This is a genomic window from Methylobacterium goesingense (genome assembly GCF_022179225.1).
Classification (GTDB): Bacteria; Pseudomonadota; Alphaproteobacteria; order Rhizobiales; family Beijerinckiaceae; genus Methylobacterium; species Methylobacterium goesingense.
The window spans coordinates 1-54,400 of record NZ_BPQL01000020.1 but is presented as its reverse complement, the minus strand read 5'-3'; the positions used below and the strand labels follow the sequence as shown (position 1 = coordinate 54,400).

Here is a 54,400-nt window from a genome sequence, read left to right as displayed (position 1 = left end):
TCCTGACCGCGCTCTGGGGCTGGGCGATCGAGCGGGTGGCCTACCGGCCCCTGCGGGGCTCCTTTCGGCTCGCGCCGCTGATCTCGGCCATCGGCGTGTCGATCTTCCTGTCGAACTTCGTCCAGGTGGTACAGGGTGCCCGCAATAAGCCGGTGCCACCCCTGGTCCGCGACGTCATCGTGCTCTACCAGAACGAGCAATATACGGTGACCCTGTCCTACAAACAGGCGATCATCATGACGACGACGGCGCTGCTGCTCGCCGGCTTCTGGTACCTCGTGCAGCGCACCTCCTTCGGGCGGGCCCAGCGCGCCTGCGAGCAGGACCGGCGCATGGCGGCCCTACTCGGGATCAACGTCGACCGCACGATCTCGCTGACCTTCGTGCTCGGGGCGGCGCTCGCGGCGGTCGCCGGCACCCTCTACCTCCTCTATTACGGCGTGGTCTCGTTCTCGGACGGTTTCGTGCCCGGCGTGAAGGCCTTCACGGCGGCCGTGCTCGGGGGCATCGGCTCGCTGCCCGGCGCGGTGCTGGGCGGCCTCATCATCGGTCTCATCGAGACCTTCTGGTCGGCCTATTTTTCGATCGAGTACAAGGACGTGGCCGCGTTCCTCATCCTCATCGTGGTGCTGATCTTCAAACCATCCGGCATCCTCGGACGCCCCGAAGTCGAGAAGGTCTGAGCCATGGCGCAAGGATCGACGACGCAAGGATCGACGACTCACGGTTCGACCATCGGCGCGGTGGCCCCCACCGTCGCCCGACGCTCCGGCGCGGCATTCTCCGAGATGCTGAAGGATTCGGCACTCTTCGCCCTCGTGACGCTCGGCCTGAGCATCCCGGTGGTGGCCTACCGGACGGATCTCGGGCAGGGCACCGGCCTCGAACTCACCGGCCGCTGGGGCGTCGTCGCCGGCCTGTGCCTCGCGGTCTTCGTGCTGCGCCTCGGGCAGCGGCTGCTCCTCGGCGAGGTCGCGCGGCGGCGGGAAGTGCACCGCCTCGCCACCGTCGACGCGGCTCCGGTCGTCGCCCGGGCCGGCCGGGTGCTCGGCCCGCTGACCCTGTTCGTGGCGCTGACCCTGCCGCTGCTGGCCGCCCTCGCATCGGGAGGCCTGTCGGAGGGGCGCTACTGGATCGACCTCGGCATTCTCATCCTCACCTACGTCATGCTGGGCTGGGGCCTGAACATCGTCGTCGGCCTCGCCGGCCTCCTCGACCTCGGCTACGTCGCCTTCTACGCCGTAGGGGCCTATTCCTACGCACTGCTCTCCACCGTGTTCGGGCTCTCGTTCTGGATCTGCCTGCCGCTGGCGGGCCTGTTTGCCGCCGCCTTCGGCGTACTCCTGGGCTTCCCGGTGCTGCGCCTGCGCGGCGACTATCTCGCCATCGTGACCCTCGCCTTCGGCGAGATCATCCGTCTCGTCCTCATCAACTGGGTCGACTTCTCGGGCGGTGCGGCCGGGCTCTCCTCGATCCCGCGCGCCAGCTTCTTCGGCATTCCCTTCACGGCCGGGGAGGGCGGGTTCGCCCAGACGTTCGGGCTTACCTTCAGCCCGATGCACCGCATCGTCTTCCTTTATTACCTGATCCTGGCGCTGGCCCTGATCACCAACCTGGTGACGCTGCGCATGCGCCGCCTGCCGCTGGGGCGCGCCTGGGAGGCCCTGCGCGAGGACGAGATCGCCTGCCGGTCACTGGGCATCGACACCACCATGACCAAGCTCACCGCTTTCGCGCTCGGCGCCATGTTCGCGGGCTTCGCCGGCTCGTTCTTCGCCGTGCGGCAGGGCTTCGTTTCGCCTGAGAGCTTCAACTTCCTGGAGAGCGCGATCATCCTCGCCATCGTGGTGCTCGGCGGCATGGGCAGCCAGATCGGGGTGGCCATCGCCGCCATCGTGATGGTCGGGGCGCCCGAATTGCTGCGCAACCTCACCTTCCTGAAGGCGGTGTTCGGCGAGGGCTTCGACCCGAACGAGTACCGCCTGCTGCTGTTCGGCCTCGCCATGGTCTGCATGATGGTCTGGCGACCGCGCGGGCTCATCTCGGAGCGCACGCCTTCGGTCCGCCTTGGAGGGCGCCCCGCATGACCCTCGCCACCGGCATCACCCGCCTCGCCACCGTGCAGGACGAGCCCCCGGCGGCGATCCCCGGCGGCCCGGCCGACCCGATCCTGGTGGTCGACCACCTGACCATGCGCTTCGGCGGCCTGACCGCCGTGGGCGACCTCTCGTTCAAGGTCGGGCGCGGCGACATCACGGCGCTGATCGGCCCCAACGGCGCCGGCAAGACCACGGTCTTCAACTGCATCACCGGCTTCTACAAACCGACCGAAGGCATGATCCGGTTGGCGCAGGAGGGCGGCGAGACCTACCTGCTGGAGCGCCTACCCGGCCACGACGTCAACCGCCTCGCCCGGGTCGCCCGCACCTTCCAGAACATCCGCCTGTTCCCGCAGATGACCGTGCTGGAGAACCTGCTGGTGGCCATGCACAAGCCGCTGATGCGGGCCTCGGGCTTCTCCCTGGCGGGCATCCTGGGCCTGCCGGGCTATCGCCGGGCGCAAGCCGAGGCGATCGAGAAGGCCGCCGCCTGGATCGCCCGCATCGGCCTCACCCACCGGGCCGACGAGCCGGCGGGCGACCTGCCCTACGGCGACCAGCGCCGCCTGGAAATCGCGCGGGCCATGTGCACGGACCCCGTCCTGCTCTGCCTCGACGAGCCGGCTGCCGGCCTCAACCCGCGCGAATCGGCCGACCTCAACACCCTCCTGCGCATGATCCGCGACGAGTACGGGACCTCGGTGCTGCTGATCGAGCACGACATGTCGGTGGTGATGCAGATCTCCGACCGGATCGTGGTGCTCGATTACGGCATCAAGATCGCCGACGGGACGCCGGACGAGATCCGCAACGACACCCGGGTGATCGCGGCCTATCTCGGCGTCGACGACGAGGAAGTGGCAGCGGTGGAAGCGGAAGTCGGTCTCGCGGGAGCCCCAGCATGAGCGTCGCGGGCATCAACGTGCTGGTGGACGAGACCCGCGCCCGGATGGCGCAGGCGGAGCCCCAGGCCGGCAAGGCGCCGCTCCTCAGCGTGCGCGGGGTCTCGGCCTATTACGGCAGCATCCGGGCTCTGAAGGGGGTCGACGTCGACGTGCACGAGGGCGAGATCGTCGCCCTCATCGGCGCCAACGGGGCCGGCAAGTCGACCCTGATGATGACGATCTTCGGCCAGCCCCAGGCGCGCGAGGGCACCATCACCTTCGCGGGGCAGGATATCACCAAGCTGCCGACCCACGAGATCGCACGGCTCAACCTGGCGCAATCGCCGGAGGGACGGCGCATCTTCTCCCGCATGACCGTGCGGGAGAATCTGCAGATGGGGGCGGCGGTGAATGGCGGACGCCACTTCGCCGAGGACCTCGAGCGGATGTGCACCCTGTTCCCGCGCCTGGCCGAGCGCATCGACCAGCGCGGCGGCACCATGTCGGGCGGCGAGCAGCAGATGCTCGCCATCGCCCGCGCGCTCATGAGCCGGCCGCGCCTGCTCATGCTCGACGAGCCCTCGCTCGGACTGGCGCCGCTGGTGGTCAAGCAGATCTTCTCGGCCGTGCGCGACCTCAACGCCCGCGAGGGGCTGACCGTATTCATCGTCGAGCAGAACGCCTATCATGCCCTCAAGCTCGCGCATCGCGGCTACGTCATGGTCAACGGCGCCGTCACCATGAGCGGCACCGGACAGGCGCTCCTCGACGACCCACAGGTCAAGGCCGCCTATCTCGAAGGGGGATCGCACTGAGCATGGGCGACAGTTTCAGCCTCGATCTGCGCACCCTCGGCATCTTCCTGCTCATCACCGTGGCGATGGGGGGCGGTGCGGCCTGGATGACCGGCAGCGGGCTCGCCCGCGGCTGGCGCCCGTTCTGGCACTGCGCCCTGGCGCTCCTCCTCATCGCGGCAGTGACGCGCTTCCTGCACTACGCCCTGTTCGAGGACCCGCTGCTGTCGCTGCCGGCCTATCTGGTCGACGCGGCGGTCGTCCTCGCCATCGGGGCCGTGGCCTACCGCCACACCCGCACCGGACAGATGACCCGGCAATATGCCTGGCTCTACGAGCGCACCGGCCCGCTGAGCTGGCGGGATCGGACGAGCGCGCCGACGCCCTGAGGGCCCGGCGCGAGACCACACCGCGTTTGGCGACCCGTCCGGCGAAGCGAATGCCTGGCCCGGCGCCGTAAGAGGGGAAACGAGCATGAAGTCATTGTTTTCAGCCGGTGTCGCCCTCAGCCTGATGCTGGCGGCCACCGCCGCCCAGGCCGAGATCAAGATCGGCGTGGTCGTTCCCGTCACCGGCCCGAACGCCGCCTTCGGCGCACAGATCAAGACCGGGGCGCAGCAGGCCATCGCGGACATCAACAAGGCCGGCGGCGTCAACGGCGAGAAGCTGGTGATGACGGTCGGCGACGACGCCTCCGATCCCAAGCAGGGCGTCTCGGTGGCCAACAAGTTCGCGTCGGAAGGCGTGAAGGCCGTGGTCGGCGCCTTCAATTCCGGCGTTTCGATCCCGGTCTCGGACGTGCTGCAGGAAGCCGGCATCGTCGAGGTCAGCCCGGCCTCCACGGCGATCAAGTACACCGAGCGCGGCAACTGGAACACCTTCCGCACCTGCGGCCGCGACGACCAGCAGGGCGCCGTGGCGGGCGCCTACCTCGCCGACAAGTTCAAGGGCAAGAAGATCGCCTTCGTCCATGACAAGACCCCCTACGGCAAGGGCCTGGCCGACGAGACCCTGAAGGCCCTCAAGGCCAAGGGCGGCTCGAACGTGCTCTACGAAGGCATCAACCCGGGCGAGAAGGACTTTTCGGCCCTGGTCTCGAAGCTCAAGCAGGCCAATGTCGACGTGATCTACTTCGGCGGCCTCTACACCGAGGCGGGCCTGCTGATCCGCCAGATGCGCGACCAGAGCCTCAAGGCGCCGCTGATGGGCGGCGACGGCATCGCCGACCGCGAGTTCGCCCAGGTGGCGGGCCCGGGCTCGGACGGCACCCTGATGACCTTCTCGCCGGATGCCCGCAAGAACCCGAAGTCGAAGGCCACCGTCGACGCCTTCAAGGCGATGAACTTCGATCCCGAGGGCTACACGCTCTATTCCTACGCCGCCATGCAGATCCTCGCCGACGCGATGAAGGCGACGAAATCCACCGACGGTCAGAAGGTCGCCGCCTACATGCGCGAGGGCAAGCCCTTCAACACGGTGATCGGCGATATCTCCTACGACAAGAAGGGCGACATCACCCGGCCGGACTACGTCATGTACATGTGGAAGAAGGGCGCCGACGGCTCGATCAACTACGCCGGCAACGAGCAGCCGTAAGCCACGCCGGCTTCGTCGCCGATCGGGGCCGGGGGAGCGATCCCCCGGCCCTTTTTCATGCGCGCCGGAGGGGCTCGATCCCCGGAGGCGACGAACCTGCACACCCGGTCGCCCCCAACCATCGCCCGCGCAAGAACGCCCAAGGCGCGTGCCGTCGCGGGCACCGTCCATGACGGTGAAAAGACCATGCGGTGACCGTCCGGCGACATGGCGCCCGGTCACCGCATGTCAGCCCTGCCCGGGCCGAGGGAGCGCGCGGGTTAACGGATGGCGTTCGTTCAGGTAGGCCAAGCTGTGCCGTAGTGACGGTATCGCACCTGAGGAGCCTGGATGACCAAAGACGTGCAGCACGATCGCTCTGCCTCGCCGCTCGCAGCCGTCTCTGACGAGATCCAACCTTCCCTCCAGACCCAAAGCCCGGACAGACCGGGCGACGACGCTCCGGCCCCCGCGCCGGATGCGCAAGCCATCGCGACGTTCGAAAGCGACAGCTTCGAGGGCTTCGGCTCCTTCGGCTGATCCACGAGCGCGCGGCGCCCCGCACGCGGCGCAAGGCCGGACGCGATGGCGCCGCGTGCTCGACCTCATGACGAAGTCTTCGCGCCGCGTGGCCCGGCTCGGCCACAGACGAGCCCCGCTCCCGCCATGATCCCCCGCTCTGTGTCGCGGGATCATCGATGCGGGAATACCGGATGTCCTTTCTCTCGAACCTGCCCATCGCCGACCTGATCGCGAGCTACGGCTACCTCGCGATCTTCGTGATCATCGCGCTCGAAAGCGCCGGCGTGCCGTTGCCCGGCGAGACGATCCTGATCTCTTCGGCGGTCTATGCCGGCAGCACCGGCCACTTGAACATCGGCCTCATCATCCTGGCTGCTGCGACGGCCGCGATCCTCGGCGACAATCTGGGCTATTGGGTCGGCCGCCGCTGGGGGATGCCGCTCCTGCTACGCTACGGCCACCTCATCGCCCTCGATCACGGCCGGCTCAAGCTCGGGCAATACCTGTTCCGCGAGCATGGCGGGAAGATCGTGTTTTTCGGCCGCTTCACCGCGATGCTGCGCGCCTACGCGGCGGTGCTCGCCGGCGTGAACAAGCTCGATGCGCGGCGCTTCCTGATCTTCAACGGTCTGGGCGGCATCGCCTGGGCGACGATCATGGGCCTCGGCTCGTACTATTGCGGCCGCTCCATCGAGCACATCGCCGGCCCGGTCGGCCTCGCCCTACTGGCGCTGGTGATCTTTGGCGGCCTCGCCCTGTGGCTGTTCGTGCGCAAGCACGAGACCCGGCTCCTCGCCGAGGCGGAGACCGCGATCCCCGGTCCCCTGGCCTGAACCGCAGGCCCCGGTCCGAAAAAGCCCCGCCGGTCCGGTGACCGGCGGGGCTTTTTCGATCCGAGGACCCGGTAGACCAAGCCGCATGCGGAGCACCGGACACGAGCATAATCGGCGCCGCAGAGCAGCGCCGATGATCTAGCCAGGAAAAATGGGTAACGCGGCGCCTGATCCCGCAGGATCGGCTCTGCCGCTATAGCCAGTCCACCAAGTGAACGGCCAAGTCTTGAAGAAGGTTTGGCTCCCCGAGCAGGACTCGAACCTGCGACAAAGCGATTAACAGTCGCTTGCTCTACCAACTGAGCTATCGGGGACCGCGATCGGGGGTCTACACAGCACTTCGCCGGGACGCAAGGGTGTCCGAGCCAGGGATTTGACGAATCCGTCATATTTTTTGGCCGCCCCCTGCGCGGGCGGTCCGACAACCGCCCGCTCGCGCCTTCGCCGCGGGGCCTCCTCGGAGATTCGCATCCTTTTTGCCCGGATCGTTCAAAGGGCCGTTGCCCTCGCGCCCGAGCCTCTGCTAGAGACCGCTCTCCCCGAGCCGGCCGCCCGGACGGGGGTCGCCGAGAAGGTCCGACCCGTCGGACCGTGCGACAGAGGCCTCGTGGCGGAGTGGTTACGCAGAGGACTGCAAATCCTTGCACCCCGGTTCGATTCCGGGCGAGGCCTCCAAGTTTTTCCCCCGCACAGCGTCGCGACCGTCGGCCCATCCACCCGATGGCCGGGGCTTCGCGCTGCGGGACGGAACCGACACACTGTTCCCGCTCGCCCCCTTGCGCGTCGCGAACGGCCCGTCGCGAACCTTGCGTTTTGCGGGTCGATCCACGACAAACCCCCAAGCTTCGGCGGGTCCGTCCGGCCCTTCCGAGGGGACAGACCGGCGCCTGGCGCCGGACCAGCGTCGAGGGAAGACGGCACCCATGCTCGATTACGCGCAGGCGAGACGCCTCATGGTCGATTGTCAGTTGCGGACCTTCGACGTGAACGACGTCCCGGTCCTCGACGCCTTCGGGGAAATCGCCCGCGAGGCCTTCGTGCCGCCGGGCCGCGAGGACTTCGCCTATATCGATCAGACCCTGCAGCTGAGCCCCCAGGGCCGTGCGATGCCGGCACCGATGCTGCTGGCGCGCATGATTCAGGCCCTGGCGATCCAGCCGGGCGAGAAGGCCCTCGATGTCGGCACGGGCTACGGCTACGGCGCCGCCATCCTGCGCCGGGTCGGCGCGCAGGTGACGGCCCTTGAGTCCGACCCGGACCTCGTGGCCGGCGCCCGCACCCGCCTTTCCGCCTTCGACGGGATCGCGATCATAGAGGCCCCCCTGGAGACCGGCGATGCCAAGTCCGGTCCCTACGATGCCATCCTGGTGAACGGCCGAATCGAAACCCGGCCCCAGGCGCTCCTGGAGCAGCTGAAGGATGGTGGTCGCCTCGTCTGCGTGATGGGCCGGGACCGGGCCGCCAAGGCGACCCTGTTCGTGCGGGCCGGCGACGCCTTCGGGGCGCGCCCGCTGTTCGATGCGGCCCTCCCGGCGCTGGGCGCCTTCGCGGCCGAGGCCGGATTCGCCTTCTAAAAACGGCCCGAACCCTATCGGAGCACGCTTCGCGGGCCTGAATCTCACGCCCCTCGCGACACTCCGGGCCGTGACCCGCGAGGGCTAAAACATAAGCTCGTCCCCTGCATCGATGGGCATCGCCGGTGTCGCTTTTTTGCGGCACCTGCGGCCATTCGTGCGGCACGCGGGAACCACCCGGTGCTCCATCGACGAAGGTCGGCTAGAGTTGCCGCCGAGGCGGGCAATCCGGATCGCGTCTAGGCGCGGCGGCCTTTTCCAAGGTCGTCCGGTTCATCGAAAAAACCGCAAGGGCTGATGAGCGTGAAAGAATCGAGACCTGCGATGCGTGTGTGGCTTCGGCCCGGCGCCGTCGCCGTGCTGGCCTTCGCGTTGGCGAACCCCGCCACGGCCGAGACGCTGGAGAGCGCGCTCTCGCGGGCCTATGCGGCCAATCCCGCTCTGAATTCCGGACGCGCCGGCGTGCGTGCGACCGATGAAAGCGTGGCCCAGGCCAAGTCCGGGTATCGCCCGACCGTGAGCATCGATGCCGATATCGGACTGACCCGTACCGAAGGCCGGACCCTGGGAACCCGGCTCGATCAGGTCACGCGCCCGGGCGGCGCCGGCATCACGATCAATCAGACTCTGTTCAACGGCTTTCGCACCGACAACCAGACCCGCCAGGCGGAGTCGGACGTGCTCCGCGTCCGGGAGGCGCTGCGCGCCACCGAGATGAACACGTTGTTCAACGCCGCACAGGCCTACATGTTCGTGCTGAGCGACACAGCGAATCTCGAACTGCGCCGCAACAACGTCGAGGTTCTGGAAGAGCAGCTTCGCCAGACGCGCGACCGCTTCAACGTGGGCGAGGTGACCCGCACCGACGTCGCCCAGGCCGAGGCCCGCCTCGCGGGCGCGCGCTCCGAGGTGAGCGGCGCCGAGGCGACGCTGCGCGCCAGCATCGGCAATTACCGACGGTTCATCGGCGTCGAGCCGCGCCAGCTCGCGCCGGGTCGGCCGCTGGACCGCTACGTGCCCGCGAACCTCGATGCGGCGCTCAACATCGGCCTCAAGGAGCACCCGCAGATCGCTTCCGCGCTGCACCTCGTGGACGTGGCCGAGGCGCAGGTGAGGGTGCTCGAGGGCGCGCTCTACCCGACCGCCGGTCTGCAGGGCTCGGTGCAGCAGCGCTACGACAACCAGTTCCCCGGCGACAACGCGGTCAACGCATCGATCGTCGGCCGGCTCTCGATTCCGCTCTACGAGGGCGGCCAGACCTATTCGCAGATCCGCCAGGCCAAGGAGACCGTCGGCCAGCGCCGGCTCGATGCCGAGGACACCCGGGATCAGGTGCGGTCGGCCATCGTCACCGCCTGGGGCCGGCTGGAAGCCGCCAAGGCCCAGGTCATCGCCTCGCAGGCGCAGGTGCAGGCCAACGAAGTGGCGCTGAACGGTGTGCGCGAGGAAGCCCGCGTGGGCCAGCGCACCACCCTCGACGTCCTGAACGCGCAGCAGGAATTGCTGAACGCCCGCACCAACCTCATCGTGGCCCAGCGCGACCGGGTGATCTTCTCCTACGGCGTCGTCCAGGCGGTGGGCCGCCTCACCGTGCGCTTCACCGCGCTGCCGGTGGCGGTCTACAGCCCGAAGGAGCACTTCGATCAGGTCAAGGACCTCTGGTACGGGGTGCGCACGCCCGACGGCCGATAGGATCTCCGGGCGACAGGAACCGGACCAAAAAGGTGCCGGGGCGGAAGGATACCGGGGATGAGCGGGCTTATCCCGCGCCTCGGGACGGGCGGCGCTTGTGTCCCGATGGGACCATGAAATACTCGCCCTCGTCAGCGAACGTTTACCCTTTTGACCGAGCATCGTCCGGATGAGTGCAGCGAGCCCCAAGGTGCCGGATAAGGCGCAGGAACCCTCCATGGAGGAGATCCTCGCCTCCATTCGCCGCATCATCGCGGACGACCAGAACGCCAAAGCCGAAGTGGTGGCGCCCCAGCGCTCCGCCCCGCTGCCCGAGAACGACGACGTCCTCGATCTCGCCGAAGTCGCGCAGCCCGTCCGCAAGCCCGCTCCGCTCGAGGAGCCTGAGATCGCGTTCCGTCAGGCGCCGATCGAGGACGGGCAGATCGATTTCGACGCGATTTCCTTCGACGACGACGAGGAAGAGCCGGAGCCTCCGCCGCCGGTCCGGGCCGCCGCCCCCGTGGAGCCGCCGCGCCCGGTGCCCCGCGCCCCTGAGCCGGAACCGACGCCCACCGAGCGCCTGACCTCGGCCGTCACCGACGCCAGCGTGGCGCAGGCCTTCCACATGCTGTCCAACACCGTGCTGAGCAGCCAGGCCCGCACCCTCGAGGACCTCGTGCAGGACATGCTCCGGCCGATGCTGAAGGGCTGGCTCGACGAGAATCTGCCGAGCATGGTCGAGCGCCTGGTCCGGGCCGAAATCGAGCGCGTGGCCAGGGGCCGCTAGGGCCACCGACGTCGAATCGCGGGGCTCGCGAGTTGACGCAAGGGCCGTGACGGGTTGAAAGCGGGCCAGCTTCCGCTTCTCCCGACACGTGAACCGACTCCGCCCATGATGGACAAGACCTTCGACCCAGCCGCCGTCGAGGCGCGCGTCAGTGCCGCCTGGGAGTCCGGCGACGCATTCAAGGCCGGTCGACCCGAACGGGCCGGGGCGCGGCCCTTCACCATGGTGATCCCGCCGCCGAACGTCACCGGCAGCCTTCACATGGGGCACGCCCTCAACAACACGCTCCAGGACATCCTCTGCCGCTTCGAGCGCATGCGCGGACGCGACGTGCTCTGGCAGCCGGGTACCGACCACGCCGGCATCGCCACCCAGATGGTGGTGGAGCGCCGCCTCGCCGAGGCGCGGGAGCCGGGCCGACGCGAGATCGGCCGCGCGGCCTTCGTCGAGAAGGTCTGGGCCTGGAAGGCGGAATCGGGCGGCGCCATCGTCAACCAGTTGAAGCGCCTCGGTGCCTCCTGCGACTGGTCGCGGGAGCGCTTCACCATGGGCGTCTCGGGCGCGCCGGACGACCAGATGGTCCGCGCCGTGACGAAGACCTTCGTGGACCTGCATGCGCAGGGCCTGATCTACCGCGACAAGCGCCTCGTGAACTGGGACCCGAAGTTCCAGACCGCGATCTCCGACCTCGAGGTGATGCAGGTCGAGGTGAAGGGTCACCTCTGGCACTTCGACTACCCGGTCGTCGATGCGGCCGGCGCCGAGACGGGCGCGGTCATCACGGTGGCCACGACGCGGCCCGAGACCATGCTGGGCGATACCGCGGTGGCGGTCCATCCGGAGGACGAGCGCTACACGCACCTCGTCGGCAGCTTCGTGCGCCTGCCGCTGGTCGGGCGGCTGATCCCGATCGTCGCCGACAGCTATTCGGACCCGGAGAAGGGCACGGGGGCGGTCAAGATCACGCCCGCCCACGACTTCAACGACTTCGAGGTGGGCCGCCGCGCCGGCTGCACGCCGATCAACATCCTGGATTCAGAAGCCCGCATAAGCCTCGACGGCAATTCGGCTTTCCTCGCCGGCGCCAACCCCGAACCGGAGGCATTGGCCCTGCACGGCCTCGACCGTTTCGAGGCGAGGAAGCGCGTCGTCGCCCTGATGGAGGCGCGCGAGCGCCTGCGTCTGGTGGAGCCCAACACCCATGCGGTCCCGCATGGCGACCGTTCGAACGTCGTCATCGAGCCCTACCTCACGGACCAGTGGTACGTGAACGTGAAGCCGTTGGCCGAGCGCGCGCTCCAGGCGGTGCGTGACGGGAAAACTCGTTTCGTGCCCGAGAATTACGAGCGGACCTTCTTCCAGTGGCTCGAGAACATCGAGCCGTGGTGCATCTCGCGCCAGCTCTGGTGGGGCCACCAGATTCCGGTCTGGTACGACGACCAGGGCGGCATCTACGTCGCGACGAGCAAGGCGGAAGCGCAAGGTCAGGCCGATGCCAAGCACGGCGCGCCCGTGACTCTGCGCCGGGACGAGGACGTCCTCGACACCTGGTTCTCTTCCGCCCTGTGGCCGTTCTCGACGCTGGGATGGCCGGACGAGACCCCGGAACTCGCGCGCTACTACCCGACCGACACCCTGGTGACCGGCAAGGACATCATCTTCTTCTGGGTCGCCCGGATGATGATGCTCGGCCTCCACGTCACCGACCGGGTGCCGTTCGAGACCGTCTACCTGCACACGCTGGTGCGCGATGCATCGGGCGCCAAGATGTCGAAGTCGAAGGGCAACGTCGTCGATCCGCTCGGGCTCATCGACCAGTACGGGGCCGATGCCCTGCGATTCACCCTGGCGGCGATGGCGGCCCAGGGGCGCGACATCAAGCTCGCGGTGAACCGGGTCGAGGGCTACCGCAACTTCGCGACGAAGCTATGGAACGCCTCGCGCTTCGCCGAGATGAACGGCTGCGTGCTCCGGGCCGACTACCGGCCGGAAGGCGCCACCGAGACCCTGAACCGCTGGGCGCTCGGCGAGGCCGCGCGGGCCGTGGCCGAGGTCACGGCGGCGCTCGACGCCTACCGCTTCAACGACGCGGCCGCCGCTGCCTACCGCTTCGTCTGGAACATCTTCTGCGACTGGTACCTGGAACTGGCCAAGCCCGTGCTCCAGGGGGAGGGCGTGGAGGCCGCCGCCAAGGCCGAGACGCAAGGCACCGTCGCCTTCCTGATCGACCAGATCGCCAAGCTGCTGCACCCCTTCATGCCGTTCCTCACGGAGGAGCTCTGGGCGATCAAGGGCGAGGGTCTTTCGGAGTCGCGCGGGCTTCTCGCGCTGGCCTCCTGGCCGGATCTGGCCGCCCTGAACGACGCCGAGTCCGAGGCCGAAGTCGGCTGGCTGGTGGATCTGGTCTCCGAGATCCGCTCCGCCCGCTCGGAGACCAGCGTGCCGGCGGCGGCACAGATCCCTCTCGTGGTGGTCGGCGCCGACGCGGACCTGCGGGCCCGCGCGACCCGCTGGGGCGACACGCTGGTCCGGCTGGCGCGACTCTCCGAGGTCCGCTTCGAGGCGTCCGCCCCGAAGAACTCGGTGCAGCTCCTGGTGCGAGGCTCGGTGGCGGCCCTGCCCCTGGAGGGCATCGTCGATCTCGCGGCGGAGGTCGCACGCCTGAAGAAGGAGGCGGCCAAGGCCGGCGCCGAGATCGCCAAGATCGAGGCCAAGCTCGGCAATGCCGACTTCATCGCCCGCGCCCCCGACGAGGTGGTGGACGAGCAGCGCGAGCGCCGCGACGGGGAGGCGGCCCGCCTGGAGAAGATCACGGAGGCGCTGGCGCGGCTCGCCGGTTGAGCGCGTCGTGACCGCCGTCCACACGCTGACCGATCTCGGTTGGTCCGCCTTCTTCGCGGACCAGTGCCGGCCCGACGAGGCAGCGCTCCTGCCCCAGCGAATCGCCGCCGTGCATCGCGCCCGCATGGGCGCCTTCTCGGAGGCGGGGGCGGTCAAGCTCATGCTGCCGGTCCATACCAACACCGGTGACTACGCGGTCGGTGACTGGGTCCTGGTCGAGGCCGGCACGCAGATGCTGCGCCGGCGCCTGGACCGCCGCACCGTGCTGGAGCGGCGCCGGGAGGGGAGCACGGCGCCGCAACTCGCGGCGGCGAATGTCGACGCCCTGTTCATCGTCACCTCCTGCAACGCGGACTTCAACCCGACGCGGCTGGAACGCTACCTGGCGCTGGCCAACCAGGGCGGAGCGGAGCCCGTGATCGTGCTGACCAAGGCGGATGTGGCCGAGGATGCGGAGCGTTATCGGCGGGAGGCCCTGGCGCTCCAGCGCGACCTGCGGGTCGTCATCGCGAATCCGCGCGAACCCGAGGCCGCGACGCAACTTCGCCCCTGGTGCGGCCCGGGCCGCACCGTGGCGGTGGTGGGCTCGTCCGGCGTCGGCAAGTCGACGCTGGTCAACACCCTGGCCGGGCCGGACAACGACGCTCCCCAGGCGACGGGCGGCATCCGCGAGCACGACGCGAAGGGCCGCCACACCACCACGAGCCGCTCGCTGCACGCCATCGCGGAGGGCGGCTGGATCATCGACACGCCCGGCATCCGCTCGCTTCAGCTCGGTGACGCGGCGGAAGGCCTCGACACGCTGTTCGCCGAGATCACCGAGCTGGCGCCCGAATGCCGCTTTCGCGACTGCACCCACGCGCACGAGCCCGGCTGTGCCGTCCAGGCCGCCGTGGCCGAGGGCCGGCTCGATTCCGAGCGGCTCGCGCGCTGGCGCACGCTGCGGGCGGAGAACCGGGACAACACCGTCGTCCCCACGGGCCCACGCGGCAACAAGCGACGCTGAGGGACGAATCTTGCGCGACCTCGATGAGCCCGACTCATCGAGGTCCGCCCGCGCGACGGCGGTCGTTCGCCGGACCTCAGGGAGGCTTGGTCTCAGATGCCGTCGCCGGCGACCTCCCGGGCGACGGCACGGCGGCCGATGTCCCGGCGGCAGAAGCCCTCCGGCCAGTCGATCCGGGCGATGGCCGCGTACGCGCGGGCCTGGGCCTCCAGCATGCTCTCGCCGAGCGCCGTGACGGCGAGCACCCGACCGCCATCGGCCAGGAGCCGCCCGCCCTCGGCGCGCGTGCCGGCCTGGAACACCAGCACGTCGGTGCCCGTGCCCGCCGACTCGACGCCCCGGATCTCGGAGCCGCGCATCACGGTGCCGGGGTAACCGGCGGCAGCCATCACCACCGTCAGCGCCGCGCGCCGCGCGTCGAATTCCAGGCTGATGCCCGAGACGTCGCCCTCGCAGGCCGCCAGCAGGGCCGGCACGAGGTCGGAGGCGAGGCGGGGCATCAGCACCTGCGCCTCGGGGTCGCCGAAGCGGGTGTTGTATTCGATCAGCTTGGGGCCGTCGGCGGTGAGCATCAGGCCCGCATACAGGATGCCGGTGAAGGGCGTGCCGCGCGCGCGCATTCCGTCGAGGGTGGGGCCGATGATGGTCTCCATCACCTCCCGTTCCAGGGCGGGCGTGAGGATGGTGGCCGGCGAGTAGGCGCCCATGCCGCCGGTGTTGGGGCCGCGATCACCGTCGAAGACGCGCTTGTGATCCTGGGCCGTGCCGATCGGAACCGCGCGGGTCCCGTCGCAGAGGGCGAAGAAGCTCGCCTCCTCGCCGAACAGGCATTCCTCGATCACGATCTCGGCGCCCGGCTCCTCGAACAGGGCACGCACCGCCGCCTCGGCCTGATCGCGGGTCTCGGCCACCACCACGCCCTTGCCGGCCGCCAGCCCGTCGGCCTTCACCACGATGGGCGCGCCCCGCTCGGCGAGGTAGGCGAGGGCCGGCTCGAGGGCCCGGAATCGCGCGAAGGCCGCGGTGGGGATGCCGACCTCGGCACAGAGATCCTTGGTGAACCCCTTCGAGCCCTCGAGCTGCGCGGCGGCCTTGGTGGGCCCGAAGGTATGGATGCCCGCCGCCTGGAGATCGTCCACGAGGCCGGCCACCAGGGGCGCCTCGGGTCCAACCACCACGAGGCCGATGCGCTCGCCAGAGCAGAAGGCGCGCACGGCGGCATGGTCCGACACGTCGAGGTCCGGCCGGTTCTCGCCGAACGCGGCCGTGCCGGGATTGCCCGGCACCGTGAACAGGCGTGCGCAGAGCGGGCTCTTCGCGATGGCGTAGGCGAGCGCGTGCTCGCGGCCGCCCGAGCCGATGAGAAGGATATTCATGGGGGGTGTGTTCCCCAAAAGTCGTTCCTTGAAAAGACCGAATCGCGGGCGCGTATGCCCCAGCGCACGGGAAGACGCGTGCGTCCACATGCTAAGCAGCGCGGGGCACCCGTGACGGGAGAAGAATCGCTTCGTATTTTCCCTGGAACGAACGCAGGTCGATGACGTTAATGAGGATCATGCCAGGCTGTCGCAAATCCGTTCCGTTTTCGATGGCACCGCTTCCGACGCGGCGCGTGATCCTGTCGCACTACGTTCACAAGGCCCGCCACCCCGCGCGCGCCGCGAACGACAACCGCCGCGTCGACGGGCTGCCGATCTGGCGGATGGCTCTCGCGGTGAGCGCTGTTCCAATCGTCTCCGTGCTGCTGATCCTGTCGATTCTGATGTGATGCGTCCGTCCGTCTCGGTGAGGGCTTCACCCGAGGCAGGCCTGGACCTCAGATTGAGCTGGCCGTAGCGTCCGCCGCCATGGCCGTTCCTCCCCCGCCCGCCAAAACCGCCGCGTCAGCGAACACCGTCTCGAACGTACCGGAATGGTCCGTGGGCGATCTAGCATCCGCACTCAAGCGGACGCTGGAGGATGCCTTCGGCCACGTTCGCCTGCGCGGCGAAATTTCGGGCTTTCGTGGCCAGCACGGCTCGGGCCACGCCTATTTCTCTCTGAAGGACGGGAACGCGCGTATCGACGCCGTGGTCTGGAAGGGCACCTTCAATCGCCTGCGTCAGCGCCCGCAGGAGGGACTTGAGGTCGTCGCCACCGGGCGGATCACCACGTTTCCGGGCAAATCCTCGTACCAGATCGTCATCGAGACCCTGGAACCGGCCGGCATCGGGGCCTGGATGGCGCTGCTGGAGGAACGCAAGCGCGTGCTGGCCGCCGAGGGGCTGTTCGCCGCCGAGCGCAAGCGACCGATTCCCTACCTGCCGCGCGTCGTCGGCGTGGTGACATCGCCCACCGGAGCCGTCATCCGCGACATCCTGCATCGCCTGGAGGACCGCTTCGCCCGGCCCGTCCTGGTCTGGCCGGTGCGGGTGCAGGGGGAGGGGGCCGCCGAGGAGATCGCGGCCGCGATCCGGGGTTTCAACGCGCTGGCGCCCGGCGGGCCGATCCCGCGCCCGGATGTGCTCATCGTGGCGCGCGGCGGCGGGTCGATCGAGGACCTCTGGGCCTTCAACGAGGAATGCGTGGTCCGCGCGGCCTCCGATTCCGCAATTCCCCTGATCTCCGCGGTGGGCCACGAGACCGACACCACCCTAATCGATTTCGTCTCGGACCGGCGCGCACCGACGCCCACCGGCGCCGCAGAGATGGCGGTTCCGGTTCGGGCCGACCTCGTGGCCGAACTGGTCGATCTCGGGCGCCGGCAACGCGAGGCCGTGACGCGGCGCCTCGACCGGGAGCGCAGCGACCTGCGCGCCCTGGTGCGGGCCATGCCGGACGTGGATACCTTCCTGGCGGGCAAGCGCCAGCGCCTCGACCTCGCCGAGGCACGCCTCGGCCCGGCGCTCGCCGGCAATGCCCGGGTCTACCGCCTCCGGATGGCGGGCATCGTCGAGCGATTCGCCCGGCATCCGCCGACGCTAGCCCTCGCCACCGCGCGGGGGCGACTGTCGCGGGTCGGCGATCGCCCGGAAGCCGCCTTGCGCCACCATGCGGCGCGCAAGGGCGAGGCACTGGCCTATCTCGGGCGCCGCCTCGTCGTCGCCCGCGACGGCACCCTCGGCCGGGTCCGGGCCGAGCAGGTCCGCAGCCGCGAACGCCTCGGTGCCCTGCAGGCCCGGCTGATCCAGGCCGGAACCCGTTCGATCGAGCGCCGCGCCGACCGCCTCGCCGGACTGGCGGGGCTGCTCGGCTCCCTCAGCTACCGGGCGGTGCTGGCCCGCGGCTACGCCCTCGTGCGCGACCGCGACGGGACCCCGATCCGCGCCGCCGCAGAGGCCAGCCGCCACATGACCCTGGAATTCGCGGACGGCACCGTGGCGGTGGGGATGCCGGACACGGGCGACGCCACGGAGGGGTCGCCACCGGGCGCGCCGCCTGTCAAGGCGCCCTCGAGCCGAAAGGCCTCCGCGAAAAAGCCGGCCGCGCGGAAATCCACCCCGACCGAGACGTCCCCGGAGATCGCCACGATCGGACCCGCGACCCGGCAGGGCAGCTTGTTCGATCTCTGAGGATCGCGTTGCACGAGGCAACGCGATCTTGGCGCTTTGTCTCGGCCCCAGCCACACAGGATCGACATGCAGGGCTGCCGTGCCGGCGCTCGCGTGTCCGCCGGCACGCGCAGCGGGTTGACGAATCCGGCCCCGTTTGCGACCGCACCGGCGGCACGGCTCATGCCTTCCGACATGAAGCCGCGACCGGGCGGAGGAGATGCGGGATGACCACGACCATCGACAGCGGGCAGAAGCTCCACCTCGTCTTCGGTGGCGAACTGGAGAATCTCGACGGCGTGCATTTTCGCGACGTGAAGAATCTCGACATCGTCGGCATCTTTCCCGACTACGCCTCGGCGCAGACGGCCTGGAAAGCCAAGGCACAATCCACGGTTGACAGTGCGCAGATGCGCTACTTCGTCGTGCATCTGCACCGGCTTCTGGAGCCATGATCCTCGCGCACCCGGCAAAGTAACGAAGGTGAAAGCATTGTGACGTCCCCGTTGCGGCTGTTATGGAGCGCCGCAGCGAAAGCCCGCCGTTCCTGAGGCGGCGGGCTCCCTGGATCGCGAGATGAAGACCCCGGCATGAAGTCCTCGATCAAGATCATCGCCGGCAATGCGAGCCGGCCCCTGGCCGAGGCCATCGCGGCCTATCTCGAGTTGCCGCTCGCCAAGTGCATGGTCCGGCGCTTCGCCGACATGGAGATCTTCGTCGAGCTCCAGGAGAACGTGCGCGGCGAGGACGTCTTTATCGTCCAGTCGACCTCGTTCCCGGCCAACGATCACCTGATGGAACTGCTCATCATGATCGACGCGGCCCGGCGCTCTTCGGCCCGGCGCATCACCGCGGTGATCCCGTATTTCGGCTACGCCCGGCAGGACCGGCGCACCTCCGGCCGCACGCCGATCTCGGCCAAGCTGGTCGCCAACCTCATCACCGAGGCCGGGGCCGACCGCGTGATGACCCTCGACCTGCATGCCGGCCAGATCCAGGGCTTCTTCGACATTCCCACCGACAACCTGTTCGCCGCCCCCGTGATGGTGCGCGACATCAAGGAACGCCTCGACCCGAAGGACTGGATGGTGGTCTCGCCGGACGTCGGCGGCGTGGTGCGCGCCCGTGCCATCGCCAAGCGCATCGACGCGACGCTGGCCATCGTCGACAAGCGCCGCGAGCGGCCCGGCGAGTCCGAGGTGATGAACATCATCGGCGAGGTCGAGGGCCGTTCCTGTATCCTCGTGGACGATATCGTTGATTCCGGCGGCACCCTGGTGAACGCGGCCGAAGCCCTGCTGAACGCCGGCGCCAAGGACGTCTCCGCCTACATCACGCACGGGGTGCTCTCGGGTGGGGCGGTCTCGCGCATCGCCGCCTCGCGAATGAAGGAGCTGGTCATCACCGATTCGATCCAGCCGACGCAGGCCGTCAAGCTCGCCCGCAACATCCGGGTGGCCACGATCGCGCCGCTGCTGGGCGAGGCCATCGGCCGGACCGCGACGGAATCGAGCGTGTCGAGCCTCTTCACCTGAGGTTTTCGCGCCCTCGCCGAGCTCAGACGACGCCGCCCCGGACGCGACCCTGAGCGGACGGGCGGATCGCAATTGCGTTGACCCCATTGAAACCTGTATAGACGGCGCTTCCCTATTGCAGCGTTGAGACGGGATGCTGCCGGCCAGTCGAGCCGGAGCGAGCGACGCCCTGTCGGCGGCGCCCCGGGACCCGTCCCGCACGAACCTGTTGGAGTCGCCCGATGTCGCAAGGCCCGCTGATGCCGAAGGCCACCGCCGTATGGCTGGTGGAGAATACCTCGCTGGCCTTCGAGCAGATTGCCGATTTCTGCAAGCTGCACCCCCTCGAGGTGAAGGGGATCGCGGACGGCGAGGTCGCCGCCGGCATCAAGGGCCTCGATCCGATCACCACGGGCCAGCTCACCCGCGACGAGATCGAGAAGGCCCAGAAGACCCCGAGCTACAAGCTCAAGGTCGCGGTCTCGAAGGTGAAGCTGCCCGAGGTCAAGCGCACCACCAAGGGTCCGCGCTACACCCCGCTCTCGCGCCGCCAGGACCGGCCGAACGCCATCCTCTGGCTGCTGCGCAACCACCCCGAACTCAAGGACGCGCAGATCATCCGGCTGGTGGGCACCACCAAGTCGACGATCCAGCAGATCCGCGAGCGCACCCACTGGAATTCCGGCTCCCTCCAGCCGATGGACCCGGTGACCCTCGGCCTCTGCACGCAGATCGACCTCGACTTCGAGGTCCAGCGCTCGGCCAAGGACCGCCCGGCCAACTTGGCGGTGGATGGCGGCGCGACCCTGCTGCCCACCGAGGTCTCGACGGCCACCGACTACACCGAGGCCGACGAGCACCACCGCAGTGCCCGCGACGAGAAGCTCAACGCCGATTCGGTGTTCGCCAAGCTGAAGGGCATGCGCAGCACCGAGGAGGACGAGGACTGAGACAGCGGACGCTGTCGCCGGGACTCGCGTAAGCCCTCGCCATCCCGGGCCCGCACAACGGATCCGGGCTTCGGAAACCCGACCGGCACCTTGTCCTGCACGGGTGACGCGCCCTGGATCATACGCTGTCGGCGGGCCCCTTCCCGGGTCTGGCATGACAAGCGCCAACCCGGTTCGCCCTTGCCCCCGCAGCTTCGCTGCGGGGTTTTTTGTTGTCGGGATGCGAGCGGTCTCGTTCGGCCTCGGCGCCGTCACGGCACCAGACCCACCTTAATCCCTTGAGCGGAAATCTTTTTCGGCCGCTGCGCGTCATCAGGCCGTCGCACGGATCTCCCTAGCTCGGGCGAGCGCGGGATATCGGCCAGTGCGTTCGGCCGAATCCTGCGGCGCGAGGGAGAACGGCGACGTCATGGCCAATGCAGGATCCGTCAAGAACGTCATCGTGATGATCGCCGATGGCGCCGGGTTCAACACCCTGGAAACCACGCGGCTGTACCTGAAGGGCCTCGCCGACGGCGATCCCAGGGCGGGCGCGGCCGGCAAGGTCCTGATCGCGGACGGCGCGGCCTTCACCGCGACGGCGCAGTCGGTCTACCCCCTCGACAACCGCACGACGCCGGTCCCCGGTGAGGCCGGCCTCGCCCAGAACCCCGCGGTGGTCTACGACCCGGCCAAGAATTACGATTTCGCGCCCGCCGCCGGCCTCGATCCGAACGGGCAGCCCCGCGCCTTCGCGGGCTACGAGTGGAACCGCAACACCTATCCAGATTCGGGCAACACCGCCTCGTCCATCGCCACCGGCGGCAAGACCTACAACAACGCCATCGATGTCGACGGCAACGGCGCGGATCTCTTCTCGATCGCGGAACTGGCCAAGCAGCAGGGCAAGGCCACCGGCGTCGTCACCACGGTGCAGGTCAGCGACGCCACCCCCTCGGCCACGGGCGGCGCGCACAACATCGCGCGCTCCAACGCCAGCCAGATCGCCCAGGAGATGTTCGGCTCCGGCACCCTCGACGTCATCGCCGGCACCGGCAATCCCGATTACGACGACAACGGCCGCCTGCGCGCCACCGCCGACAACACCTGGATCGGCGCCGACCTCTGGAATGGCCTGAAGGCCGACACCTACACTTCGCAGGACGGCGTCGGCTGGAACCTGCTGCAGGACCGCGCCGCGATCCAGGCCGCAGGCACCGGCGCGCCGACGACCGAGCGCCTGGCGATGATTTCGAAGGCCTTCACCAGCAGCAACTTCAACCGCGCCGGCGCAGCCGCCGGCAACACCACCGAGATCCCCTTCAGCGTGCCGCGCCTGGAGAGCTCCGCGACCCTGTCGGAGCTGTCGCTGGCCGCGCTCAACAAGCTGAACGCCGACCCGGACGGCCTCTACCTGATGATCGAGGGCGGCGCGGTCGACCGGGCCATGCACGCCAACAACCGCGGCCGGATGATCGAGGAGTACATCGACTTCAACAACGCGGTGAAGACCGTGGTCGACTACATCAATTCACCGACCAGCAAGGCGACCTTCGAGGACACCCTGCTGATCGTCACCGCCGATCACGACCACCTGCTCTTCGGCCCCGAGGGGGCGACGATCCCGTACCAGCCGGTCCAGCCGGACCGGAACGGGGACGGCGTGCCGGAAGGCCTGTTCTTCTCCGGCAGCCATTCGAATCAGGTCATTCCGCTTCTCGCCGCGGGTGCCGGCTCGGCCCAGCTCAAGCAGCTCGCCGATCAGACTGATTCCTTCACGAACGCTCAAGGCCAAGTCACCGGCAGCGGGCGCGCCTACACCGACGAGGCCGAACTCGGCGAGTACCTGCTCGCCCAGACCCGCCTCGGCGCGACGGCGGTGACCACCGGCAACGACAACCTGATCGGATCGGAGGTCGGCGAAACCCTCGACGGGCTCGCCGGCAACGACGTGATCGATGGGCGGGGCGGCAACGACACGCTGATCGGCGGCCTCGGCAACGACGTGCTTCGGGGCGCCCTCGGCGACGACACCATCACGGGCGGCGCCGGAAACGACACGGCCCTGATCAATGTCAGCACCGATGGCGCCGACCGCATCGACCTCGGTGAGGGAAGCGACCGCATCGACGTCTCGGCCGCGGCCAGTGGGCAGGTCCGCCTGACCTTCACCTCGGCGGAGGTCGGCAACGGCAGTGCCGGCGATGGACGGACCGGCGCCAACCAGGATGGCGGTCTCGCCGTGCGGCTCCAGGCCGAGGGCGCCGACGATGCCCTGACCGGCGCCGTCTCCCGCGTCGACGACGAGGGCATCACCTTCGCGGCGACCACCGACGGCCTCACCTTCGATGTGCGCGACCTCGTCGCCGGGACGCAGCGCGGCGACGCCTTCCGGGTCGTCACGCTCGGCACCGCCGGCAACGACACCCTGGCGCCCCTCGCCGATCGCGCGGCCCAGAGCCACTACATCAATGCCGGCCAGGGCAACGATCTGGTGACGGGCGGCAGCGGCGCCGACTTCCTCGTAGGCGGCGCCGGCAGCGACGTCCTCAACGGGGCGGCCGGCAACGACAGCATCATCGGCGGCGCGGGCAACGACCGCATCAACGGTGGCGACGGGACGGATCGGGCCATCTTCACCTACGCCCTCGGCACCGCCACGCTGGGGCGGGATGCGAGCGGGTTCCGCACCCTGACCGGCACCGACGGCACCGACACCGTGACGGGGATCGAGCAGTTCCAGTTCAGCGACCGCACTGTAGACGTGGCGGACGGCAATCCGCTGGTCGACGACCTGTTCTACCTGATCCGCAACCCCGACGTGGCCGCATCCGGACAGGATGCGGATGCCCATTACGCCGCTTATGGCGCGAACGATGGCCGCGATCCGAACGCCTTTTTCTCCACCAAGGGCTATCTCGGACTCAACGCGGATGCCGTGAAGACCCGCGCTGACGCGCTGGGCCAGTATCAGCAAGCCGGCTGGAAAGAGGGCAGCGATCCGGGCGCGAACTTCGACAACGAGTTCTACCTCGCCCGGAACCCCGACGTGGCAGCGGCCGGGCTCAACCCGCTCCAGCACTACCTCGAATATGGGCAATCCGAGGGCCGCGCCATCTACGACGCGGTCGGCAAGGCGAGCGACATCAAGGCTGGCTTCGACGCCGCGTTCTACCTTCTCGTCAACGACGACGTGCTACGCGCGGCCCAGGCCTCGGGCAGCACCGACATCTTCGCCTTCGCTCAGCAGCACTTCAACACCTATGGCTGGAAGGAAGGTCGTGACCCGAACGCCGTCTTCGACACCGCGGGCTATCTCAAGGCGTACGGAGACGTCGCCGCCGCCGGCCTGAATCCGCTGACCCACTACGACACCTATGGCTGGAAGGAGGGGCGCGATCCGGCGGCCAACTTCGACACCTCGACCTACCTCCAGGTCAACGGCGACGTGGCGCAGGCGAACATGAACCCGATGCAGCATTTCCTGCAGTACGGCCTCGTCGAGAACCGTGCCGTCCTCAACGACGGAACCTTCGGCGGTGGTCTGATCGGCTGATCCGCGCAGGGTCCCGGGAGCGGCGCCCGACATACGCGGCACCGGAACGGACCTGTTGCCCGGGACCCGTCAATCCGCTAAGGGAATGGCGTTCTTCGACTGCAAGTGACGAGGCTCGGCCAGTGCGCCGGGCCTCGCACTCGTTGGAGAACCGCTCTCGGCCATCGCTTGAGATTGCGTCGGCCCTCCTTGATTCGGGAGGTTGAGCCCGTCGGGTCATAGACCCCGGGCGGCGACGTCGAGGGTGCCCCGTCACACGAGCCGCCGATGCCGGCCTCCCGATGAGGCCTGTCAGGAGACAGAATGACCGCTGGTAACGCCCTGCAGCGTAGCCCGAGCCGCGACGATTTCGCGGCCCTGCTCGAGGAGTCCTTCCTCCAGCACGAGATCACCGAAGGGTCCGTCGTCAAGGGTCGCGTCGTCGCGATCGAGAAGGACGTGGCCGTCATCGACATCGGCGCCAAGACGGAAGGCCGTGTCGCCCTCAAGGAATTCAACGGCCCCGGCCGCGAAGGCGAACTCGCCGTCGGCGACGAGGTCGAGGTCTATGTCGACCGCATCGAGAATGCGCTCGGCGAGGCCGTGATCTCGCGCGACAAGGCGCGCCGCGAGGAGAGCTGGGTCAAGCTCGAGAAGGCCTTCGAGGCCAACGAGCGCGTCACCGGCGCGATCTTCAACCAGGTCAAGGGCGGCTACACCGTCGACCTCGACGGCGCCGTGGCGTTCCTGCCGCGCTCCCAGGTCGACATTCGCCCCGTGCGCGACGTCACCCCGCTGCTGGGCACCCCCCAGCCCTTCCAGATCCTCAAGATGGATCGCCGCCGCGGCAACATCGTCGTGTCGCGCCGTACCGTCCTTGAGGAGAGCCGCGCCGAGCAGCGCTCCGAGCTCGTGGCCAACCTCGAAGAAGGTCAGGTCATCGACGGCGTCGTCAAGAACATCACCGAATACGGTGCGTTCGTGGATCTGGGCGGCATCGACGGCCTGCTGCACGTCACCGACATGGCCTGGCGTCGCGTGAACCATCCGTCCGAGGTCGTGACCATCGGCCAGACGGTCAAGGTCAAGATCATCAAGATCAACCACGAGACCCACCGCATCTCGCTCGGCATCAAGCAGCTGCTGGCCGATCCGTGGGAGGGCATCGCTCAGCGCTACCCGGTCGACGCCAAGCTCAAGGGCCGCGTCACCAACATCACCGACTACGGCGCCTTCGTGGAGCTGGAGCCGGGGATCGAGGGCCTGATCCACGTCTCCGAGATGTCCTGGACGAAGAAGAACGTCCACCCGGGCAAGATCGTCTCCACCTCGCAGGAAGTGGAAGTGCAGATCCTCGAGGTCGATCCGGTCAAGCGCCGCATCTCGCTCGGCCTCAAGCAGACCCTCCAGAACCCCTGGGAGGCCTTCGCCCAGCAGCATCCGGTGGGCTCCGAGGTCGAGGGCGAGGTCAAGAACAAGACCGAGTTCGGCCTGTTCATCGGTCTCGACGGCGATGTCGACGGCATGGTCCACCTGTCGGATCTCGACTGGAACCGTCCCGGCGAGCAGGTCATCGAGGAGTTCAAGAAGGGCGACATGCTGCGCGCCCAGGTTCTCGACGTCGACGTCGAGAAGGAGCGCATCTCGCTCGGCGTGAAGCAGCTCGGCGGTGACCCCTTCACGGAAGCGGGTGACCTCAAGAAGGGTCAGATCGTGACCTGCGAAGTGGTGGACGTGAAGGATTCGGGCGTAGACGTGAAGATCGTCGACACCGACCTGACGACCTTCATCCGCCGGGCCGAGCTCGCCCGCGACCGTGGCGACCAGCGCCCCGAGCGCTTCGCCGCAGGCGAGAAGTTCGACGCCCGCGTGATCCAGTTCGACCGCAAGGCGCGCCGGGTCCAGCTCTCGATCAAGGCCCTGGAAATGGCCGAGGAGAAGGAGGCGATGGCCCAGTTCGGTTCGACCGACTCGGGCGCCTCGCTCGGCGAGATCCTGGGCGCGGCCTTCAAGAAGGCCCGCACCAGCGACGACAAGGACGAGTCCCAGGACTAATCGTCCCGCCCCCCGGCCCTTCGGGACCGGGGACTGACGTCTCGTGAGAGCCCGCGCCGGACCTGTTCCGGCGCGGGCTTTTTCGCGTCCACATTTCCCCCGCATGCTACGCCGAGACCGGCGGGGAGGGGCTTGCTCCCCCCTTGCCGGTCGCCGCAATGCGGCGCTAGAACACGATCCCTGACAGTGGCCGGCCCTGCGTTTCCCCAAAGGACGCGAGATGCGCCAAAGGCTTGGTGCAAATCGGCCGGGAGTGTGGGACAAGGTTCGCCCGCCGCCGTCATCGGGTGGGTGCCGGACCGCCAGTCCGGACAGAATCAGCCGGCAGAGCCGGCGCGCGAGGGAGCGTAACCAGCGCATGGCCGCGGATGCCGAACTTCTGATCGATCGTCGGCGTCTGCGCCGCAAGCTCTCCCTCTGGCGGGTCCTGGGCATCGGCGGCCTCGTGGTGGCCGTGGGCGCGGTCGGCCTGCGGGTCCGCAGCGGCGGCGAGGCGCTGACCCTTGGCAGCGTGCGCCCGCAGATCGCCCGGATCTCGGTGGGCGGCTTCATCGCCGGCAGCGAATCCACCACCAAGCTGATCGAGCGGGTCCGCGACGCGGATTCCGTGCGCGGGGTCGTCGTCTCGATCTCGTCGCCCGGCGGCACCACCACGGGCTCCGAGGAGCTCTACCGCAACCTGCGCGCGCTCGCAGAGAAGAAGCCCATGGTGGCTTTCGTCGACGGCACCGCCGCGTCCGGCGCCTACATCGCGGCGATCGCCGCCGACCACATCGTGGCGCGCGAGACCGCGCTCGTCGGTTCGATCGGCGTCCTGTTCCAGTATCCGGACCTGTCGGGCCTCCTCGACAAGGTCGGGGTCAAGGTCGAGTCCGTGAAGTCGGCGCCCCTCAAGGCCGAGCCGTCGGGCTTCACGCCCACCTCGCCCGAGGCGCGCGCGGCGCTAGCGGCCGTCGTCGGCGACACCTACGCCTGGTTCAAGGGCCTCGTGGCCGACCGGCGCAAGATGACCGACAAGGAGCTCGCCACGGTTTCGGACGGGCGCGTGTTCAGCGGGCGCCAGAGCGTCCCCCTCAAGCTCGTGGACGACCTCGGCGGCGAGCGGCAGGCCATCGCCTGGCTCGAGAAGGAGCGCGGCGTGACCAAGGATCTGCCGGTGCTGGACTGGAAGCCCACGGCCAAGAGCGATTTCCGCCTGTGGTCGGCCCTCGGGCTCGGGGCCGATCTCGTCGGCCTCGACGGTCTCGCCACCCGCCTGCGCCAGGTCGGCGAGGAGACGACAGGCCTCGCTCAGGGCGGCCTCCTCGTGGTCTGGCGCCCCGGCCCCGCGGATGCCACCCGCTGAGGGCGCCGGCCCAACACCCTCGTGCATGACTTCGTGAAGGCCGCCGCATGATCAAGTCGGAGCTCGTGCTCAAGATCGCCGAGCAAAACCCGCACCTCTACCAGCGCGACGTCGAGACTCTCGTGAACGCGATCCTCGACACCATCGCGGATGCCCTCGCCCGGGGCGACCGGGTCGAACTGCGCGGTTTCGGCGCGTTCTCGGTCAAGCGCCGCGATGCGCGACGCGGGCGCAACCCGCGCACGGGTGCGGCCGTTGCCGTTTCCGAGAAGGCGATCCCCGTGTTCAAGACGGGCAAGGAGATGCGCCTGCGCCTCAACGAGGCGGGCATCGGCGACGCGGGCGCATCCGCTTCCTGATCGGCCGCCGCCTCGTTCCCTACCGTCGGAGTTCCACGCGATGATCCGCTTCCTCAAAGGTTTGGTGCTGCTTCCCGTGGCGATCCTGGTGGTCGCCTTTGCGGTGGCCAACCGCGACGCGGTGCGGGTGTCGTTCGATCCCCTCTCGCCCGACATGCCGGTCTTCAGCGCCACTCTGCCGCTCTATCTCCTGATGTTCATCGCGGTGGCATTGGGGGTCCTCCTCGGCGGCTGTGGCGCCTGGCTCGGTCAGGCGAGCACCCGCCGCACCAGCGCCGAGCGCCGCCGCGAGATCCGCCGCCTGGAGGGCGAGACCGCCCGCCTGAAAACCTACGCCCCGCCGCCGGCCAATGAAGGCCCGAACGGCATCTACCGCAACGCCTCCGACCGCGTCGCCCTCCCGGCGCCACGCTGAGGGCCGCCGTCTCGAAGCCCCGTCTGCATATGTCCGCCATCGCGATCAAGATCTGCGGGCTCAGCACACCGGCGACCCTCGAGGCCGCCCTGGAAGCCGGCGCCGACCTCGTCGGCTTCGTGCATTTCCCGAAGAGCCCTCGCCACGTGAGTCTGGAGGTCGGCCGCACTCTGTCGGCGCAGGCGCGGGGCCGGGCCGAGCGGGTGCTGCTCCTCGTCGACCCGGACGACGCCCTGGTTGCCGCCGCCGTCGCGGCCCTGGACCCCGAATGGATCCAGCTCCACGGCCGCGAGACGCCCAAGCGCGTGGCGGCTATCCGCACGGCGACCGGCCGCCGGGTGATGAAGGCCATCGGCATCGCCACCGCGGCAGACCTCGCCTCCGTGGCCGCCCATGCGGGTGTGGCCGACCGCATCCTCCTCGATGCCAAGGCGCCCCCGGAGGCGGCCCTGCCCGGCGGCAACGGCCATAGCTTCGACTGGGACCTCCTCGACGGCGCCCGTCTCCCGGCGGACTACATGCTCTCGGGCGGCCTCACGCCCGATACCGTCGCGGCGGCGCTGGCCCGCACCGGCGCCCGGGCGGTGGACGTCTCCTCGGGCGTCGAGCTCCGGCCGGGCGAGAAGTCGCCGGAGCGGATCGCGGCCTTCATCGCCGCCGCGCGCGGCTGACGGGCCCAGGCATCCGCGCCGCCCACCCCTTGCTTTCGGCCCGGAAAGCGCCCTGAATCCGCGATCCGGCGCGTTGGCCGCATTGTCGCCGCACCCCACGCGGGTCTAGGCGTGTCGCCAAACGCGAAATTCGTTTCCCGCGTGCGCATCGTCCAACCGTGCGCACCCGATTCCGAGGACCAAGCCCGTGACCATCGCTCCCCCTCCGAACTCGTTCCGCAACGGCCCGGACGAGCGCGGCCGCTTCGGCATCTTCGGTGGCCGCTTCGTGGCCGAGACGCTGATGCCGCTGATCCTCGACCTGGAAGCGGCCTACACCGCCGCCAAGGCCGACCCGGCCTTCCAAGCGGAGATGAACAGCCACCTGACCCATTATGTGGGCCGGCCGAGCCCGCTCTACTACGCCGAGCGCATGACGGAGCACCTGCGCGCGAAGGCCGCCCCCGGTCACGGCGCGAAGATCTACTTCAAGCGCGACGAGCTGAACCATACCGGCTCGCACAAGGTGAACAATGTGCTCGGCCAGATCATGCTGGCCCGCCGCATGGGCAAACCCCGCATCATCGCCGAGACCGGCGCCGGCCAGCACGGCGTCGCCACCGCTACCCTCTGCGCCCGCTTCGGCCTGAAATGCGTCGTCTACATGGGCGCCGTCGATGTGGCGCGTCAGGCGCCCAACGTGTTCCGCATGAAGATGCTCGGCGCCGAGGTGGTGCCGGTGCAGTCCGGAACCAGGACCCTCAAGGATGCGATGAACGAGGCCCTGCGCGACTGGGTCACCAACGTCGCCGACACCTTCTACTGCATCGGGACGGTGGCGGGCCCACATCCCTACCCGGCGATGGTGCGCGACTTCCAGTCGATCATCGGCCGCGAGGCGAAGCAGCAGATGCTGGAGATGGAGGGCCGACTGCCGGATTCCCTCGTCGCCTGCATCGGCGGCGGCTCCAACGCCATGGGCCTGTTCCATCCCTTCCTCGACGATCCCGAGGTCGCGATGTACGGCGTCGAGGCGGCGGGCCACGGCATTTCCAGCGGTCTGCACGCGGCCTCGCTGTCCGGCGGCAAGCCCGGCGTGCTGCACGGCAACCGCACCTACCTGCTGCAGGATGCCGACGGCCAGATCGCGGACGCGCACTCGATCTCGGCCGGCCTCGACTATCCGGGCATCGGCCCCGAGCACGCCTGGCTGCACGAGGCCGGCCGCGTCACCTATCTCTCGGCGACCGATCAGGAGGCCCTCGACGCCTTCAAGCTGTGCTCGATGCTCGAGGGTATCATCCCGGCCCTGGAGCCGGCCCACGCCCTTGCCAAGGTACGGGAACTGGTACCGCAGAAGCCCCAGGATCATCTCCTCGTCGTCAATCTCTGCGGTCGCGGCGACAAGGACATCCCCCAGGTCGCCGAGATCCTGGGGACTCAGCTCTGAGCCCGGCGCGGGACCGGCTATTTTCCCGGGCCCGACCCCGTTGACACCCCACGGCGGGTTTCCCTATACCGCCGATCTCATCGCGGCCACGATCTTCGGCGGCCGCGGTTTGGCGGGGTAGCTCAGCTGGTTAGAGCAGAGGAATCATAATCCTCGTGTCGGGGGTTCGAGTCCCTCTCCCGCTACCAAAGAATTCAACGACTTAGACGCGAAGCCCTGGCCTGGACGCCGGGGCTTTTTCGTTCCGGGGCGGATTTGGGGCGGGACCTCGCGATCCGCCCCCGTTCCGTCCCGCCCCCGTCCGCCCCCGTCGCGACGCCTGTGGATGATCCCACCCGGTATCACCGGCAGCCGGTGATCCCACCCGGGATCAGGATGCCAGCCGCACGGGACGCGCCCGCCGCCGGTCCCGCCCCAGCGCCCTCGCTAGGTCCGCCGGCCGCTCGGCCTTCACCAGCCCGGGCCGCCGCGTCGACCTCACCTCCAGCATGTCCTCCGCCAGGGCCCGCAGGATCGCGTCGCGTTCCTCGCCGGCCACTGCATCCAGGATGTCCGCGTAATCAGGCATTGCCAACCCTCCGTCGCAGGAACAGATAGAGAACAAACGCGGCGGAGCAAGGACTGGGGCGGTGATCCTTCGGCTGGGCGACTTCCCCTACCGGCGGGTCCGGGTGGCCTGCCTGTGGTGCCCGCGCCGGCGGGGGGACTACTGCACCGAGAGGATGATCGCGCGCCTCGGGCCGAACGCCTCGCTCGACGCGGTGCTGCTGGCCGTGACGGTCACGTGCCGGTGGCCGAAGGCGTGGGGGAAGCGCGGCCCGAACCAGTACGTGCCCTGGTGCCGGGCCTACCTCGTGGACCTCGGCACGGACCGGCCGCCCGACCGACAAAGCTAACGGCGGACCGACGGATCTAAAGCTGCGGGGGGCTCCAACGACAAATCTAACGCTCGGGCAACATGGCCGACGTTGATGGTCTAACCCGCTTCCGAAGCTGTCGAATCATCCTGTTGGGGACAGTTTCGTTGATGCCCCCAGGCCAGGCCCCGTTAACCCGGCCCGTGCTACGACACCGATTCCACCGCCAACCCTTTCCGTTTTGGAAACGGTTCGCCGCTCCGGAGAGACCCGTGAAACCGATACGCCGCCGTCCCCTCGCCGAGATCCCTAATCCCGGGGCGTGACCGCGTGCGCGGCAGCCCCCTTTGAGGCTGCCAAAATGACGACCTTTTTCACCGCCGACACCCATTTTTTCCACGCCGGCGTCCTGCGTATGAGCGACAGGCCGTTCGTCGATATCGCCGAGCACAACGAGCTCCTCGTGCAATCGTGGAACGCGGTCGTCGGCCCACGCGACGAGGTCTGGCACCTCGGCGACTTCGGCATGGGTGGCACGCCGGAGCAGTACGCGGCGCTCTTCAAGCGCCTCCGGGGCCGCAAGTACCTCGTTCGCGGGAATCACGACCGCACGAAGACGACCAGCCTCGGATGGCACGAGCAGCACGAGCTCGTCTCGCGCCGGATCGAGGGCCAGCGCGTCATCCTCTGCCACTACCCGATGAGGGCCTGGGTCGGCGCGTGGAGGGGGAGCATCCAGCTTTTCGGGCATACCCATGGCCTGCTCCCGGACACCTCGCAGTCCTGCGACGTCGGGGTCGACCGGTGGAGCTATAGGCCGGTCACCCTCGGGGAGATCCGGGAGCGCCTGGCGGCGACCACGGACCAGCCCGAGGAGAAGGTCCGTGGCGCCGCGCTGGAGGCCGAGGACGACGGCGAGGGCTAGAAGTTCACCTCGACTGTACGGTCGCAGACCTCGACATCCGAATGCTCCATGAAGATGTCGTGGTAGTGCTGAACGGCGGCGAGTTCCGGATGCTCGGAGTAGTCGCCGTTCAAGCTGATGCGCTGGGCCATGCCGGCCGGAGTGAGCCACTGCGTCAGGCGGTCGAAGGCGGCCTTGTCCTTGTCGACAAGGCACTTGCGGACGAACACGTCGTCCTCACTGTCTCCGTACGCCAGGCGCCACGCCGTATGCGTCCACTCGTCCGCGATGTAGGCCATGAACCAATCCTGAGGGATCGAGTCCGACCGTCCCTGGCCCTTCACGTAGAACATGCGCAGGTCGTCCCGGCCTTCCTCCTTCACGAGGTTCACGAGGACGTAGGCCCGGTACAGCGTCAGCAGCATGTAGTCGGCCTGCTTGACGCGGTCGCCGGGCCACTTGGCGTGCATGATCCTGGCGGCGTCGCACGCCCGATCCAGGATGACGCTCTTGGCTTCGTCTTCGGTCGTCGGCTCGTCGAATCCACAGATGATTGTCATGGGATGTGCTCCTCCCGCAGAGGCCGGCGGCCTCGATGCGCGAAGGAATCCCCAAGTCCCGGGCGGAGTCTATCGACACCTGGGAGCTTGGTTAAGACGGTTTGGGTAGGTTAACCCGATGCCAGACCTTCGCAGGGTCGCGGATCGCCTGCAACCCCTGGGGCGAATAGTGGTTAACAGGTGGTTACCAAGCGCAGATCCGGTGATTCCCGTTTTGGGAATGGGGCGCTCAGTCCGGCCCGTGCGCGGCGTGCCAGGACAGCAGCAGCAGGGCGCGCTCCCACACCCGGCGGTGGGCGCCGTCGTCGTCGGGGATGGCGCCCACCGCCTCGGCCTGGGCCCGCCCGTCGCGGGCGAGGAGCCCGTCCACGAGCCTGTCGACCGCGTCCGTCTCGGCTCTCCACGTCAACAGGTCGATCCTACCCACGCCCGATCACCTTCGGCTTGGGCCGGTCGAGGACGCCCGTCACGGCGTCGACGAGCTTCAGTGCCGCGTTGATGCCGGCCTCGCCCGACGCTTGCACGATGACCATGCGGAACGCCGTCCTTCCGGTATCGGCGTCCCGGGCGCCTTCCGTCACCGAGACGCTGAGCCGTGGTTCACGCTTCGCCATGATCGGCCTCCTTCGGCTGGGGCTTGGCGACCGCGCCCTCGACGTCGATCCCGCACGCCGCCGCCAGGAAGCACAGCGTCAGGAAGGCCAGGACGAACGCGGAGCCCCACACCGCGGTGACGAACACCGCCCGCAGCAGGGCGTCCCCGCGCCCGTCGAGGATGAAGCCGCAGGTCACGATTCCCGCGGCGGAGACGGCGACCCTGCCCGGGCCGCCGGCGATGAGGGTGAGGAAGGACCGCATCAGGATGCCCCCCTCACCAGATTGGCGTCCGCCTTGGCGAAGCGACCCATGTACTTCAGGAGGAACTGCATCAGCTCCTTCCGGACCTCGGGTGTGCCCTGCAGGTAGAAGGTGTCCTCGCCGAGTGAGATGGAGATCTCGGGCTCTCGCTCCGCCTTCACCGCCGCCTCACCCTTCTCGATCAGGTCGAGGATGCGCTCCACGGACGAGGCGTCCCCGGAGATGGTCGTGAACGGATCGTCCTCGCCGAAGCTGTGGTGTTCCGTCCGGCGGAGGCTCTCGTCCGGAAGGCGGGACACGATGCCTGTCAGCGTGCGGACCTCCTCGACGATCTGGTCGATCTCGAACGAGTAGCTGGGCCCGTGCAGGATGGTGACGATGTTTCGGAGGCCGTTTTCCCACCGCGCCTGGTAGCGTTTGAGATCGGCGTCGGCGGCCTCCTTGGGCTGCTCAGGCGTACGGCATTCGCGCACCAGGGCCTCGTAGGGCCCCACGATCAGCGTTGACGGCGCCGGCTCGTCGGGTGCCAGGAAGCGACGTTGGGTCATGCTGAAGGCGACCCAACGCTCGCGGTCTACCTTGCTGCCATACCCGTTCAACGCATGAAGCTTCGCCGCTTTGGTCACGGTAGCGACGTCGGCTCCGTCCTCAACGAGGATGGTGCTCGACGTGAACTCCGGCCAGCCGATCCGGACGGCGAACACCTGCTGAAGAGGCCCCACGTCATCGACCAGGTCGAGGGGCACGTACCGGATCTCGAACCCGGCCTTGGCGAGGGACTGGGTGATCTCGTGGGCTAGCTCCTCGGCTCGGTGGGGGGCGCAGCCTTGCACTGCCGCCTTGATGTCTCGGACAATCACCATCTCGGCGTCCAGGACGGCGTGATCCCGGTCGGTGAGACCGTGCGGCCGCTCCGATGCGACGAGGATCTCCATGCCACGTGGGACGGGAGCTTCTGCCGCGGCCTTGATGGCTCGCTCACCCTCCTCATCGAGGACGATGTCGAGCCCCTGCACGGGGGCCTCACGCCATGCCAGGAGATCCTTCTCCGAGACGGCGGTCCAGTTGCCGGTGCGGACAGCCTCCCGAACGGCCTCGGCGTTGCCGGTCGGCTTCGGCACGATGATGAGGTCGGCCTTGGCCAGAGCGGCCAGGATGCGGTCGGTCCGCTCTATCGCAGACGATAAGCCACCATGGTCGGCGCGCACCGCCGCGTGGATGACGGCCCTCGTGCCGGTGACGTGGAACTTGGTCTGGATGTCCATGGTCTCGCGCCGCATGGGGACGCTCCTTCATGTGTGGGGTTGCTGGGGGAATCGAGGAGCGCCCCTGCCGCCGGGCGCGCGACGGGGCAGCCTCAGGCGGCTGCGGGCTGCCGGTAGTAGGAGGCGACTTGCTCGGCGATCTTCGGACCGTCGAGGACCTCCCGGACGGCGAGGCAAGCGACCGTGAGGGCCGTGGGGTCCTCGATCCCGATCTGCTCGGCGAGGACCTTCACGTCAGCCTCGTCGGTGGGGAAATCGAAGATGCAGTCGAGCTTCTTGAGGGCCTCGACCGCCTCGGTCTGGCTGGCATCGACGACGAACAGCCCCTCGCGCGCCAAGCGCTTCATGATGCGCTCGGCGACCTCGTGGGCGGCGACGTTGCCAGATGCGACGATCTCGCCGGCGATGATCCTGCGTGTGTTCTCAATGCTCATGGTGGTCTCCCAAGGAGTTGCGCTGATCTCGGTGGCCACTGTCGCCTGGCTCGTCGGCGGGGCGGATCAGGCGGCGATGGTGAGCCCGAGGGCCGGGACCGCCTTGGCGTGCCAGCCGGTGTCGTCGGCGTAGACCTCGGCCGCCCGCCACCGCGGGGGCTCCGTCCGGAGGATCAGGAGGTCGCCCTCGACCGGGACGGTGCCTTGGGCGAACACGGTGACCCTGCGGCCCGGCTCGACCTCGACGAGGCAATCGACGGTGAAGGCGGACCCTACGCGATGGATCACGGCTGGCTCCTTCTGGGTGGGACGCGGGGGAGAGTGGACGGCTGCGGCGGCTCGCCGTGGCTCTCGGCGAGCCCGTTCGCGAGGCGCTCGATGCTGATGCGCGACGTCTCCATGAGGAGGCGGTCGACCGAGTCCGAGACATCCATCAGCGCGCACTTCAGGGCCGGGTCAGTGAGCTCGTCGATCCGGCGGTGGACAGCCGCGCGGACCGTGATGAGCCGGGCCTTCGTCGCCGCCTTGTCGAGGCGCTGCAGGCCGGTGACGAACTCGCTACGGACGGACGTCATGCTGCACTCCTCTGGCGCCGGACCTCGGCGGCGCGCCGGGCGGCGGTGACCCGGTCCACGCGGGGGATCGGCAGGCCGCGCTGGCGGAGCACGCGGCGCACGCTGTCCTGCGACAGCCCGGTCTCGACGGCCGCGGCCGGCACGCTAGCGAGGCGCTCGACGGCAGCGACAACGGCGTCAGCGAGGCCGGGGGTCTTGAGCGGCCTGCTCCCCCGCGCAGGGCGGGGGAGCCCGAGCGTCTGGCGACCCTCGGCCGCCAACTCCAGAAGGACGTTCACGGAGCACCAGTGCCAGCGCTCGCGAGCCGCAATCATCCCGTCCTCGCGGGACAACAGCAGCGCGACGGTCTCGGGTTTGGGGCGAATCCAAACGTCCGTGGCGAGGCTCTTGCCGCGGCTCACGACACCACCTCGTCGACCGGGACGTAGGTGATCTCGCGTCGCAGACCGAGGCGGCGGAGAAGCCTGTCCCCGGGGACCCGGTGCCCCCTCAGGACGTCGCTCACGTACTGAGGCGAGACCCCGTTCGCGGACGCCCATTTCGCCTGGGTACCGGCAGCCCGGCACTCGGCCAGGAGCATGCGGACGATTGCTTCGTCTCCGAGGACTACTGGTCGTTCGAGGCTATCGTCAGCCACCATCGGGCCCTCCTGTCGACGTGACAAGAGAGAATGTACCCGCGATCCGCTGATCCGCTAGATGTGTAACGGATGATCAGGGACTATTTTGGCATTTCGATTTATTCCACAATCCATAATAAATCATCGGCCCTTGTCGGCCTTGGAATTCATGGCAATCTACTCTGATCTGCGGATCATCGGAGGTCGCCATGCTCACCCTCATCTTGCTCCTTGTCGCCGTCGGGGCCGTCTGCGCCTCGGCCTACGGGGCGGCCCAGCGCCCGCTCCCGCCCCTGACCGAGGCCCTGCCCGTCGGTGCCCTCGGCCTGGCATGGCGCCGCGTCGGGGAGCGCCAGACCAAGGGCGGCCTCAAGACCCTGTGGCTCGCCGATGCCGGTGACGAGAGCTCCTACAGCCGGCTCTACCGGGCGGATCGCGACGGGATGCGCGAGCTGGGCTTCTCCTGGGGTGGCGACCGCCAGGGCGAGTACGACAAGCCGGTCTGCTGGGAGCCGCAGCCCGCGCCGTCGAACGACCGATTCGAGGCGGCCTTCGCCCGGGCCGACGGGATCGCGCGCGAGGAAGAAGGACGCCGCGCAGCCGAGGAGGCCGAACGCCGGGCCCGGGTGGCCGAGAACATGGCTCGCCTGTGGGCGCAGGAGGGTGAGGAGCGCCTCGCCGCCGTCTCCCTCCTGCGCGACCGGATGAAGGCGCTGCCGTGGGCGTGGACGCGGTCGCAGCGGGACAAGGCGACCGCGATCTTCGCCGAGGGCGATCAGCCGTCAGCGTCGGCCGCCAAGATGGCCCGGCGCCTGGTCGAGACCTGCGACGAGATGGTCGCCCGGGTCACGGATCGGGCGCAGACGGAAAGGAAGGAGAAGTGGTGGGCGCTGGCCGCTGACCCGGCGATCCAACTCCTCGTCCACTCGGCCACGAAGCACCTGTCCGCCATGGACGACGACTGGGCGACGGTTTCTAACGATGCGGGCTGGTCGAAGGCTCACACCGCGTTGGGGCACGTCCTCTCCGGCCTGCCGCGGCTCGGTCAGTGCGAGGCGTCCCAGGCCCTGTGGGCCGTCCACGTCCACCGGCGGCAGATCCCCGACAACATGCGCCGCGAGCTCTTCGGGGAGGCCGCGTGATGGCCCGGCGACCGCATCCGAATCAACTCGACCTGTTCGCCAGCGTCACAGAGCCAACCCCGGAGCCGGCGGAGACCGTCGTCCGGCAACCGGATCGCCGCGACGACGAGATCACGCCGTTCGTCGACGCCTCGATCATGGGGGTCGTTCCGGGTCGTACCCCGATGGACGCCGCCCTGATCGAGGCCGGCCTCGCGAACCTCTACTCCCTCTCGATGGGGTACGCGCTGCGAGACATGACGGTGCCCTTCGCACCACGGAGCATCGCCTTCCCGGTGACGCTCCGGCGCGACCGGGGCGGTCGCCCATACCTTTTCCTATCGACGCCGGCCTGCGCCGACCTGCCGTACGTGCGCAGGGTCGAGGAGGTCACGGGGCTGAAGGCCGTGTGGGCGCCTTCAAACTGCGACGGGGGCATGTGGCACCACGCCATCGATCTCGCGACCGATGCCGGCTGGGAACGCCTAGCCGGGAGCATGGAGCACACGAAGATCAGCCACGTGCTCCACGCCGTCGGCCTCAATGTGTTCTGGGGGGAACTGTCGGTCGGCAACGCACGCGCCCTTCTCGAAAGGATCGGCGAGCCGGAGCCCGCCGACGCACGCCCGGCAATCCTCGGCTCGTGGGCGAAGCCGTTCGGCGCGTCGGTAACCAACAACTACCTGCACGGCTGGGGCTCCGTCCGCGCCATCGAGCTCGGCTGGGCAACCCCCAAGCGCATGAAGGGCAAGCGCGAGATCGAGGCGGCCTTCACCGAGGCCGGGCTCGCCGCAATCGCCGAGGCACGGGCATCGAAGATCGCCGCCTGAAGAAAAATCCGCATTTTTGCGGATTTCCCCGCTGTGCCTTTCGAGCCGGCGCGGCACGATTCCCTCACCACCAACCAAGGAGACAACCCGTGGCCCGTCAGCTTCTCGCCTACATCCTCGCCGCCATCGCCGCCGTCGCCGAGATGGCCGTCACCGCAACCCGCCTCGTCTGGAAGGCGGGCCGCTGGGTCGTCGAATCGATCACCCCCGCTCCCCGCCGCGCCGCCCCCGCCGGTGGTGGTTCCGCCGACATGGCCGCCGCGCTGGCCGAGGCCGCGACCGCCCCGGTCGGATCGCCTGCCGCCCTGACCGCCGCGCCGGCCCCCAAGAAGGCAATCACCCCCGACGAGGCCGCCAGGGAGTGGGGCTCCCTCGCCCAGCGTTTCGCCCTGTCCCAGGGGACGCTCACGGACGAGGAGCCCGATCTCCGCGCCCTCGACGAGGCGGCGCAGGCTTGGCTCCGGGGCCTCCCCTGGATGGACCTGATGAACGTCGCCAACGGGGACGCCTTGATGATCGGGCGCCACATGCTCGGCATGAAGCCGCTGGCGTCCCTGCCGCCGTGCCCGACGCTTGAGGAGTGGGAGCAGGGCAAGCGCGAGATGGCCCAGATGACCGCGGAGAAGCGCGAGCGCATGGCCGAGGGCCGCAAGGCCATCAGCGACGCGATCCAGGACCTGATCGACAGCCCCTCGTACGTGCCCTGCCAGGGCGTCTGATCACCCCGCATCCCTGACGCAACGAAGCCCGCCTCGGTCACCCCGGGGCGGGCTTTTTCAGGTCTGGATGCCATCGAAGAAAAATGCGTCCCCGTGCATTTTAGGGGTTGCGACTTTCCCTGTGCGCACGTGTGCACACGTCGTCAGCACGCGAAAGCATTCCGTCAGCACGTGGAGCCCCGTACGTACGCGGCCCCGGTGCCGCGTACGTCACGCGCGGCGGGCGTTCGTACGGCGGGCGGCGACCGCGACGGCCCGGACCGCATCAGCCCGGCGGCTGGTGGCGAGCTCGCCCTTCAGGCGGGCGTTCTCGGCCCGGAGCGCAGCGAGCTCCCGGCGCTGCTCCAGGAGGACCCGGGCGACGGTCGCCAGGTTCTCCGAGGTCACCGCCTCCTCCTCGGCAGCCCGGGCCTCGGCGACCAACCGGTCACCCCGGGCGAGGCCGGCAGCATGGGCGGCAGCGAGGCCGGCCGCGAGACCGTAGGCGCCGTTCTCGAAGCTGGAAACGAAACGGTCTGCGTTCATAGGGGCCTCCCCTGGTGCGTGAGACCAGGAGATCGCTACTCGGATTCACTTGTCGAGAGTCGGTCGCTTGTAGTGGTTACTGATCTCCTGGCCGCCTGTGGAGAACCCGTTACGTGCGGGCCAACTTTGGATCGGCCTGCAGGGCTGGGTTCGTACGGTAACAGAGCGCCCCGTTACACCTATGCTGTGTAACGAGTGCTCCGACTTGCGTAACGGATTGTCGAAGGTCTCCATTACCAGTGCCAGATGATGTGAGCGAAGTCGCTCAAGTGCCAGACGGTATCCGTCGGGTGCACGACCACGTTCCAGAGTGTCGTCGAGTCCGCGCAGGCGAGCCAGACGAAGCACTTCGAGGACGACTGCATGAAGCTGGAGGCCAGGCTCCGAGCCAATGACGAGATGCGCGACGACGCCCTGGCGGAATGCGATTACCTACGAGAGGAGAATGTCCGTCTGGCGCGGGAGGCCGCCGAGGTGCTGAAGCTGCGGGCCGAGAACGAGCAGATGCGGCGGCGCCTGGACAGGATACGCGCGGAGGAGTTCTGGGACCGGGTCATGGCCGAGGTGGCGGAGATGATGCCGGTCGGCGGGACGCGGCCGCTGGACGAGATCTTGGCGGGCCTGAAGGACTCGATCCACCGCGGGGCTCGGCTGCACAAGGAGCCGCTCGACGAGGACACGCTGAAGAAGAAGATGATCGGCCGGTGGGAGCACGGGAAGTATTTCGAGAAGGCTCCGGACGGCACCCTCGTGCGCAAGGCCGGATAAGCGGGGTTCCCGATCCGGGGGGCAAGCGGAACAACGGCATTCTTACCGGGACAACCAGTCGTGTGATGGCGTCGGAGAGCGCCGGACACCACTGTCGTTCTACTCGGCATCAGTCTCTCCCCATGAAAACCGCGCTACCGTCCCTTGAAACGAGTCGAATGTGCTGATGTAGAGTTGCGGCCGTCGCGGTAGGATACCATCTAGGCAGTAAGGTCCTGGGTGGAGCATTGCGATGGCCAGCAACGGAGTGGCGGCAGCTGCGCTTGTCGTTGTCCCCGACCACGAGACAGCGGTCGATCTCCTCTATTTCGAGGCCATCGCGCAAACGGTCGTCAACCTGATCGATGCGACACCCAACAAGCCACTCACCGTCGGCATTCACGGTGATTGGGGGGCCGGCAAGTCGAGCGTGCTGCGAATGGCCGAGGCTCGGCTCAAGAAGCGGGAGGGCGTTCTGTGCCTCCACTTCGACGGGTGGCGTTTCCAGGGGTTCGACGATGCCAAGACGGCATTACTGGAAACCATCGTCGAGGAGTTGCGCGACTCCGAGACCTTCGGTGCCAAGACGAAGAAGGCGGCCAAGGGCCTGCTCAAGCGCGTCCGCTGGATGAAGCTGGCCAAGCGAGGCGGCCAGTTGGCCTGGAACTATGCGAGCGGCCTGCCGAGCCCGGATCAGGTCACCGAGATCCTAGGTAAGCTTTCCGGCATTCTCAACGCGCCGGGGGAAGCCGTCGACGGCGAAGCGCTCAAGAAGGTCGTGGAGGAGGCGAAGGAATACCTCGCCGAACCCGAGGCGGCCGAGTCCGCGGTCACGCACATACGTGCGTTCCAGAAGGAGTTCGAAACGCTCCTGAAGGAGGCGGGCATCAAGAAGCTCGTCGTCCTGATCGACGACCTCGACCGTTGCCTGCCCAAGACCGCAATCGAGACCCTGGAGGCGATCCGCCTCTTCCTTTTCACTCCGCAGACGGCCTTCATCATCGCGACGGACGAGGCGATGATCGAGTATGCTGTCCGGCAGCACTTCCCCGACCTGCCGGCTGCGGCGGGGCCGACCTCCTATGCGCGGAACTACCTGGAGAAGTTGATCCAGGTGCCGTTCCGCATCCCTGCGCTCGGGATGGAGGAGGCCAAGGTCTACGTCACCCTGCTCCTCGCGCAGGCGATCCTGGGAGAGGAGGCCCGGGGTTTCGTGACGCTGGTCGAGAAGGCCCGGGCCGTCATCAAGACGCCCTGGATTTCGAATGCCCTCACGTTGGAGGACATCATCGCTGCCGGGCCCGACAAGCGAACGGAGCTGACGGCCGCCTACCGGCTTGCGCAGCAGCTAGGGCCGACGGTCGCGGAAGGGCTTGAGGGCAACCCCCGACAGATCAAGCGCTTCCTGAACGCCGTCGCGTTGCGGAAAGCCGTCGCCGACGCGCGCGGTCTCTCAAGCGAGGTCGAGATCTCCGTCCTAGGGCGCGTGATGCTGATCGAGCGCTTCAAACCGGATTTCTTCACGCAGGTCGCCAAGCAGGCGATGACGGTCGCGGGTGGCATCGTCGTGGAGTTGAAGCTGCTTGAAAGCGACGAGGCGACACCTCCGAGACCGGGTGGACCGTCCGCTGGATCGCCCCAAGCGGACGGCTCCAGGACACTGCCTGAGGCCGTGGCCGATTGGGCGGGGGACGCTTGGCTGCGCAACTGGGCACGGCTGGACCCCGACAAGCTCCTCAGTACCGTCGACCTACGCCCGTACGTGTTCGCGACCCGCGACCGCAAGAGCGCGTTCGGTCGTGCCTCGTCCAACGCCCTGCTCGACCGTATCCTGTCGTCCGTGGGTTCGGGTGCGCTCGGGGCGACGCAAGTGGACGGCGACATCCGAGCACTGGACGAAACCGGTGCCAACCTGCTTTTCAACACGTTGAAGGACCAGATCCTGGCCGTCGATCAGCTCTCGGCCTCGCCTCCGCACTTTGCCGGCCTGTGTGCGCTTGTGCGCCACCACCCCAGGTTCCAGGGTCGGCTCCTGGACTTCCTCGGCGAACTGCCAGCCGACGAGCTCGGCAGTTGGGCCGCTGCCGGTTGGTCCCCGCAGGCCTTCCAGGATGGGCCGAAGACGCGGGCGCGGGACATGTTGCGGTCCTGGTCAACCAGGGGAAGCCGTCAACTCCAGATCACCGCCAAGGCCACTTTGAGAAGTCTGGACGGACCGGAGCGCCGCTGATGGGAACGTCCGCACTGCCACGCGGGCAACGTCCGACGACCCCTCTGGTCCCGGGTTGGCTGGGCGGTCCGGCACCGCCGCCGGTCCCGCCGCCCGGCATGCCTCCGCCCCCCGTCGTCCCCCCCGGACCCGTGCCTCCTGTCCCGGTCCCAGGCCCTCCGACCCCGCCTGGCGCAACTCCCGCACTTCCCTTGGTCCCGGCCCCTCCGCCAGCCCCTCCGCCCGAACCCAACCGCTTCGGCCCGAGCAGGTCCAACTTCACCAGGTTCTCCCGGAGCGGCGGAACCGATGACCGTGCCCTGGGCAGGGCCGTCAGGGGGTACGCCCGCAACGCCGCCGGTGGGGCACGCAACGCGACGCGCCGGATGGGAGCGGCCCGTCAGGCTGCGGCGGGCGTGCTCGGCCTGTTCCGCGACTTCGACACGGTCGGCGTCCGCGAGACCTTCGAGCGCCTTGGGCTCGATGCGCTCCTCGACGGAGGGGTTGCGGAGGCATTCGCGGGGCTCACGGACGTGATCTGCGCCGACGGTGGCCTCGTGGACGAAGCCATCGCTCGTGACGCATGGGCCGAGACCGTCGACCAGCTCGGCGCCCTTGGGATCGAAAGCCTCGACGCGTTCGAGGCCGCCCAGAAGCAAGGCTTTTTCGCCGCCTTCCTCTCCAACAGCATCGTGGGGCGCATTTTCCACGATATCGCGGTTCGCGGTTTCAAGGTCGCCCCGGTCATAGCCGACTTCCGTACCGTCGAGCGCGAGTTGCGGGACTACGTGTCCGCCGCCACGCGCGACGGCATCATCGGCCTAACCCCGCAATCGTTCGGCGACCTCACCGGCCCGAGCCTGGGACGCATCGTGGACGAGATCTACGAGGTGGCGTGGTCCCTGTTGGAAACCTACGGCGATGAAGGCGAATCCTCATGAGATGCCACATCGTCGTTCGTCTCGGACCCTCCGACCGCGCATCCATCGCCGCCCCCGCCGGAGAGCCGCAGCGTACCCTCGACGTCCGTCCCGACGTAGCGGGCCTGAGGTTCGGCATGGGCCAGATCCTCGGCGAGATGGCCACACGCGGGTTGCGTCCGACCGAGGTAGGCGTCGACCTGCTGGTTCTTGCCGTAGCCGTGCAGGCGGCCGACACGCGGATCTCCAGGGTCCGTAACGCGGAGGACTCCTTCACGCGGGAGATCGCGCTTTGGGTCCCGGTCTCGGATCCCACGCTATGGTCCGGCGTGGCGGACCTGATCGAGCGGATGCTGGGCTTCCTGTCGGGGGACATCTGGCGCGTGTTCTTTCGATCCAGGCCCGACGACGGTCCGCTCGCGCCGGCTCCTCTGGGTCTACCGCTTCTCCCGTTCGACCGGGTGGCCTTGTTCTCCGGCGGGGTCGACAGCTTCGTCGGCGCGACAGATCTCCTCGCCAGCGGAAGCAAGACGTTGTTCGTCAGCCACTACTGGGATGCCGGCACGTCGAGCCAGGCGGCATGCGTCCGAATGCTCGATCAGCAGTTCGGAGCCTTCGGCACGCGCCACGTTCGTGCACGGGTCGGCGTCACGGCCGGCGACATGGCCTCCCTTGGCAGCGAGGACACGCAGCGTGCCAGGTCGTTCCTATTCCTCGCCCTCGCCGCCGCCGGAACCAGCGCGATGCCCCGTGGGTCCCGGGTGGTGGACGTTCCCGAGAACGGCCTCATCTCCCTCAACGTCCCGCTCGATCCGCTCCGAGTGGGAGCATGGAGTACACGCACGACACATCCGTTCTACCTGGCTCGCTGGCAGGAGTTGCTGAGGCGGCTGGACCTCGCGGAGAACGTCGAGAACCGTTATCGATTCAGGACGAAGGGACAGATGCTGGACGAGGTGGCCCGACGCAGCTTCGTCGAAGCCGCCATGCCGAGCACGATATCCTGCTCCTCGGTATCGAAGGCCCGGTGGGAGGGAAGGCCGCCCGGTCATTGCGGATATTGCGTACCGTGCCTCATACGGCGCGCCGCCGAGGTCCATGCCTACGGCTACGAACCCACGACGTATCTTGACCTTCCCGTGTTGGGCGGCACGGTCGATCCGCGGGGCGCCAAGGGAGAACACGTCAGGAGTTTCGAGTTCATGGCCCAACGTCTGCGGCGAAAGCCGGAAACCGCGGTCGCGCTCGTGCGAAAACCTGGGCCGCTCACTGACTACGCCCCCGGGGAGATACGCGACTACACCAAGGTCTTCGCGGAGGGTATAGACGAGGTGGGACGAGCTATCGGAAACCTGCAGTCCTTCGCTCCCTGAAGCTCCCGACGGCGGTGGCCTTGCACGATTTCCATTGCCACCTCGACCTGATGGCCGATCCGAAGGCGGAGTACGAAACGCGCGGTGCCTATCGGGTGACCACCGTCGCCGTCACGACGACCCCGCGCGCCTGGCAACAGAACCTTGCATGGTCCAAGGGAAACCCTTGGACGCGACCGGCGCTGGGGCTTCACCCGGAATTGGTCGGGCAGGCACAGGACGAGGTCGGCCTGATGCTGGACCTCATGCCCCAGGCGAGGCTCATCGGGGAGATCGGCCTCGACGGCAGTCCGCACCTGGCGGATGCCTTCGAGGCGCAACGACGCGTGTTCAGGGAGGTCCTGCACCGGGCAGGCTCGCTGGGTGGCCGGGTGCTGAGCATCCACAGCCGTCGCGCCGCCGGACAGGTCCTCGACGAGATCCGTGCCTGCCCGTCGAGGGGAGGCTTCCTGCCCGTCCTGCATTGGTTTTCCGGTACGGCCTCCGAACTCGGTCGGGCCATCGCAGCGGGCTGCTGGTTCTCCGTCAACGGCAGCATGTTGAAGGGGGCACGGGCATCTTCCCTCATGGCTGCAGTTCCCCTCGATGCGCTGCTGATCGAGAGCGATGCCCCTTTCCGGGGTGGCAAGGGCGACCTGAGGGCTACGGTGAACCGCCTTGCGGAGATGCTGGGAAAGGACACGGCGGACTTGGAAGCCATCACCGACGGCAATGCATCCCGCTTGCTTGGAAACTTCGATATCCCAGCCTAGTCGTCTCAGCCTCGGTAGCGCAGCGCCTCGACCACCAGGGCGAAGGCCGGGGCGTGCTGGTGCCGGCTCGGGTAGTACAGGTGGTAGCCGGCGAACGGGGGGCACCATTCGGCCAGGACCCGCTTGAGTCGGCCCTCCTCGACGTAAGGCCGCACCCGGTCCTCCGGCAGGTAGGCGAGGCCCAGCCCGCCGAGGGCGGCCTTCAGGATCAGCCCGGTGTTGTTGAACGCCATCTGGCCCTCGACCCGGACGTTGAGCTCGCGGCCGGCCTTCTCGAACTCCCAGGCGTAGATGTTCCCACGCGTCGGCAGGCGTAGGTTGATGCAGCGGTGGTGCATCAGGTCCTGCGGCTTCCCCATCGAGGAGGTCGCCGGCGCGGTGAAGGAGTTGATCGCCCAGGGCAAGGTCAAGCATTTCGGCTTGTCCGAGCCTGGAGCGCAGACCGTTCGTCGGGCGCACGCGGTCCAGCCCGTGGCCGCCATCCAAAGCGAGTATTCGCTTTGGACCCGCGACCCGGAACCGGAGATTGAACCGCCCCGGGATTTTCGGAGGCTCCAACTCTTGAGAGACTGGAGCCATGACGAAGCATATCCCACCCTTCTCCCCTGAGGTCCGCGAGCGGCCAACCAGGCGCTGGTCGAGCTCCTGCAACGCTTCGCCGAGGCCAAGGAGGCGACGGCGGCGCAGATCGCGTTGGCTTGGTTGCTCTCGCGAAAGCCATTCATCGTGCCCATCCCCGGCACGCGCCGGCTCGACCGGGTCGTGCTCACGCCCCAGGACATGGCCGAGATTGAGGCGTCCGCCTCCGCCATTCCTATCGAGGGAGAACGTTTGCCCGCTGCCGTCCTGCAGTTCTCCTACCGCTGACCCCATCCAAGGGGCGTCGGGATTCACGACTCCTAAGGCAGCGCATAGCGGGACGCGCGTCCCGTTGCCCGCTTCCGGAGTCAACGGCCCGTAAACTATGACCGTCTGGCCCGGGATCGTGCGTCACGATCCGCCGCCGGTCCCCGGGACGGTTACGAGGGTCTCCTGACGAACCCGATGTCGGCGGCGACGGCCTTGAGCCGATCCGGTTCCCGCTCCTTTCGTTCCGAGTAGCGGTCCACGAGGTAGTCGGATCGCTCGCGGGTCAGGAGCGTGAACTTCATCAGCTCCTCGCAGACATCGACGACCCGGTCGTAGAGCGGCCCGGGTTTCATCCGGCCGGTTTCGTCGAACTCCTTGTAGGCCATCGGCACCGAGGACTGGTTCGGGATGGTGACCATCCGCATCCAGCGCCCGAGCACGCGCAGGCCGTTGACGGCGTTGAAGGACTGCGAGCCGCCGGAGACCTGCATCACGGCCAGCGTCCGCCCTTGGGTCGGGCGCACCGACCCCTCGGACAGGGGCAGCCAGTCGATCTGGCTCTTCATCACCCCGGACATGGCCCCGTGTCGCTCCGGGCTGACCCAGACGTGCCCTTCCGACCAGATCGAGAGGTTCCGGAGTTCCTGGACCTTTGGGTGATCGGCGGTGGCGTCGTCGGGCAGAGGGAGGCCGTGCGCGTCGTAGATGCGGACCTCGCCGCCCATCGCCTCAAGCAGGCGCGCCGCCTCGTAGGCGAGGAAGCGGCTGAACGAGCGCTCCCGGAGCGACCCGTAGAGGATCAGGAAGCGCGGGGCGTGGGCGAACGGCGTCGCCACCTGCAGGTCGGCGCTCGCCGGAAAGATGAAGTGTCCCTCGCTCAGGTTCGGCAGGCCGTCGGCGAAGGGCTGTCGAGGCTTGTCCAAGGAACGTCTATCCTCTACGTTTCAATGATGGTTGAGATATTGACATCATGATGGACGAACGGCAAGCTGTCGCTGCCTTCGCGGCCCTCGGCCAGGAGCATCGGCTGCGCATCGTGCGCCAGCTCGTCACAGCGGGGCCTGACGGGATGGCGGCCGGCATGCTGGCCGAGGCGGTCGGCGTGTCCGGCACCAACCTGTCGTTCCACCTGAAGGAACTCAGCCATTCCGGCCTGGTCACCTCCCGGCGCGAGGGGCGGTCGATCATCTACAGCGCCGCCTACCCGGACCTGTCCGAGCTCATCCAGTTCCTGATGCGCGATTGCTGCCAGGGCCGCCCCGAGGTCTGCGCCCCGGCCGTAGCCGCCCTATCCGCCTGCTGCGAGGAAACCGCCTGATGGACGTCGTGATTTACCACAACCCGGATTGCGGCACGTCCCGCAACACCCTGGCACTCATCCGCAACGCCGGCATCGAGCCGCACGTGATCGAGTACCTGAAGACGCCGCCGAGCCGGGTGATGGTCCGTCAACTCGCGGAGCGTGCCGGCCTCACCGTGCGCGACCTCCTGCGGGAGAAGGGCACGCCCTACGCCGATCTCGGCCTTGGGGACCCGAGCCTTACGGATGACCGGCTTCTCGATGCCATCGAGGCTCACCCGATCCTGTTGAACCGCCCCCTGGTCGTCACCCCTCAGGGCGTCGCCCTCTGCCGACCGTCCGAGGCGGTCCTCGACCTCCTGCCTGCCCAGCAGGGCGAGTTCGTCAAGGAGGACGGCGAGCGCGTCGTCGACGAGCACGGCCGGCGCATCGCCACCGCCTGATCGCTCCACATAATCAAGAACAAGAAACGGTCCCGATGCTCGCGCTCGCCATCTTCGTCGTCACCCTCGTGTTCGTCATCTGGCAGCCGAAGGGGTTCGGGATCGGATGGAGCGCCCTGATCGGAGCCGCGGTCGCGCTCGCCACCGGGGTCATCCACCCGGGCGACATCCCGGTCGTCTGGCACATCGTCTGGGACGCCACGTTCACCTTCGTCGCGCTGATCATCATCTCGCTGCTGCTCGACGAGGCCGGCTTCTTCCACTGGGCGGCGCTCCACATCGCCCGGTGGGGCGGCGGACGGGGGCGCCTGCTGTTCCCGTTGGTGATCCTGCTCGGCGCCGCCATCGCCGCGGTGTTCGCCAACGACGGCGCGGCCCTGCTGCTCACCCCCATCGTGCTGGCCATCCTGCTGCGCCTCGACTTCAAGCCGGCCGCGGCGCTGGCCTTCATCGTCGCCTGCGGGTTCGTTGCGGACTCCACCAGCTTGCCGCTGGTGATCTCGAACCTCGTCAACATCGTCTCGGCGAACTTCTTCGACATCTCCTTCAGCCGCTACGCGGCCGTGATGGTGCCGGTGAACCTCGTCTCGCTCGCGGCGACCCTGGTGGTGCTGTGGCTGTTCTACCGGCGCGACCTTCCGGCCACGTACCCCGTGGCCGAGCTCGAAGCGCCGCGCCACGCGATCATGGACGCGCTGGTGTTCAAGGCAGCCTTCCCGCTCCTCGGGCTGCTGCTGGTCGCCTACTTCGTGACGGCGCCGTTCGGCGTGCCCGTCTCGGTGGTCACCTGCGCCGGCGCCGTGATCCTGCTGGCGCTGGCGAACCGGAGCCGCGTCATTCCGATCCGCAAGGTGCTAGCGGGGGCCCCCTGGCAGATCGTCCTGTTCAGCCTCGGCATGTACCTCGTCGTCTACGGGCTGAAGAATGCCGGCCTGACCGACTACCTGGCGCAAGGCCTCGTCTGGCTCTCGGGCCATGGGCCGTTCGTCGCCACCATAGGCACGGGGGTCGCAGCCGCGATCCTGTCCTCGGTGATGAACAACATGCCGAGCGTGCTGGTTGGCGCGCTGTCGATCCAGCAGGCCCCGGACCTGTCGCCGCTGATGCGCGAGCTCATGGTCTACGCCAACGTCATCGGCTGCGACCTCGGCCCGAAGTTCACGCCCATCGGGAGTCTGGCGACCCTGCTGTGGCTGCATGTGCTCGACACCAAGGGCCAGCGCATCACCTGGGGCCAGTACATGCGGGTCGGCCTCGTCATCACGCCGCCGGTGCTACTCGTCACCCTGGCGGCCCTGGCGTTGTGGCTACCCATGATCGGGGCCCGGTAGCACGGCGATGACCCCGCCGCACCGCTGGCCCGTGACCTCGGCCCTGGGCGTGATCCAAATCCTGACCTGGGGCTCATCGTTCTACCTCCTGTCGGTTCTGGCCACCCCGATGTCGAGGGATACGGGATGGCCCCTCGGCTGGGTCATCGGGGGCCTATCCCTCGGCCTCCTCGTCGCGGGCCTCGTCTCGCCGCGGGTGGGAGCCTTCATCGGGGAGCATGGCGGCCGGCCGATGCTGGCCTTCGCCGCCATCGCCCTGGCGCTGGGCCTCACGGGCCTTGCCCTGGCCCCGTACGTTACGGCTTACTTGGCGGCTTGGCTCCTCATCGGCCTCGGCATGGGCACCGGACTGTACGATCCCGCCTTCGCCACCCTCGGCCGGCTCTACGGTGCCGAGGCGAGGTCCGCCATCACGACGCTGACCCTGTGGGGCGGCTTCGCCAGCACGGTGTGCTGGCCGCTTTCCGCCTTCCTGCTCGAGCAGGTCGGCTGGCGCGGCACCTGCCTCGCCTATGCGGCGCTCCACCTTACGGTCACACTCCCCCTCGTGCTCGTCGTGATCCCGTCCCCTCCGCCGCCTACGGCTCGACGGCTTAAGGGATCAAACGCAAGCGCTCGGCTGGATGGGCGGGAGCGACGCGCCTTCCTCCTCATGGCCGGGGTGCTGACCCTCGGCGGCACGGTGATGGCCATGGTCTCGGTGCACCTCATCACCCTGCTACAGGCCCGTGGCGTGGCTCTCACCTCGGCCGTGGCCTACGGGGCGCTGATCGGACCCTCCCAGGTCGGCGCCCGCATCATCGAGATGGCCGGCAAGGGACGGCATCACCCCCTCTGGACCCTGACCGCCGCCATGGTCCTGGTGATCCTGGGGATCGCGATGCTGACGGCCGGCCTACCCTTGGTCGGGCTGGCGCTGGTCCTCTACGGGGCCGGGAACGGGATCTACTCGATTGCACGTGGTACGGTGCCCCTGGCCCTGTTCGGTCCCGAACGATACGCCGCGCTCGTCGGTCGCCTCGCCCGTCCGGGGCTGGTGGCGCAGGCGCTTGCACCCTCCGTCGGAGCCGTGGTCCTGACCCACGCGGGCGCGGACGCGACCTACGCCCTGCTCAGCGTGCTCGCCGTGGCGAACGTCGCGCTCGCCCTATCGCTCTGGCGCGTCCGGCCGCGAAGCCAGGGAGCCGGCGGCCGCCTTCGACGGTCGCCGTGATCCAGTCCCGATCCGATCTTGCCTCCGACCCGTCGCGAGCCTACTGACGCTTAAACGATTCCATAACGGTTTAAGTGTCGTGCAAGAGAAACAAGCGCTCGACGGCTTCGCGGCCATCGCGCAGGAGACCCGCCTGCGCATCATCCGCCTGCTGGTCACGGCCGGGGCGAAGGGCATGGCGGCTGGTGCCATCACCGAGGCCATCGCAGGTGCCTCGGCGCCGCGCATCTCGTTCCACCTTAGCCACCTGGAGAACGCCGGCCTCGTCGAGAGCCGCCGCGAAGGTCGCTCGATCATCTACAGTGCGATCTTCCCGGCCCTGTCCGACCTCGTCGCCTTCCTCATGCGCGATTGCTGCGAGGGTCACTGCGAGGTCTGCGACCGCGCCATCGACCTGTTCGCCAAATGCACGGGCCGGCCCCAGCGGGTCGAGCAAGCCCCCAAGATCGCCTGCGAGGAAGCATGACCACCTTGCGCGACATCCTCGAAGGCCGGCAGATCCCGATCTACTTCGCCGCCATCGGCCTGGCCGTCGTCGTTGCGCTGATGGTCCCCGGAACCACGGCCCTGGACGTCGGGATCAACCCGGCCCTGGCGTTGATGCTGTTCGTCACCTTCCTCCAGGTACCCCTGCCCGAGTTGGGGAAAGCCTTTACGCGGGTCCGTTTCCTGGCGGCGCTCCTCGCCACGAACTTCGTCGCGCTGCCGATCCTGGTGGCCTGCCTGATCCAGTTCCTGCCCGCCAATCCGATGCTGCGGCTGGGCGTGCTCATGGTCCTGCTCACGCCGTGCATCGACTACGTCGTCACCTTCGCCCACCTCGGCCGCGCGGACGCCAAGGTGCTGCTGGCCTCCACCCCGGCGCTGCTGATCGCGCAGATGCTGCTGCTGCCGGTCTACCTCAACGTCTTCCTCGGCGAGGACGCCGCCAGGTTCGTCCAGGTCGGTCCGTTCGTGCACGCCTTCGTCTGGCTCATCGCGGTTCCCCTCGGACTTGCTGCGGCCGTGCAGATCTGGGCCGGACACAGCCGCGCCGGCCACCGGATCGCCACCGGGCTCGGACTTCTGCCGGTGCCGTCGACGGCCCTCGTCCTGTTCGTGGTGATCGCGTCCGTCCTGCCCCAACTCGGGCCGGCCCTAGACGACGCCCTGCGGGTGGTCCCCGTCTACGTCGCCTTCGCCGTGGCTGCCCCGCTGCTGGGTTGGGCGGTCGGGCGCGCGTTCCGCCTGGATGCCCCCACCGTCCGCACGCTGGCCTTCAGCGCCGCCACCCGAAACTCTATGGTGGTCCTGCCGCTGGCCTTCGCCGTTCCAGGCGCCGTCCCGCTCCTGCCCGCCGTCATCGTCACACAGACGCTGATCGAGCTCCTGAGCGAACTCGTTTACGTCCGCCTCGTGCCCAGGCTCGGCCCAACGGCGGCGTCGCCGGTCCCGGCCGTCTAAGTCGCCCCCGATGAGACGGCAGAGCGTACCCGTGATCCCGCATCGCCACCGTCTCGTGGTGATCTCGGCCCTTGGCTCGATCCAAATCCTGACCGGGGGGGCCTCGTTCTACCTGCTGTGTGTGCTCGCCAACCTGATATCGGAGTATACGGGGTGGCCTCTGAGATGGGTCATCGGGGGCCTGTCCCTCGGCTTCCTCGTCGCGGGTTTGCTATCTCCGCGGGTGGGGCTTTCGTCAGGTAGTGCCTATCCCTTCCGCGCCGACACGCGATGTGGCATCGTCCGTTCGTGACCTTTTGGCTCGCCCTTCGCAGGCTGCTCCCGCTCCTGGCGGTGATCGGCCTCGCCCTTGCGCCGGTGACCGCATCCGCGGCCGCCGCAGGCATGCGCGCGCCGACGGCCGTTCAGGGGCACGCCATGGCGATGCCCGACGAAGCCATGGCCGACATGGCCGGGATGGCCATGGACGAGATGCCGTGCTGTCCCAAGGAGCGGCCGGATATGCCCGACTGCTCCAAGGGCTGCCCCCTGATGGCGCTTTGCCTGGCGAAGGTCGCCACCGGGCTGCCGGTCGCCGTCGGACTTCCGGGCCGCGTCGGCGGCGTCGAGGGGCCGACCTGGGGCGTCACCGCCTCCTTCGACAGCCTGTCGCAAGGGCCGCCCACCGAGCCTCCCCGAGCCTGAACCCGATGCCGCCGGCGCCTGCGCCGGCAGATCCCGCGCGCCTGAAGGCCCGGGTCCCATCGTTTTCAGGAGATCATCGACCGTGTCCAACACATCGTTTTCGCGCGCGCTCACGGCTGCGCTGCTCGGCCTCGCCCTGACCGCCGCGGCCCGGGCCGACACCAAGGACTACGAGTTCCAACTGGTGAAGGACGAGGCCAAGCAGGGCGAGGCCATCCTCGACGTCCGCCTCGTTGACAAGCGCACGTCCAAGCCTGTGCCGAACGCCGTCATCTTCGCCAAGCGCATCGACATGGCGCCTGACAGCATGGAGGAGATGACCTCCAAGATCGAGCAGCTGCCGTCGCCGGAGCCGGGTCTCTACCGGTTCAAGGTGAAGCTGACGATGGCTGGCAGCTGGCGCCTCTCGCTCGGGGCCAAGGTCCAAGGCGAGACCGGCACCGTCGAGAACAAGCTGGTGTTCAAGGCCACCAAGTGAGCCGGAGAGCATGGCTGGCCGGGACCCTCGCCGCGCTCGCGGCGGGGGTTTTGGGGTATGGCGCGGGGCATGAGGGCAGCCCCGTGCCGGCGCTCGTCCAGCAGGCGCGGACCGGGTTCGTCCACTGGCTGCCGGGTGCCGAGACAAGGTCCGCTGTGCCCGCTCGGGTCCCGACCAAGGCGACCGGTCCCGTGGTCTACTACCGGGACCCGGACGGGAAGCCGGACTACTCCGCCGAGCCCAAGCGCACAGCGGACGGTCGAGACTATCGCGCCGTCCACGCAAGCGAGGACGTGCGCTTCGACGAACCCGACGAGCCCAAGGCGATGCCCGACCCCGGGCACGGCGACATGGCCATGGGTCAGACCACGATGCCGGCGACAGGTGCCCGAAAGGTGCGCTTCTACCGCAACCCGATGGGTTTGCCGGACACCTCGCCGATTCCGAAGAAAGATTCGATGGGGATGGACTACCTTCCCGTCTACTGGGGCGAGGACACCGACGACGGCACCGTGAGGATCTCGCCCGGCAAGCTCCAACGCACCGGGGTCCGGACGGCAATCGTCGAGCGACGGGTCCTGTCGATGCCGGTGCGCGCGCCCGGCGCCATCGAGGAGGACGAGCGCCGGATCTCGGTCATCGCGATGCGTACCGACGCCTTCATCGAGAAGGTCGAGCCCGTCACCACCGGCGACCACGTGCATAAGGGCCAGCCACTCCTCCGCCTGTTCTCGCCGGAGATGAACGCGGCCGCCGCGCAGTACCTTACCGGCATCGGCTACGAGGGCGCCCGCCGGCGCCTGGAGAACCTCGGCATCCCGCCCGAGGTCATCGACGAGATCGAGCGATCCCGGAAGGTGCCTTCCACCATCACGTGGTCGGCGCCTCGCGACGGGGTCGTGGTCGAGCGCAACGTCTCCGACGGCATGCGCGCCAAGTCCGGCGACACCCTCTTCAAGCTCGTCGACCATTCCAGGGTCTGGGTCCTGGCCGACGTGACCGAACGCGACTTGGCGGCCG

At 68.5% G+C, this 54,400-nt stretch carries 59 protein-coding genes, 3 tRNA genes and 3 pseudogenes (1 of these 65 cut by a window edge); 48 read left to right on the top strand and 17 right to left on the bottom strand.

All coding sequences use genetic code 11. The features are described from left to right. The 8 genes from MFF30_RS04880 to MFF30_RS04845 form a co-directional block, all read left to right on the top strand. Positions 1-683, top strand: the 3' portion of a protein-coding gene (locus MFF30_RS04880) for a branched-chain amino acid ABC transporter permease (RefSeq protein WP_238277210.1). The gene continues 235 nt to the left of window position 1, outside the view; the window shows 683 of its 918 coding nt (coding positions 236-918); its start codon lies beyond the left edge, outside the window; it ends in the stop codon at positions 681-683. A gap of 105 nt (positions 684-788) precedes the next feature. Then, positions 789-2,087 carry a high-affinity branched-chain amino acid ABC transporter permease LivM gene (gene livM, locus MFF30_RS04875; RefSeq protein WP_238277243.1) on the top strand — a complete coding sequence of 433 codons (1,299 nt, stop codon included), beginning with the start codon at positions 789-791 and terminating at the stop codon, positions 2,085-2,087. After that, complete coding sequence (locus MFF30_RS04870; protein WP_283205861.1) at positions 2,084-3,004, top strand: ABC transporter ATP-binding protein; 921 nt, start codon at positions 2,084-2,086, stop codon at positions 3,002-3,004. The genes livM and MFF30_RS04870 overlap by 4 nt, the downstream gene beginning before the upstream one ends. Further along, complete coding sequence (locus MFF30_RS04865; protein ID WP_238277208.1) at positions 3,001-3,798, top strand: ABC transporter ATP-binding protein; 798 nt, start codon at positions 3,001-3,003, stop codon at positions 3,796-3,798. The genes MFF30_RS04870 and MFF30_RS04865 overlap by 4 nt, the downstream gene beginning before the upstream one ends. A gap of 2 nt (positions 3,799-3,800) precedes the next feature. Further along, entirely contained in the window at positions 3,801-4,166 is a 366-nt protein-coding gene (locus MFF30_RS04860; protein WP_238277206.1) for a DUF6867 family protein, read from the top strand. An 85-nt stretch (positions 4,167-4,251) separates the two neighbouring features. Continuing rightward, a complete protein-coding gene (locus tag MFF30_RS04855; protein WP_238277204.1) occupies positions 4,252-5,373 on the top strand; it encodes a branched-chain amino acid ABC transporter substrate-binding protein in 1,122 nt (373 codons plus the stop codon). A gap of 330 nt (positions 5,374-5,703) precedes the next feature. Continuing rightward, entirely contained in the window at positions 5,704-5,892 is a 189-nt protein-coding gene (locus MFF30_RS04850) for a hypothetical protein (RefSeq protein WP_238277202.1), read from the top strand. A gap of 173 nt (positions 5,893-6,065) precedes the next feature. Continuing rightward, positions 6,066-6,707: a DedA family protein gene (locus MFF30_RS04845; protein WP_238277200.1), complete on the top strand. Its 642-nt coding sequence runs from the start codon at positions 6,066-6,068 to the stop codon at positions 6,705-6,707. 238 nt (positions 6,708-6,945) lie between these two features. On the opposite strand, the gene MFF30_RS04840 is transcribed toward MFF30_RS04845, so the two are convergent. Continuing rightward, positions 6,946-7,021, bottom strand: a tRNA-Asn gene (locus MFF30_RS04840). Between the two features lie 287 nt (positions 7,022-7,308). Between MFF30_RS04840 and MFF30_RS04835 the strand changes: the two genes are divergently transcribed. From MFF30_RS04835 to rsgA, 6 genes are all read left to right on the top strand, one after another. Then, positions 7,309-7,382, top strand: a tRNA-Cys gene (locus MFF30_RS04835). 248 nt (positions 7,383-7,630) lie between these two features. Next, positions 7,631-8,281, top strand: a complete 651-nt coding sequence (locus MFF30_RS04830; protein WP_238277198.1) for a protein-L-isoaspartate O-methyltransferase family protein — start codon at positions 7,631-7,633, stop codon at positions 8,279-8,281. A 324-nt stretch (positions 8,282-8,605) separates the two neighbouring features. Further along, positions 8,606-9,973, top strand: a complete 1,368-nt coding sequence (locus MFF30_RS04825; protein ID WP_238277196.1) for a TolC family outer membrane protein — start codon at positions 8,606-8,608, stop codon at positions 9,971-9,973. A 169-nt stretch (positions 9,974-10,142) separates the two neighbouring features. Beyond that, positions 10,143-10,742 carry a PopZ family protein gene (locus MFF30_RS04820; protein WP_238277194.1) on the top strand — a complete coding sequence of 200 codons (600 nt, stop codon included), beginning with the start codon at positions 10,143-10,145 and terminating at the stop codon, positions 10,740-10,742. Between the two features lie 105 nt (positions 10,743-10,847). Continuing rightward, a complete protein-coding gene (locus MFF30_RS04815; RefSeq protein WP_238277192.1) occupies positions 10,848-13,583 on the top strand; it encodes a valine--tRNA ligase in 2,736 nt (911 codons plus the stop codon). 7 nt (positions 13,584-13,590) lie between these two features. After that, positions 13,591-14,589: a ribosome small subunit-dependent GTPase A gene (gene rsgA / locus MFF30_RS04810; RefSeq protein ID WP_238277181.1), complete on the top strand. Its 999-nt coding sequence runs from the start codon at positions 13,591-13,593 to the stop codon at positions 14,587-14,589. Positions 14,590-14,681: 92 nt separating this feature from the next. Here the strand turns inward: rsgA and purD are convergent, their stop codons facing one another. Then, a complete protein-coding gene (gene purD, locus MFF30_RS04805; protein ID WP_238277173.1) occupies positions 14,682-15,965 on the bottom strand; it encodes a phosphoribosylamine--glycine ligase in 1,284 nt (427 codons plus the stop codon). A 212-nt stretch (positions 15,966-16,177) separates the two neighbouring features. On the opposite strand from purD, the gene MFF30_RS04800 reads away from it, so the two are divergent. The 13 genes from MFF30_RS04800 (at position 16,178) to MFF30_RS04740 (ending at position 30,559) form a co-directional block, all read left to right on the top strand. After that, complete coding sequence (locus tag MFF30_RS04800) at positions 16,178-16,357, top strand: hypothetical protein (protein WP_238277171.1); 180 nt, start codon at positions 16,178-16,180, stop codon at positions 16,355-16,357. Positions 16,358-16,436: 79 nt separating this feature from the next. Continuing rightward, complete coding sequence (xseA, locus tag MFF30_RS04795) at positions 16,437-18,140, top strand: exodeoxyribonuclease VII large subunit (protein WP_238277169.1); 1,704 nt, start codon at positions 16,437-16,439, stop codon at positions 18,138-18,140. Positions 18,141-18,346: 206 nt separating this feature from the next. Continuing rightward, the gene (locus MFF30_RS04790; RefSeq protein WP_238277161.1) at positions 18,347-18,574 is read left to right on the top strand and encodes a DUF4170 domain-containing protein; all 228 of its coding nucleotides are present in this window, start codon (positions 18,347-18,349) and stop codon (positions 18,572-18,574) included. A 135-nt stretch (positions 18,575-18,709) separates the two neighbouring features. After that, positions 18,710-19,654: a ribose-phosphate pyrophosphokinase gene (locus tag MFF30_RS04785; RefSeq protein WP_163644149.1), complete on the top strand. Its 945-nt coding sequence runs from the start codon at positions 18,710-18,712 to the stop codon at positions 19,652-19,654. 221 nt (positions 19,655-19,875) lie between these two features. Further along, positions 19,876-20,583, top strand: coding sequence for a DUF1013 domain-containing protein (locus tag MFF30_RS04780; RefSeq protein ID WP_238277159.1), 708 nt, complete (start codon positions 19,876-19,878; stop codon positions 20,581-20,583). Between the two features lie 409 nt (positions 20,584-20,992). Continuing rightward, positions 20,993-24,118 carry an alkaline phosphatase gene (locus MFF30_RS04775; RefSeq protein WP_238277158.1) on the top strand — a complete coding sequence of 1,042 codons (3,126 nt, stop codon included), beginning with the start codon at positions 20,993-20,995 and terminating at the stop codon, positions 24,116-24,118. Between the two features lie 303 nt (positions 24,119-24,421). Then, on the top strand, positions 24,422-26,152 hold the full coding sequence (rpsA, locus tag MFF30_RS04770) for a 30S ribosomal protein S1 (RefSeq protein WP_238277157.1): 1,731 nt from the start codon (positions 24,422-24,424) through the stop codon (positions 26,150-26,152). A gap of 358 nt (positions 26,153-26,510) precedes the next feature. Continuing rightward, positions 26,511-27,497, top strand: a complete 987-nt coding sequence (sppA, locus tag MFF30_RS04765) for a signal peptide peptidase SppA (protein ID WP_238277153.1) — start codon at positions 26,511-26,513, stop codon at positions 27,495-27,497. 47 nt (positions 27,498-27,544) lie between these two features. Continuing rightward, positions 27,545-27,856 (top strand): integration host factor subunit beta, encoded by a 312-nt coding sequence (gene ihfB / locus MFF30_RS04760; RefSeq protein WP_238277152.1) that lies wholly within the window; start codon positions 27,545-27,547, stop codon positions 27,854-27,856. A 40-nt stretch (positions 27,857-27,896) separates the two neighbouring features. Further along, the gene (locus MFF30_RS04755; RefSeq protein ID WP_238277150.1) at positions 27,897-28,271 is read left to right on the top strand and encodes a LapA family protein; all 375 of its coding nucleotides are present in this window, start codon (positions 27,897-27,899) and stop codon (positions 28,269-28,271) included. Positions 28,272-28,300: 29 nt separating this feature from the next. Next, positions 28,301-28,942: a phosphoribosylanthranilate isomerase gene (locus MFF30_RS04750; RefSeq protein WP_238277148.1), complete on the top strand. Its 642-nt coding sequence runs from the start codon at positions 28,301-28,303 to the stop codon at positions 28,940-28,942. A gap of 187 nt (positions 28,943-29,129) precedes the next feature. Next, positions 29,130-30,371, top strand: coding sequence for a tryptophan synthase subunit beta (gene trpB, locus MFF30_RS04745; protein WP_238277146.1), 1,242 nt, complete (start codon positions 29,130-29,132; stop codon positions 30,369-30,371). A gap of 111 nt (positions 30,372-30,482) precedes the next feature. Beyond that, positions 30,483-30,559 (top strand) — tRNA-Met (locus MFF30_RS04740). Positions 30,560-30,741: 182 nt separating this feature from the next. Here MFF30_RS04740 and MFF30_RS04735 read toward each other — a convergent pair. Next, the gene (locus tag MFF30_RS04735; RefSeq protein ID WP_056097086.1) at positions 30,742-30,939 is read right to left on the bottom strand and encodes a hypothetical protein; all 198 of its coding nucleotides are present in this window, start codon (positions 30,937-30,939) and stop codon (positions 30,742-30,744) included. 61 nt (positions 30,940-31,000) lie between these two features. Between MFF30_RS04735 and MFF30_RS04730 the strand changes: the two genes are divergently transcribed. Next, on the top strand, positions 31,001-31,267 hold the full coding sequence (locus MFF30_RS04730; protein WP_056097081.1) for a hypothetical protein: 267 nt from the start codon (positions 31,001-31,003) through the stop codon (positions 31,265-31,267). Positions 31,268-31,589: 322 nt separating this feature from the next. Next, entirely contained in the window at positions 31,590-32,153 is a 564-nt protein-coding gene (locus tag MFF30_RS04725; RefSeq protein WP_056097078.1) for a metallophosphoesterase family protein, read from the top strand. Here the strand turns inward: MFF30_RS04725 and MFF30_RS04720 are convergent. The 10 genes from MFF30_RS04720 to MFF30_RS04675 all read right to left on the bottom strand — a co-directional run bounded on the left by MFF30_RS04720 (position 32,150) and on the right by MFF30_RS04675 (position 36,464). Next, complete coding sequence (locus MFF30_RS04720; protein WP_056097074.1) at positions 32,150-32,692, bottom strand: hypothetical protein; 543 nt, start codon at positions 32,690-32,692, stop codon at positions 32,150-32,152. The genes MFF30_RS04725 and MFF30_RS04720 overlap by 4 nt on opposite strands. 229 nt (positions 32,693-32,921) lie before the next feature. Further along, positions 32,922-33,101 (bottom strand): hypothetical protein, encoded by a 180-nt coding sequence (locus tag MFF30_RS04715; RefSeq protein WP_156384043.1) that lies wholly within the window; start codon positions 33,099-33,101, stop codon positions 32,922-32,924. A 10-nt stretch (positions 33,102-33,111) separates the two neighbouring features. Then, a complete protein-coding gene (locus tag MFF30_RS04710; RefSeq protein ID WP_056500594.1) occupies positions 33,112-33,306 on the bottom strand; it encodes a hypothetical protein in 195 nt (64 codons plus the stop codon). Continuing rightward, positions 33,293-33,550 (bottom strand): hypothetical protein, encoded by a 258-nt coding sequence (locus tag MFF30_RS04705; RefSeq protein ID WP_056246687.1) that lies wholly within the window; start codon positions 33,548-33,550, stop codon positions 33,293-33,295. The genes MFF30_RS04710 and MFF30_RS04705 overlap by 14 nt, the downstream gene beginning before the upstream one ends. After that, positions 33,550-34,830, bottom strand: a complete 1,281-nt coding sequence (locus MFF30_RS04700) for a hypothetical protein (RefSeq protein ID WP_238277144.1) — start codon at positions 34,828-34,830, stop codon at positions 33,550-33,552. The genes MFF30_RS04705 and MFF30_RS04700 overlap by 1 nt, the downstream gene beginning before the upstream one ends. A gap of 77 nt (positions 34,831-34,907) precedes the next feature. Then, a complete protein-coding gene (locus tag MFF30_RS04695; RefSeq protein WP_056097062.1) occupies positions 34,908-35,249 on the bottom strand; it encodes a hypothetical protein in 342 nt (113 codons plus the stop codon). Between the two features lie 66 nt (positions 35,250-35,315). Next, entirely contained in the window at positions 35,316-35,537 is a 222-nt protein-coding gene (locus MFF30_RS04690) for a hypothetical protein (protein WP_056097059.1), read from the bottom strand. Next, the gene (locus MFF30_RS04685; RefSeq protein WP_056097056.1) at positions 35,534-35,824 is read right to left on the bottom strand and encodes a hypothetical protein; all 291 of its coding nucleotides are present in this window, start codon (positions 35,822-35,824) and stop codon (positions 35,534-35,536) included. Before MFF30_RS04685 ends, MFF30_RS04690 begins: the two co-directional genes overlap by 4 nt. Then, positions 35,821-36,225: a hypothetical protein gene (locus MFF30_RS04680; protein WP_056097054.1), complete on the bottom strand. Its 405-nt coding sequence runs from the start codon at positions 36,223-36,225 to the stop codon at positions 35,821-35,823. The genes MFF30_RS04685 and MFF30_RS04680 overlap by 4 nt, the downstream gene beginning before the upstream one ends. Then, entirely contained in the window at positions 36,222-36,464 is a 243-nt protein-coding gene (locus tag MFF30_RS04675; RefSeq protein ID WP_056246685.1) for a helix-turn-helix domain-containing protein, read from the bottom strand. Before MFF30_RS04675 ends, MFF30_RS04680 begins: the two co-directional genes overlap by 4 nt. A gap of 188 nt (positions 36,465-36,652) precedes the next feature. Between MFF30_RS04675 and MFF30_RS04670 the strand changes: the two genes are divergently transcribed. The 3 genes from MFF30_RS04670 (at position 36,653) to MFF30_RS04660 (ending at position 39,113) form a co-directional block, all read left to right on the top strand. Further along, positions 36,653-37,585 (top strand): hypothetical protein, encoded by a 933-nt coding sequence (locus MFF30_RS04670; RefSeq protein ID WP_056097050.1) that lies wholly within the window; start codon positions 36,653-36,655, stop codon positions 37,583-37,585. Beyond that, a complete protein-coding gene (locus MFF30_RS04665) occupies positions 37,585-38,394 on the top strand; it encodes a hypothetical protein (protein WP_056097047.1) in 810 nt (269 codons plus the stop codon). Before MFF30_RS04670 ends, MFF30_RS04665 begins: the two co-directional genes overlap by 1 nt. An 89-nt stretch (positions 38,395-38,483) precedes the next feature. Further along, positions 38,484-39,113, top strand: a complete 630-nt coding sequence (locus MFF30_RS04660) for a hypothetical protein (protein ID WP_056097044.1) — start codon at positions 38,484-38,486, stop codon at positions 39,111-39,113. A 210-nt stretch (positions 39,114-39,323) separates the two neighbouring features. On the opposite strand, the gene MFF30_RS04655 is transcribed toward MFF30_RS04660, so the two are convergent. Further along, positions 39,324-39,638, bottom strand: a complete 315-nt coding sequence (locus tag MFF30_RS04655; protein ID WP_056097041.1) for a hypothetical protein — start codon at positions 39,636-39,638, stop codon at positions 39,324-39,326. A 233-nt stretch (positions 39,639-39,871) separates the two neighbouring features. Further along, positions 39,872-40,003 carry a hypothetical protein gene (locus MFF30_RS25915; protein WP_265223593.1) on the bottom strand — a complete coding sequence of 44 codons (132 nt, stop codon included), beginning with the start codon at positions 40,001-40,003 and terminating at the stop codon, positions 39,872-39,874. Between MFF30_RS25915 and MFF30_RS04650 the strand changes: the two genes are divergently transcribed. The 5 genes from MFF30_RS04650 to qatD all read left to right on the top strand — a co-directional run bounded on the left by MFF30_RS04650 (position 40,002) and on the right by qatD (position 45,639). After that, the gene (locus MFF30_RS04650) at positions 40,002-40,406 is read left to right on the top strand and encodes a hypothetical protein (RefSeq protein WP_157085675.1); all 405 of its coding nucleotides are present in this window, start codon (positions 40,002-40,004) and stop codon (positions 40,404-40,406) included. The two genes, MFF30_RS25915 and MFF30_RS04650, sit on opposite strands and share 2 nt — an antisense overlap. 232 nt (positions 40,407-40,638) lie before the next feature. Further along, complete coding sequence (qatA, locus tag MFF30_RS04645) at positions 40,639-42,615, top strand: Qat anti-phage system ATPase QatA (RefSeq protein ID WP_056097040.1); 1,977 nt, start codon at positions 40,639-40,641, stop codon at positions 42,613-42,615. Next, a complete protein-coding gene (gene qatB / locus MFF30_RS26075) occupies positions 42,615-43,535 on the top strand; it encodes a Qat anti-phage system associated protein QatB (RefSeq protein ID WP_306424559.1) in 921 nt (306 codons plus the stop codon). Before qatA ends, qatB begins: the two co-directional genes overlap by 1 nt. A 116-nt stretch (positions 43,536-43,651) precedes the next feature. After that, on the top strand, positions 43,652-44,887 hold the full coding sequence (qatC, locus tag MFF30_RS04635; RefSeq protein WP_156384040.1) for a Qat anti-phage system QueC-like protein QatC: 1,236 nt from the start codon (positions 43,652-43,654) through the stop codon (positions 44,885-44,887). A gap of 20 nt (positions 44,888-44,907) precedes the next feature. Further along, positions 44,908-45,639 carry a Qat anti-phage system TatD family nuclease QatD gene (gene qatD, locus MFF30_RS04630; protein WP_156384039.1) on the top strand — a complete coding sequence of 244 codons (732 nt, stop codon included), beginning with the start codon at positions 44,908-44,910 and terminating at the stop codon, positions 45,637-45,639. Between the two features lie 5 nt (positions 45,640-45,644). Here qatD and MFF30_RS04625 read toward each other — a convergent pair. Then, a pseudogene (locus MFF30_RS04625) lies at positions 45,645-45,989 on the bottom strand (LysR substrate-binding domain-containing protein); the annotation flags it as partial. On the opposite strand from MFF30_RS04625, the pseudogene MFF30_RS04620 reads away from it, so the two are divergent. Continuing rightward, a pseudogene (locus tag MFF30_RS04620) lies at positions 45,931-46,506 on the top strand (aldo/keto reductase). The pseudogenes MFF30_RS04625 and MFF30_RS04620 sit on opposite strands and share 59 nt — an antisense overlap. Positions 46,507-46,658: 152 nt before the next feature. On the opposite strand, the gene arsH reads toward MFF30_RS04620, so the two are convergent. Beyond that, a complete protein-coding gene (arsH, locus tag MFF30_RS04615) occupies positions 46,659-47,411 on the bottom strand; it encodes an arsenical resistance protein ArsH (RefSeq protein ID WP_283205860.1) in 753 nt (250 codons plus the stop codon). Positions 47,412-47,458: 47 nt separating this feature from the next. On the opposite strand from arsH, the gene MFF30_RS04610 reads away from it, so the two are divergent. The 10 genes and pseudogenes from MFF30_RS04610 to MFF30_RS04565 form a co-directional block, all read left to right on the top strand. Beyond that, the gene (locus tag MFF30_RS04610; protein WP_056097023.1) at positions 47,459-47,806 is read left to right on the top strand and encodes an ArsR/SmtB family transcription factor; all 348 of its coding nucleotides are present in this window, start codon (positions 47,459-47,461) and stop codon (positions 47,804-47,806) included. Then, complete coding sequence (gene arsC / locus MFF30_RS04605) at positions 47,806-48,231, top strand: arsenate reductase (glutaredoxin) (RefSeq protein ID WP_056097020.1); 426 nt, start codon at positions 47,806-47,808, stop codon at positions 48,229-48,231. Before MFF30_RS04610 ends, arsC begins: the two co-directional genes overlap by 1 nt. Positions 48,232-48,266: 35 nt before the next feature. Then, positions 48,267-49,562 (top strand): arsenic transporter, encoded by a 1,296-nt coding sequence (locus tag MFF30_RS04600; protein ID WP_056097017.1) that lies wholly within the window; start codon positions 48,267-48,269, stop codon positions 49,560-49,562. A 7-nt stretch (positions 49,563-49,569) separates the two neighbouring features. Beyond that, a complete protein-coding gene (locus tag MFF30_RS04595) occupies positions 49,570-50,775 on the top strand; it encodes an MFS transporter (RefSeq protein ID WP_056097014.1) in 1,206 nt (401 codons plus the stop codon). A gap of 79 nt (positions 50,776-50,854) precedes the next feature. Further along, positions 50,855-51,241: an ArsR/SmtB family transcription factor gene (locus tag MFF30_RS04590; protein WP_056097011.1), complete on the top strand. Its 387-nt coding sequence runs from the start codon at positions 50,855-50,857 to the stop codon at positions 51,239-51,241. After that, on the top strand, positions 51,238-52,218 hold the full coding sequence (locus MFF30_RS04585; RefSeq protein WP_056097008.1) for an arsenic resistance protein: 981 nt from the start codon (positions 51,238-51,240) through the stop codon (positions 52,216-52,218). Before MFF30_RS04590 ends, MFF30_RS04585 begins: the two co-directional genes overlap by 4 nt. A gap of 10 nt (positions 52,219-52,228) precedes the next feature. Then, positions 52,229-52,453: pseudogene (locus tag MFF30_RS04580) on the top strand (MFS transporter); the annotation flags it as partial. Between the two features lie 53 nt (positions 52,454-52,506). Next, positions 52,507-52,902: a hypothetical protein gene (locus MFF30_RS04575; RefSeq protein ID WP_056097130.1), complete on the top strand. Its 396-nt coding sequence runs from the start codon at positions 52,507-52,509 to the stop codon at positions 52,900-52,902. A gap of 82 nt (positions 52,903-52,984) precedes the next feature. Next, entirely contained in the window at positions 52,985-53,380 is a 396-nt protein-coding gene (locus MFF30_RS04570) for a FixH family protein (protein WP_056097005.1), read from the top strand. After that, positions 53,377-54,400: efflux RND transporter periplasmic adaptor subunit (locus MFF30_RS04565; protein WP_238277142.1), on the top strand; the 1,024-nt coding region annotated here is incomplete at its 3' end. The genes MFF30_RS04570 and MFF30_RS04565, both read left to right, overlap by 4 nt.

Excerpts from the sequence above, each read along its gene's own strand:
- MFF30_RS04705 (WP_056246687.1), bottom strand. The coding sequence starts at position 33,550 with ATGCGGTCCTTCCTCACCCTCATCGCCGGCGGCCCGGGCAGGGTCGCC.
- MFF30_RS04695 (WP_056097062.1), bottom strand. The coding sequence starts at position 35,249 with ATGAGCATTGAGAACACACGCAGGATCATCGCCGGCGAGATCGTCGCA.
- MFF30_RS04855 (WP_238277204.1), top strand. The coding sequence starts at position 4,252 with ATGAAGTCATTGTTTTCAGCCGGTGTCGCCCTCAGCCTGATGCTGGCG.
- MFF30_RS04790 (WP_238277161.1), top strand. The coding sequence starts at position 18,347 with ATGACCACGACCATCGACAGCGGGCAGAAGCTCCACCTCGTCTTCGGT.
- MFF30_RS04710 (WP_056500594.1), bottom strand. The coding sequence starts at position 33,306 with ATGGCGAAGCGTGAACCACGGCTCAGCGTCTCGGTGACGGAAGGCGCC.
- MFF30_RS04860 (WP_238277206.1), top strand. The coding sequence starts at position 3,801 with ATGGGCGACAGTTTCAGCCTCGATCTGCGCACCCTCGGCATCTTCCTG.
- MFF30_RS04775 (WP_238277158.1), top strand. The coding sequence starts at position 20,993 with ATGGCCAATGCAGGATCCGTCAAGAACGTCATCGTGATGATCGCCGAT.
- MFF30_RS04650 (WP_157085675.1), top strand. The coding sequence starts at position 40,002 with ATGAAGCTGGAGGCCAGGCTCCGAGCCAATGACGAGATGCGCGACGAC.
- arsC (WP_056097020.1), top strand. The coding sequence starts at position 47,806 with ATGGACGTCGTGATTTACCACAACCCGGATTGCGGCACGTCCCGCAAC.
- MFF30_RS04655 (WP_056097041.1), bottom strand. The coding sequence starts at position 39,638 with ATGAACGCAGACCGTTTCGTTTCCAGCTTCGAGAACGGCGCCTACGGT.
- MFF30_RS04830 (WP_238277198.1), top strand. The coding sequence starts at position 7,631 with ATGCTCGATTACGCGCAGGCGAGACGCCTCATGGTCGATTGTCAGTTG.
- MFF30_RS04815 (WP_238277192.1), top strand. The coding sequence starts at position 10,848 with ATGATGGACAAGACCTTCGACCCAGCCGCCGTCGAGGCGCGCGTCAGT.
- MFF30_RS04780 (WP_238277159.1), top strand. The coding sequence starts at position 19,876 with ATGTCGCAAGGCCCGCTGATGCCGAAGGCCACCGCCGTATGGCTGGTG.
- MFF30_RS04600 (WP_056097017.1), top strand. The coding sequence starts at position 48,267 with ATGCTCGCGCTCGCCATCTTCGTCGTCACCCTCGTGTTCGTCATCTGG.
- MFF30_RS04595 (WP_056097014.1), top strand. The coding sequence starts at position 49,570 with ATGACCCCGCCGCACCGCTGGCCCGTGACCTCGGCCCTGGGCGTGATC.
- qatB (WP_306424559.1), top strand. The coding sequence starts at position 42,615 with ATGGGAACGTCCGCACTGCCACGCGGGCAACGTCCGACGACCCCTCTG.
- MFF30_RS04725 (WP_056097078.1), top strand. The coding sequence starts at position 31,590 with ATGACGACCTTTTTCACCGCCGACACCCATTTTTTCCACGCCGGCGTC.
- qatC (WP_156384040.1), top strand. The coding sequence starts at position 43,652 with ATGGGCCAGATCCTCGGCGAGATGGCCACACGCGGGTTGCGTCCGACC.
- MFF30_RS04755 (WP_238277150.1), top strand. The coding sequence starts at position 27,897 with ATGATCCGCTTCCTCAAAGGTTTGGTGCTGCTTCCCGTGGCGATCCTG.
- purD (WP_238277173.1), bottom strand. The coding sequence starts at position 15,965 with ATGAATATCCTTCTCATCGGCTCGGGCGGCCGCGAGCACGCGCTCGCC.
- MFF30_RS04665 (WP_056097047.1), top strand. The coding sequence starts at position 37,585 with ATGGCCCGGCGACCGCATCCGAATCAACTCGACCTGTTCGCCAGCGTC.
- MFF30_RS04865 (WP_238277208.1), top strand. The coding sequence starts at position 3,001 with ATGAGCGTCGCGGGCATCAACGTGCTGGTGGACGAGACCCGCGCCCGG.
- MFF30_RS04585 (WP_056097008.1), top strand. The coding sequence starts at position 51,238 with ATGACCACCTTGCGCGACATCCTCGAAGGCCGGCAGATCCCGATCTAC.
- MFF30_RS04820 (WP_238277194.1), top strand. The coding sequence starts at position 10,143 with ATGAGTGCAGCGAGCCCCAAGGTGCCGGATAAGGCGCAGGAACCCTCC.
- livM (WP_238277243.1), top strand. The coding sequence starts at position 789 with ATGCTGAAGGATTCGGCACTCTTCGCCCTCGTGACGCTCGGCCTGAGC.
- MFF30_RS04700 (WP_238277144.1), bottom strand. The coding sequence starts at position 34,830 with ATGCGGCGCGAGACCATGGACATCCAGACCAAGTTCCACGTCACCGGC.
- MFF30_RS04685 (WP_056097056.1), bottom strand. The coding sequence starts at position 35,824 with ATGACGTCCGTCCGTAGCGAGTTCGTCACCGGCCTGCAGCGCCTCGAC.
- MFF30_RS04610 (WP_056097023.1), top strand. The coding sequence starts at position 47,459 with ATGATGGACGAACGGCAAGCTGTCGCTGCCTTCGCGGCCCTCGGCCAG.
- xseA (WP_238277169.1), top strand. The coding sequence starts at position 16,437 with ATGGCCGTTCCTCCCCCGCCCGCCAAAACCGCCGCGTCAGCGAACACC.
- MFF30_RS04670 (WP_056097050.1), top strand. The coding sequence starts at position 36,653 with ATGCTCACCCTCATCTTGCTCCTTGTCGCCGTCGGGGCCGTCTGCGCC.
- ihfB (WP_238277152.1), top strand. The coding sequence starts at position 27,545 with ATGATCAAGTCGGAGCTCGTGCTCAAGATCGCCGAGCAAAACCCGCAC.
- MFF30_RS04800 (WP_238277171.1), top strand. The coding sequence starts at position 16,178 with ATGGCACCGCTTCCGACGCGGCGCGTGATCCTGTCGCACTACGTTCAC.
- MFF30_RS04735 (WP_056097086.1), bottom strand. The coding sequence starts at position 30,939 with ATGCCTGATTACGCGGACATCCTGGATGCAGTGGCCGGCGAGGAACGC.
- MFF30_RS04750 (WP_238277148.1), top strand. The coding sequence starts at position 28,301 with ATGTCCGCCATCGCGATCAAGATCTGCGGGCTCAGCACACCGGCGACC.
- MFF30_RS04720 (WP_056097074.1), bottom strand. The coding sequence starts at position 32,692 with ATGACAATCATCTGTGGATTCGACGAGCCGACGACCGAAGACGAAGCC.
- MFF30_RS25915 (WP_265223593.1), bottom strand. The coding sequence starts at position 40,003 with ATGCAGTCGTCCTCGAAGTGCTTCGTCTGGCTCGCCTGCGCGGACTCG.
- sppA (WP_238277153.1), top strand. The coding sequence starts at position 26,511 with ATGGCCGCGGATGCCGAACTTCTGATCGATCGTCGGCGTCTGCGCCGC.
- MFF30_RS04785 (WP_163644149.1), top strand. The coding sequence starts at position 18,710 with ATGAAGTCCTCGATCAAGATCATCGCCGGCAATGCGAGCCGGCCCCTG.
- MFF30_RS04675 (WP_056246685.1), bottom strand. The coding sequence starts at position 36,464 with ATGGTGGCTGACGATAGCCTCGAACGACCAGTAGTCCTCGGAGACGAA.
- rpsA (WP_238277157.1), top strand. The coding sequence starts at position 24,422 with ATGACCGCTGGTAACGCCCTGCAGCGTAGCCCGAGCCGCGACGATTTC.
- qatA (WP_056097040.1), top strand. The coding sequence starts at position 40,639 with ATGGCCAGCAACGGAGTGGCGGCAGCTGCGCTTGTCGTTGTCCCCGAC.
- MFF30_RS04825 (WP_238277196.1), top strand. The coding sequence starts at position 8,606 with ATGCGTGTGTGGCTTCGGCCCGGCGCCGTCGCCGTGCTGGCCTTCGCG.
- MFF30_RS04870 (WP_283205861.1), top strand. The coding sequence starts at position 2,084 with ATGACCCTCGCCACCGGCATCACCCGCCTCGCCACCGTGCAGGACGAG.
- MFF30_RS04845 (WP_238277200.1), top strand. The coding sequence starts at position 6,066 with ATGTCCTTTCTCTCGAACCTGCCCATCGCCGACCTGATCGCGAGCTAC.
- MFF30_RS04850 (WP_238277202.1), top strand. The coding sequence starts at position 5,704 with ATGACCAAAGACGTGCAGCACGATCGCTCTGCCTCGCCGCTCGCAGCC.